Source organism: Streptomyces sp. NPDC005017 (assembly GCF_042873115.1).
Classification (GTDB): domain Bacteria; phylum Actinomycetota; class Actinomycetes; order Streptomycetales; family Streptomycetaceae; genus Streptomyces.
Window position 1 is genome coordinate 1 of the sequence record NZ_JBIALD010000016.1, and the last position, 54,770, is coordinate 54,770.

General features: G+C 74.3%; 53 protein-coding genes (1 of these 53 running past the window's edge). 14 read left to right on the forward strand and 39 right to left on the reverse strand.

Going from position 1 to position 54,770, the window contains the following annotated elements; translation table 11 throughout:
- Positions 1–249: 249 nt before the first annotated feature.
- Positions 250–618 carry a UBP-type zinc finger domain-containing protein gene (locus ACFYR0_RS23615; RefSeq protein WP_389331375.1) on the reverse strand — a complete coding sequence of 123 codons (369 nt, stop codon included), beginning with the start codon at positions 616–618 and terminating at the stop codon, positions 250–252.
- 73 nt (positions 619–691) lie between these two features.
- Positions 692–1,369, reverse strand: coding sequence for an adenosylcobinamide amidohydrolase (locus ACFYR0_RS23620; RefSeq protein WP_389331378.1), 678 nt, complete (start codon positions 1,367–1,369; stop codon positions 692–694).
- A 223-nt stretch (positions 1,370–1,592) separates the two neighbouring features.
- Here ACFYR0_RS23620 and ACFYR0_RS23625 point away from each other — a divergent pair, with 223 nt between their 5' ends.
- Both ACFYR0_RS23625 and ACFYR0_RS23630 read left to right on the forward strand, forming a co-directional pair.
- Complete coding sequence (locus ACFYR0_RS23625) at positions 1,593–2,039, forward strand: phage holin family protein (RefSeq protein WP_389331380.1); 447 nt, start codon at positions 1,593–1,595, stop codon at positions 2,037–2,039.
- Positions 2,036–2,491, forward strand: coding sequence for a DUF3618 domain-containing protein (locus tag ACFYR0_RS23630; RefSeq protein WP_389331383.1), 456 nt, complete (start codon positions 2,036–2,038; stop codon positions 2,489–2,491). Before ACFYR0_RS23625 ends, ACFYR0_RS23630 begins: the two co-directional genes overlap by 4 nt.
- Positions 2,492–2,637: 146 nt before the next feature.
- On the opposite strand, the gene ACFYR0_RS23635 is transcribed toward ACFYR0_RS23630, so the two are convergent.
- The 15 genes from ACFYR0_RS23635 to ACFYR0_RS23705 all read right to left on the reverse strand — a co-directional run bounded on the left by ACFYR0_RS23635 (position 2,638) and on the right by ACFYR0_RS23705 (position 15,721).
- Positions 2,638–3,561: a hypothetical protein gene (locus ACFYR0_RS23635; RefSeq protein WP_389331386.1), complete on the reverse strand. Its 924-nt coding sequence runs from the start codon at positions 3,559–3,561 to the stop codon at positions 2,638–2,640.
- 174 nt (positions 3,562–3,735) lie between these two features.
- The gene (locus tag ACFYR0_RS23640) at positions 3,736–3,882 is read right to left on the reverse strand and encodes a hypothetical protein (protein ID WP_386381222.1); all 147 of its coding nucleotides are present in this window, start codon (positions 3,880–3,882) and stop codon (positions 3,736–3,738) included.
- A gap of 131 nt (positions 3,883–4,013) precedes the next feature.
- Entirely contained in the window at positions 4,014–4,445 is a 432-nt protein-coding gene (locus ACFYR0_RS23645; protein WP_389331389.1) for a hypothetical protein, read from the reverse strand.
- 109 nt (positions 4,446–4,554) lie between these two features.
- Complete coding sequence (locus ACFYR0_RS23650) at positions 4,555–5,388, reverse strand: hypothetical protein (RefSeq protein WP_389331392.1); 834 nt, start codon at positions 5,386–5,388, stop codon at positions 4,555–4,557.
- A 190-nt stretch (positions 5,389–5,578) separates the two neighbouring features.
- Positions 5,579–6,193: a sigma-70 family RNA polymerase sigma factor gene (locus ACFYR0_RS23655; RefSeq protein WP_389331394.1), complete on the reverse strand. Its 615-nt coding sequence runs from the start codon at positions 6,191–6,193 to the stop codon at positions 5,579–5,581.
- Positions 6,194–6,431: 238 nt separating this feature from the next.
- A complete protein-coding gene (locus ACFYR0_RS23660) occupies positions 6,432–7,109 on the reverse strand; it encodes an SDR family NAD(P)-dependent oxidoreductase (RefSeq protein ID WP_389331397.1) in 678 nt (225 codons plus the stop codon).
- 294 nt (positions 7,110–7,403) lie between these two features.
- A complete protein-coding gene (locus ACFYR0_RS23665; RefSeq protein WP_389331400.1) occupies positions 7,404–8,672 on the reverse strand; it encodes an NAD(P)/FAD-dependent oxidoreductase in 1,269 nt (422 codons plus the stop codon).
- Positions 8,673–9,083: 411 nt separating this feature from the next.
- The gene (locus ACFYR0_RS23670) at positions 9,084–9,578 is read right to left on the reverse strand and encodes a MarR family winged helix-turn-helix transcriptional regulator (RefSeq protein WP_389331403.1); all 495 of its coding nucleotides are present in this window, start codon (positions 9,576–9,578) and stop codon (positions 9,084–9,086) included.
- Between the two features lie 41 nt (positions 9,579–9,619).
- Complete coding sequence (locus ACFYR0_RS23675; RefSeq protein ID WP_389331406.1) at positions 9,620–11,377, reverse strand: PP2C family protein-serine/threonine phosphatase; 1,758 nt, start codon at positions 11,375–11,377, stop codon at positions 9,620–9,622.
- Entirely contained in the window at positions 11,377–12,447 is a 1,071-nt protein-coding gene (locus tag ACFYR0_RS23680; RefSeq protein WP_389331409.1) for a SpoIIE family protein phosphatase, read from the reverse strand. Before ACFYR0_RS23680 ends, ACFYR0_RS23675 begins: the two co-directional genes overlap by 1 nt.
- Positions 12,447–12,890: an anti-sigma regulatory factor gene (locus ACFYR0_RS23685; RefSeq protein WP_389331411.1), complete on the reverse strand. Its 444-nt coding sequence runs from the start codon at positions 12,888–12,890 to the stop codon at positions 12,447–12,449. Before ACFYR0_RS23685 ends, ACFYR0_RS23680 begins: the two co-directional genes overlap by 1 nt.
- A complete protein-coding gene (locus tag ACFYR0_RS23690; protein WP_389331414.1) occupies positions 12,887–13,312 on the reverse strand; it encodes an STAS domain-containing protein in 426 nt (141 codons plus the stop codon). Before ACFYR0_RS23690 ends, ACFYR0_RS23685 begins: the two co-directional genes overlap by 4 nt.
- Positions 13,309–14,178, reverse strand: a complete 870-nt coding sequence (locus tag ACFYR0_RS23695) for an STAS domain-containing protein (RefSeq protein ID WP_389331827.1) — start codon at positions 14,176–14,178, stop codon at positions 13,309–13,311. Before ACFYR0_RS23695 ends, ACFYR0_RS23690 begins: the two co-directional genes overlap by 4 nt.
- Positions 14,179–14,339: 161 nt before the next feature.
- Positions 14,340–14,702 carry an anti-sigma factor antagonist gene (locus ACFYR0_RS23700; RefSeq protein ID WP_389331417.1) on the reverse strand — a complete coding sequence of 121 codons (363 nt, stop codon included), beginning with the start codon at positions 14,700–14,702 and terminating at the stop codon, positions 14,340–14,342.
- 143 nt (positions 14,703–14,845) lie between these two features.
- On the reverse strand, positions 14,846–15,721 hold the full coding sequence (locus tag ACFYR0_RS23705; protein WP_389331420.1) for a SigB/SigF/SigG family RNA polymerase sigma factor: 876 nt from the start codon (positions 15,719–15,721) through the stop codon (positions 14,846–14,848).
- Between the two features lie 304 nt (positions 15,722–16,025).
- On the opposite strand from ACFYR0_RS23705, the gene ACFYR0_RS23710 reads away from it, so the two are divergent.
- Positions 16,026–16,883 carry a SigB/SigF/SigG family RNA polymerase sigma factor gene (locus ACFYR0_RS23710; protein WP_389331424.1) on the forward strand — a complete coding sequence of 286 codons (858 nt, stop codon included), beginning with the start codon at positions 16,026–16,028 and terminating at the stop codon, positions 16,881–16,883.
- Positions 16,884–17,063: 180 nt separating this feature from the next.
- A complete protein-coding gene (locus ACFYR0_RS23715) occupies positions 17,064–17,663 on the forward strand; it encodes an ATP-binding protein (protein WP_389331427.1) in 600 nt (199 codons plus the stop codon).
- Positions 17,664–17,690: 27 nt separating this feature from the next.
- Here ACFYR0_RS23715 and ACFYR0_RS23720 read toward each other — a convergent pair whose 3' ends face one another.
- Positions 17,691–18,203 carry an ATP-binding protein gene (locus ACFYR0_RS23720; protein ID WP_389331430.1) on the reverse strand — a complete coding sequence of 171 codons (513 nt, stop codon included), beginning with the start codon at positions 18,201–18,203 and terminating at the stop codon, positions 17,691–17,693.
- A 182-nt stretch (positions 18,204–18,385) separates the two neighbouring features.
- On the opposite strand from ACFYR0_RS23720, the gene ACFYR0_RS23725 reads away from it, so the two are divergent.
- Positions 18,386–19,465, forward strand: coding sequence for a MerR family transcriptional regulator (locus ACFYR0_RS23725; RefSeq protein ID WP_389331433.1), 1,080 nt, complete (start codon positions 18,386–18,388; stop codon positions 19,463–19,465).
- A gap of 41 nt (positions 19,466–19,506) precedes the next feature.
- On the opposite strand, the gene ACFYR0_RS23730 is transcribed toward ACFYR0_RS23725, so the two are convergent.
- The 3 genes from ACFYR0_RS23730 to ACFYR0_RS23740 all read right to left on the reverse strand — a co-directional run bounded on the left by ACFYR0_RS23730 (position 19,507) and on the right by ACFYR0_RS23740 (position 24,044).
- Complete coding sequence (locus ACFYR0_RS23730; protein ID WP_389331436.1) at positions 19,507–20,889, reverse strand: cryptochrome/photolyase family protein; 1,383 nt, start codon at positions 20,887–20,889, stop codon at positions 19,507–19,509.
- 5 nt (positions 20,890–20,894) lie between these two features.
- Positions 20,895–22,547 (reverse strand): SDR family oxidoreductase, encoded by a 1,653-nt coding sequence (locus tag ACFYR0_RS23735; RefSeq protein ID WP_389331439.1) that lies wholly within the window; start codon positions 22,545–22,547, stop codon positions 20,895–20,897.
- A 327-nt stretch (positions 22,548–22,874) separates the two neighbouring features.
- Positions 22,875–24,044 carry a PucR family transcriptional regulator gene (locus ACFYR0_RS23740; protein WP_389331442.1) on the reverse strand — a complete coding sequence of 390 codons (1,170 nt, stop codon included), beginning with the start codon at positions 24,042–24,044 and terminating at the stop codon, positions 22,875–22,877.
- 151 nt (positions 24,045–24,195) lie between these two features.
- Between ACFYR0_RS23740 and ACFYR0_RS23745 the strand changes: the two genes are divergently transcribed.
- Complete coding sequence (locus tag ACFYR0_RS23745) at positions 24,196–25,683, forward strand: long-chain fatty acid--CoA ligase (protein WP_389331445.1); 1,488 nt, start codon at positions 24,196–24,198, stop codon at positions 25,681–25,683.
- Positions 25,684–25,959: 276 nt separating this feature from the next.
- Positions 25,960–26,946 (forward strand): alpha/beta hydrolase fold domain-containing protein, encoded by a 987-nt coding sequence (locus ACFYR0_RS23750; RefSeq protein ID WP_389331448.1) that lies wholly within the window; start codon positions 25,960–25,962, stop codon positions 26,944–26,946.
- A gap of 77 nt (positions 26,947–27,023) precedes the next feature.
- Here the strand turns inward: ACFYR0_RS23750 and ACFYR0_RS23755 are convergent, their stop codons facing one another.
- The 10 genes from ACFYR0_RS23755 to ACFYR0_RS23800 all read right to left on the reverse strand — a co-directional run bounded on the left by ACFYR0_RS23755 (position 27,024) and on the right by ACFYR0_RS23800 (position 37,385).
- On the reverse strand, positions 27,024–27,392 hold the full coding sequence (locus tag ACFYR0_RS23755; RefSeq protein WP_389331450.1) for a low affinity iron permease family protein: 369 nt from the start codon (positions 27,390–27,392) through the stop codon (positions 27,024–27,026).
- 152 nt (positions 27,393–27,544) lie between these two features.
- Complete coding sequence (mftF, locus tag ACFYR0_RS23760; RefSeq protein ID WP_389331453.1) at positions 27,545–28,894, reverse strand: mycofactocin biosynthesis glycosyltransferase MftF; 1,350 nt, start codon at positions 28,892–28,894, stop codon at positions 27,545–27,547.
- Positions 28,891–29,676 (reverse strand): mycofactocin-coupled SDR family oxidoreductase, encoded by a 786-nt coding sequence (locus ACFYR0_RS23765; protein WP_389331456.1) that lies wholly within the window; start codon positions 29,674–29,676, stop codon positions 28,891–28,893. The genes mftF and ACFYR0_RS23765 overlap by 4 nt, the downstream gene beginning before the upstream one ends.
- A 54-nt stretch (positions 29,677–29,730) precedes the next feature.
- Positions 29,731–30,903: a pre-mycofactocin synthase MftD gene (gene mftD / locus ACFYR0_RS23770; RefSeq protein ID WP_389331459.1), complete on the reverse strand. Its 1,173-nt coding sequence runs from the start codon at positions 30,901–30,903 to the stop codon at positions 29,731–29,733.
- 280 nt (positions 30,904–31,183) lie between these two features.
- Positions 31,184–32,374 (reverse strand): mycofactocin radical SAM maturase, encoded by a 1,191-nt coding sequence (gene mftC, locus ACFYR0_RS23775; RefSeq protein ID WP_389331462.1) that lies wholly within the window; start codon positions 32,372–32,374, stop codon positions 31,184–31,186.
- Entirely contained in the window at positions 32,371–32,667 is a 297-nt protein-coding gene (gene mftB / locus ACFYR0_RS23780) for a mycofactocin biosynthesis chaperone MftB (protein WP_389331465.1), read from the reverse strand. Before mftB ends, mftC begins: the two co-directional genes overlap by 4 nt.
- 22 nt (positions 32,668–32,689) lie before the next feature.
- Complete coding sequence (gene mftA, locus ACFYR0_RS23785; RefSeq protein ID WP_389331468.1) at positions 32,690–32,803, reverse strand: mycofactocin precursor MftA; 114 nt, start codon at positions 32,801–32,803, stop codon at positions 32,690–32,692.
- Positions 32,804–32,913: 110 nt separating this feature from the next.
- Entirely contained in the window at positions 32,914–34,026 is a 1,113-nt protein-coding gene (locus tag ACFYR0_RS23790) for an NDMA-dependent alcohol dehydrogenase (protein ID WP_389331471.1), read from the reverse strand.
- A 71-nt stretch (positions 34,027–34,097) separates the two neighbouring features.
- Positions 34,098–35,594, reverse strand: coding sequence for an aldehyde dehydrogenase family protein (locus ACFYR0_RS23795; protein WP_389331474.1), 1,497 nt, complete (start codon positions 35,592–35,594; stop codon positions 34,098–34,100).
- Between the two features lie 108 nt (positions 35,595–35,702).
- Positions 35,703–37,385 carry a sigma-54-dependent Fis family transcriptional regulator gene (locus ACFYR0_RS23800; RefSeq protein ID WP_389331477.1) on the reverse strand — a complete coding sequence of 561 codons (1,683 nt, stop codon included), beginning with the start codon at positions 37,383–37,385 and terminating at the stop codon, positions 35,703–35,705.
- A gap of 357 nt (positions 37,386–37,742) precedes the next feature.
- Between ACFYR0_RS23800 and ACFYR0_RS23805 the strand changes: the two genes are divergently transcribed.
- Positions 37,743–38,966, forward strand: coding sequence for an ATP-binding protein (locus ACFYR0_RS23805; protein ID WP_389331480.1), 1,224 nt, complete (start codon positions 37,743–37,745; stop codon positions 38,964–38,966).
- A 91-nt stretch (positions 38,967–39,057) separates the two neighbouring features.
- Here ACFYR0_RS23805 and ACFYR0_RS23810 read toward each other — a convergent pair whose 3' ends face one another.
- On the reverse strand, positions 39,058–39,702 hold the full coding sequence (locus tag ACFYR0_RS23810) for a response regulator (protein ID WP_389331483.1): 645 nt from the start codon (positions 39,700–39,702) through the stop codon (positions 39,058–39,060).
- Positions 39,703–39,796: 94 nt separating this feature from the next.
- Here ACFYR0_RS23810 and ACFYR0_RS23815 point away from each other — a divergent pair, with 94 nt between their 5' ends.
- Complete coding sequence (locus ACFYR0_RS23815) at positions 39,797–41,485, forward strand: AMP-binding protein (protein ID WP_389331486.1); 1,689 nt, start codon at positions 39,797–39,799, stop codon at positions 41,483–41,485.
- A 265-nt stretch (positions 41,486–41,750) separates the two neighbouring features.
- On the opposite strand, the gene ACFYR0_RS23820 is transcribed toward ACFYR0_RS23815, so the two are convergent.
- The 5 genes from ACFYR0_RS23820 to ACFYR0_RS23840 all read right to left on the reverse strand — a co-directional run bounded on the left by ACFYR0_RS23820 (position 41,751) and on the right by ACFYR0_RS23840 (position 46,628).
- A complete protein-coding gene (locus tag ACFYR0_RS23820; protein ID WP_389331489.1) occupies positions 41,751–42,248 on the reverse strand; it encodes a PaaI family thioesterase in 498 nt (165 codons plus the stop codon).
- A 211-nt stretch (positions 42,249–42,459) separates the two neighbouring features.
- Complete coding sequence (locus ACFYR0_RS23825; RefSeq protein WP_389331492.1) at positions 42,460–43,254, reverse strand: enoyl-CoA hydratase; 795 nt, start codon at positions 43,252–43,254, stop codon at positions 42,460–42,462.
- On the reverse strand, positions 43,251–44,351 hold the full coding sequence (locus tag ACFYR0_RS23830; RefSeq protein WP_389331495.1) for an enoyl-CoA hydratase/isomerase family protein: 1,101 nt from the start codon (positions 44,349–44,351) through the stop codon (positions 43,251–43,253). The genes ACFYR0_RS23825 and ACFYR0_RS23830 overlap by 4 nt, the downstream gene beginning before the upstream one ends.
- Positions 44,348–45,496, reverse strand: a complete 1,149-nt coding sequence (locus tag ACFYR0_RS23835; RefSeq protein ID WP_389331498.1) for an acyl-CoA dehydrogenase family protein — start codon at positions 45,494–45,496, stop codon at positions 44,348–44,350. Before ACFYR0_RS23835 ends, ACFYR0_RS23830 begins: the two co-directional genes overlap by 4 nt.
- Before the next feature lie 205 nt (positions 45,497–45,701).
- Positions 45,702–46,628 carry a LysR family transcriptional regulator gene (locus ACFYR0_RS23840; RefSeq protein ID WP_389331501.1) on the reverse strand — a complete coding sequence of 309 codons (927 nt, stop codon included), beginning with the start codon at positions 46,626–46,628 and terminating at the stop codon, positions 45,702–45,704.
- Here ACFYR0_RS23840 and mmsB point away from each other — a divergent pair.
- From mmsB to ACFYR0_RS23860, 4 genes are read left to right on the forward strand one after another with little or no spacing between them, the layout of a single operon-like run.
- A complete protein-coding gene (gene mmsB / locus ACFYR0_RS23845; RefSeq protein ID WP_389331504.1) occupies positions 46,566–47,612 on the forward strand; it encodes a 3-hydroxyisobutyrate dehydrogenase in 1,047 nt (348 codons plus the stop codon). The two genes, ACFYR0_RS23840 and mmsB, sit on opposite strands and share 63 nt — an antisense overlap.
- A 41-nt stretch (positions 47,613–47,653) precedes the next feature.
- Positions 47,654–49,147, forward strand: a complete 1,494-nt coding sequence (locus tag ACFYR0_RS23850) for an aldehyde dehydrogenase family protein (RefSeq protein ID WP_389331507.1) — start codon at positions 47,654–47,656, stop codon at positions 49,145–49,147.
- Between the two features lie 3 nt (positions 49,148–49,150).
- Entirely contained in the window at positions 49,151–50,353 is a 1,203-nt protein-coding gene (locus tag ACFYR0_RS23855) for a CaiB/BaiF CoA transferase family protein (RefSeq protein WP_389331510.1), read from the forward strand.
- On the forward strand, positions 50,350–51,144 hold the full coding sequence (locus tag ACFYR0_RS23860; protein WP_389331513.1) for an ABC transporter ATP-binding protein: 795 nt from the start codon (positions 50,350–50,352) through the stop codon (positions 51,142–51,144). Before ACFYR0_RS23855 ends, ACFYR0_RS23860 begins: the two co-directional genes overlap by 4 nt.
- A 284-nt stretch (positions 51,145–51,428) precedes the next feature.
- Here the strand turns inward: ACFYR0_RS23860 and ACFYR0_RS23865 are convergent, their stop codons facing one another.
- A complete protein-coding gene (locus ACFYR0_RS23865; RefSeq protein ID WP_389331516.1) occupies positions 51,429–53,897 on the reverse strand; it encodes a SpoIIE family protein phosphatase in 2,469 nt (822 codons plus the stop codon).
- Between the two features lie 79 nt (positions 53,898–53,976).
- Entirely contained in the window at positions 53,977–54,390 is a 414-nt protein-coding gene (locus ACFYR0_RS23870) for a zinc ribbon domain-containing protein (RefSeq protein ID WP_389331519.1), read from the reverse strand.
- Between the two features lie 298 nt (positions 54,391–54,688).
- Here ACFYR0_RS23870 and ACFYR0_RS23875 point away from each other — a divergent pair, with 298 nt between their 5' ends.
- On the forward strand, positions 54,689–54,770 hold the 5' end (the start) of the coding sequence (locus ACFYR0_RS23875; protein WP_389331522.1) for an MFS transporter. It continues 1,301 nt past the right edge of the window; only the first 82 of its 1,383 coding nucleotides appear in the window; the start codon lies at positions 54,689–54,691; the stop codon falls past the right edge of the window.

A 54,770-nucleotide genomic window follows, 5' to 3' on the forward strand; every position in this document is an offset into this window, starting at 1 on the left:
GGCGGCCGGGTGGGGGGTGGTCGGGGCCAACTTGGGTCGGGCGCCCGCGCGGGGGGGGGGTGGGCGCCCGGGGGTGGTGTTGGTGGCCGCCCCCCGGGGGGGGGGGGGCCCCACCCCCCCGCCCCCCCGCCCCTCGGCCACCCCGTACCCGCGCCACTCGAACAGCCGTCCCCGTGCTCCTCGGACACTCCGTCCCCGCGCCACTCGAACAGCCCGTACCCGCGCCCCTCGGCCACCCCGAACCCGCCCTCACCCCGTGGCGGGCAGCAGGAAGACCTCGTCGGCGAAGCACCAGGCCCAGTCCTCGTCCGCGGCGAGGGACGCGGCGACGGGATGGCCCGTCTCCATGTGATGGCCGAAGGCGTGGGCGCCGCGGGAGCTGTCGCAGCAGCCCACGTGCCCACAGGTCGCGCACCACCGCAGCCTCCGCCAGGTCCATCCGCGCGCCAGGCACTGCGCGCAGGCCGGCCAGGCCAGGTCGCCGGGCACGGCCGGTGCGTCCAGGTGGGCGCAGAGCGGGGGTGTGAGGCGGCCGGCGTCGGGCGCGACCCTCCAGGGGGCGCCGAGGGACACCGTGGTCGCGGGGTCGAAGGCGACGCCGGGCGCGTGGGCGGTCATGGTCTGCCTCCTCGCTTGGTGGTGGGCTGTGCTGAGTTCCCTCCCAGGGCCGTGAACGGATGCGCCGGATGCGTCACGCCCCGGGCGCTGCGGCGCGTACGGCGCCGTGCACCGCCCGGGCCAGCCGGGCGCCCCAGACCGAACGGGGACCGGCGAAGGCCACGGTCTCCGCCTCGCCACCGGGTCGGCGCGCGGCCACGCACACCGCGTCGGTCGGCGTCCCCGAACAGTCGTACCCGGCGTCGAGCAGGGCCTGGACCTTGGCCTCGGTGGCGGTGGCGACCGCGTTGACGAGAGCCGCGTCGGTGAGGGCGACCGGGAGGGCGACCACGATGTTGACCGTGCCCGGCGGAGCCTGCCCGTACGCGCCCTCGGCAGGCGAGGCGGCCCAGCCGCGCACTCCGAGTCCGGCGGTGGCGACGGCGTGGACACCGCCGTCGTGAGCACGGCCGTAGGCCTGGACGTCGGCGGCCGTCATCAGTCCCACTCCGGGGCCGTACTCGCCCGCGTCGGCCGCCAGTCGGGCCAGGTGCCGGTCCGGGTCGGTACGGCGGTAGCCGTGGGAGACCTGGGCGTTGAGCACCCAGGACCGTTCCCCCAGACCGCCGCCCAGGACCGCGCTGCTGACCATCCGCCAGCCGCCGCCCGCACGCCACAGCAGGGCGTGCAGCGTCTCGCCGTCCTCGAGGCGGGTCAGTTCCCGCATCTCCAGAGGACCGGCGGCGGTACGGGGCGGGACGACGGCGCTCACCGGGCGGGCACTCCTTGTCGTGACGGGGACCGGGCGATCCTATGCGGCGGCCCGCCGGGCCCGTCCGCCGGGCCTCGCGGGCCGTCTCGGATCGGGTGCCGTGATCCCGCGCGTACGGGGTACTCGCGACCTCACGCGCCGTACGGAAGCGGCACCGTTCGCGACGTACGGAGTCCGGAGGACCGCAACGAAACGGAATCGGCGCGAACGTGGGAGACGGAAGGTGATCGCCGTGTCGAGTGCACGACCCCTCGAGCGAGAGGCCGGGCCCGGTGCGCGGCCCTCGGGCGACGAGTCGGCGGGCGAGCTGGTGGAGCGCGCCACGCGGCAGCTGACGGAGTTGGTGCGCGGCGAACTGCGGCTGGCCCGGGAGGAGATGAAGGAGAAGGGCAGGCGGTACGGCAAGGGCGGCGGGATGTTCGGCGGAGCCGGTGTGTGCGGCTTCCTGGCACTGCAGGCCCTGGTGGCCACGGCCGTGGCCGCGCTGGCGGTGCCGCTGCCGGTCTGGGCGGCGGCGCTGATCGTCACCGCCGTCCTGGGCCTGGTCACCGCGGTCCTGGCCCACGCGGGGAAGAAGCAGGTCGCGCAGGGCTCACCGCCCGCACCCCGACAGGCCATCGCCGGCGTCAAGGCCGACCTGAACGAGATCAAGGAGAGTGCACGACGATGAACCAGCCATCCCGCAACGGGCGGACCGCCTCCTCCGAGGAACTGCGCGAGCACGTCGAGGACGTCCGCGGCGACCTCGGCCGGACCGTGCAGGCACTGGCCGCCAAGACCGACGTCAAGGCCAGGGCACGGCAGAAGGCGGCCGAGGTCAAACAGCAAGCGGCCGAGAGGGCGGGGCAGTTGAGGGCCAAGGCGGCCGATGTCACCCACGCCGTCGAGGACAGGGTCGCCCACCCCGTGAAGGACAAGGCCGGTCAGGTCTCCCGGCAGGCCCGGGCGAAGACCGCGCGGGCCGGGCACCTCCTAGGCGACCGGACGCCCGAGCCGGTGCGCCGCACGGCGGTCCAGGGGGCGCGGGCGCTGCGCGGCCGGCGTGTCGTGGTGCTGACGGCGGCCGCGGGCGGAGCCGTGCTGGTGTGGCTGGCGTACCGGCCCAGGAGCCGCAGGAGGTGAACGGTCGACGGCGGCGGGGACCGCCGTCCCGGGCACGTTCCCGAGGGTTGCGGATTCCCGACACGTTCCGGGTAGTGCGGGTCCCCGACACGTTCCCGAGTGGTGCGGTTCGTCGCCGCACCACTCGCCCGGTTCCGGGCGAGCCGTCAGGCGCCCAGCAGACCGACCGTCCCCGTCGCCACCGGCCGGCCGTCCGTGAGAACGGCGAAGCGGGCGCTGAGCGCCTGTCCGGTCAGCTCGACGAAGGCGCTGCCGCCGCTCGGCACGGGGCTGTGCAGGTCCACGCTCAGGCCGGTCACCGCGGCGGCCGGCCTCCCCGAGGCCAGCAGCATCGCCTGGCGTCCGGCTTCCAGCAGGGCCGCCGCAGGGAGGAAGGGCGGCCGTCCGGGCAGGAGCACGGGATGGCCGGGGTCGCGCGGGGAGAGTACGAGCCGGCCCTGCGGGGTGCGGGCCAGCAGGACGTCGGTCTCGGCCGCGGCTCCCACGGCCTCCGCGCCGGGACGCAGCAGACCGGCGGGCGGCGCCGCACCGGCCGGCTCCGGGGCGCCGGTGCCCGGGGGACGGCGGACCAGACGCATGGTGCACGACCCGAACGTGCCGCCGTCGTGCAGATAGTCGGCCGAGACACGGCAGGCGGCGACTCCGTCGTCCTCACGGAGGATGTCGGCCACGGTCAGCCGTACCTCCACGTCCGTGGCGTCGCCGGACTCCAGCGGCTGTGCGTCGGCCCGCAGCCCCAGCCGTACCGAGACGGGCTCCAGCACGGCGGCCTGACGGGCGTCCCCCTGCTCCAGCAGCGCGGCGAGCTGGCGCAGCGACTCGACCATGATCAGCGGGTGATGGGCGACGGGAACGCGGCGCTCGTTGAGGGGATGCAGACGGGGCCACTGGCAACGGGCCTCGAACGCGCGGGCGCCCGCCCGCCGCAGCGACAGGACGAGCATCGCCGACATGGTCCGCAGCCCGATGCTGCGCCAGGCCAGGAAGACGTCGGCGGAGTTCTCCCGCACCGGCGGCGCCTCGGACCCCGGGGGTTCCGCCTGTGTCCCGTACGCCGTCACACCCTGCATGCTCGCCTCCTCGGGGCCGGCGTGCGCCGGCCCGCGCCGGTCACGCCGTCCGGACCGGTGTCGTGCAGCGATTCGCTCCCCGGCGCCGGGACGGATGCGGGCGGCGGCCGGACGGGCGCGGACCAGGACGCCATGGGGGACGCCCGCCCCGGCCGTCACCGCCGGGCCGTGCCCTCAGGGGCGCCGCCGCAGCCTTCCGAGGAGCCGCTGCGCCTGGGCCCGGCGCCGCGGGTCGGCGGACGCGCGGCGCACCTGTTCCACGGCGCGGCGGCCCTGCGGGCTCCGGCTGAACCGCATGAGCTTCTCCAGCATGCCTGGCACGGCTGACCTCCTGGGACGGTCGACGACAGGGCCCGCCTCGGCCCCGGGGGCGCGGAGCGGGTGTAAAGACGCGTCTACCCGCGGATCGTCGGCCCATCCCTCGCCGCGGCGGATTCCTCCCCCGGCCTGGGTCAGGGGGATGCGGTGGCGAGGACGCTCTCCATGGCGTCCATCTCGTCCTGGAGGTCGGCGAGTTCCTCCTCGAGCCCGTCGGGACCGGGGGTCCCGAACGCTCCCGTGGGCTCGGGGAGGCCCGACAGCGCGGGGTCCCCGAGGGCGTCCTCGACGTGCTCGCGGAACTCGTCGCCGCCGACGACCTCCCCGATGATCCGCGCGTGGACGCGCCGGAGAGTCCGCTCGTCCAGTCCGGCGCAGGCGGCCGGGTCCTCGGCGTCGGCGGGCGGGCCGCCCGCCCGCGCGAACTCATCGGCCTGCCGGATCAGGGCGGCCTCGCAGGCGGCCTCGTCGCCACCCGCGGTGGTGCCTTCGCCGTCCCCGGCCCCACAGGCGGTGACGGCCAGGAGCAGCAGGCCGACGGCGGACAGGGCGGTGCGCGAACCCATCGTCCCCCCAGAATGATTGTCGATGTACAGACATCATCCACCCTGGCCGGGAGGACTCCCGCCCGCGCCCGCCACCCGCCCGCACACGCGCGCCGGCCGCCGTGGCCGGTCAGTCGCCCTGGGTGGGGGACGCGGCGGGCGTACCGCCCTCGAGGACGGTCTCGAGCCGACCGGTGCCCTGCTTCACGGCGGTGTCCACGGAGTCCGGCTGTCCGCCGTCCGGGCCGCCCGCCGTCACGGTGATCGCGTTGTCGTCGACGCGCACCACGCCGACGTTGAGCGTCAGTGTCGTCGGAGCGCCGTCGGCCGTGCCCTGGACGGTTACCTGCAGGCCCTGCCGGGCGTCTCCCTCGTCGGGCAGCGTGGTCTCGACGACCTGGACGGTGCGCTCCGAGTTCCCGGAACCGGTCACGGTGAACTCGTCGCACTTCTGGGGGAGGGACTCCAGCCAGTCCATCGAGTCGTCGAGGCCGGAACCGCTGTAGGCGGCGACCTGGTAGAGGAGCCGGGAGTCCCCCTCCTCGAAGCCGGTGAGCGCGGACGCCCCGGACGGCATGCCGAGCAGGTCCTCGCTGTAGAGGCCGTCCATCAGGCGCTGGCAGTCGGAGGCGTCCGCCTTGCCGGTGAGGAAGTCGTCGACGTCGACGGAGCCGGCCAGCAGCGAGTCCCGCCACTTCGCCGCGTCGTCGACCTGCGTCCACTCGTCCTCGATGTCCGCCTCCGTGATCAGTGCCGTCTTCGCCTGCGCCTCGGTCAGGGCTCCGGACGGCGTGGCGGCCTCGGGGACCGCGGGGCGTGAGGCGGTGTCGGACGGCGGCCTGGTGGTCTCCCCGGCCGTCGTTTCGTCGCCGCCGCCGTCGGAGCAGGCCCCGGTGGCCAGCAGGACTCCCGCGGCCAGGACGGCGGCGGCGACGCGGGCGGGGCGGGACGGGCGACGGGTCATGACGGGTGCCTCCGGGGATCACGGACGATGTCCCCAGCGCACCACCGGCCCCTCCCGGCCACCAGCCTGCGCGGCCCGTACGGGTGAGGCCGGGCGCCGCGCCTCGGGCGACCCGTACGGGTGGGAGCCACATGCCGCCCCCGCGCGGCCCGCAACGCCGAGCGGGGGCGAGCCCTCTCGCCGCCGGACGTCATCCCCGGACGGCGTCGGCCTCCAGGCAGCGCGCGAGCCGCAGCAGGCCCCGTCGCGCGTGGCTCTTCACGGTGCCCAGGGGCCAGCCGGTGAGCTCGGCGATCTGGGTGTGGGTGAGGTCGTCGTAGAAGGCCAGGGTCAGCACCCGCCGCTGGGCGTGGGGCAGCCTGCGCAGTTCCTCGGTCAGCACGACGCGGTCCAGCACCGCTTCCGGCTGCTCGTGCCGGTCGGCGGGCTCCAGGGCCAGCCTCGTCCCCGCCGCCGTCACCAGTTCCGCCCGGCGGGTCCGGGCCGACAGCGCGTCGGCGACCTTGCGGCGGGTGATCCCGACCAGCCACGCGCCCAGGGCGCCGCGCTGCGGGGCGAACCCCGAACGCCCTCGCCATGCGGCCAGGAACACCGTCTGGGTGACGTCCTCCGCCTCCCGCGCGTCGCCCAGGGAGCGGCACGCCAGGGTGTACACCAGCGCGCCCCACCGGTGGTAGACCACTTCCAGGCAGTTCTCGTCGCCCGCGACGAAGCCGGCGGCGAGTTCGTCGTCCGGGTGGTTCCCGCCCCGAGGCCATGCGGGAGCCGCGTCGGCGACGCGGTCGGGAGCCTGCACTGCGCTCATGGTGTCCACTCCTCGTGCGGCGGTGGCCGGGCCGCCTCGCCCCCGGGCGGATCGGCCCGGACCGCGCCCTCGGCGGCCGGCCGCCGGACGTCCGTAGCCCGGAGCGACTGCGGCATCTCCACCGTGCTCGGCGCGGAACTCGCCCCACAAGTCGCAACGTCTTTGCATCGCTTTGCCCGGAGCGCGCGGTGCCCCCGGGTGCCGCGGTGCGTCGTGACCCCGGGGCGAGCGGGCCGTCTCAGTCCGGGCGGTGGGCGGCCGGGGCGGGCCGGAGCAGGGCGTCGAGGATCTCGTCCACCGCCTCGGCGACGGTCAGGCCGCGGGGCAGCGCGGGCGGGGAGCCGGCCACGGCGCGGGCGGCGAACCCCGACTCCACGTGCGGCAGCCGGATGTCCAGGACGGCCACGCCCTCGCGCCGCCGCTCGCGCCGGACGGCCGTCAGCCAGGCCGCGAGCGCCGCCTTCGAGGCCGCGTAGTCCGCCATGCCCGCCGGCGCGGCGTCGACCACGACGCCGGTGACCGCCGCGAGGGCCCCGCCCCGGGGCACGACGGGCAGCGCGGCCCGCAGAAAGGCCATCGGGGCGAGCGCGTTGACCGTGAGGAGGTGTTCCGCGACCCAGTCCGGCACGGTGTCGGCCCGGCCGAACCCGGCGACGCCGACGCAGACGACGACCGCGTCCAGCCCGCCCAGCGCGTCCGCCGCCCAGGGCACGGTGTGCGCGCAGCCCTCCAGGTCGTAGGCGTCGATCCGGTGGACCGGCGCTCCCCCGCAGGTGGCGGCGGCGCGTGCCAGGGGCGCGGGGGTGCGGCCGGCCAGGGCGACCCGGGCGCCGAGCCCGTGCAGTCGTGCGGCCAGCGCGCTCCCGATGACGCCGCCGGCGCCGGGTACCAGGACGCGTGCTCCTTCGATGTCCACGTTCGTCTCCCGCCTCGGCCCGACGGCCGGTTACGGCCGCCGGGGACGGTCGGTCAGGCGACGGGCCCCGCTCCGGCCCCTGGTCCTGGGGCCCAGGGCCCTGTCGTCGAACTCCCACCTGCCCCGCGACGCCACGCACGCTCCCCCACTTCGTGGGAGGCGCCCCCACTCGCCGCACCCGGCACCAGCCCGAGTACGTCCGGTACGAGGGCTTGCACCCGGCACTCCCCCAGAGCACGCACCTGACGCCGCGGGGCCGTCCTCCGGGCGACGACGGGAGTCCGACGACAGGACCTAAGGCCGCAGGTCTCGCAGCACCTCGCGCGCGGCCCGCGCGCCCGAGGCCATGGCGCCCTGGACGGAGCCGGTCGCCCGGTGGTCGCCGCACACGTACCGGCCGGGCGAGACCCGGGTGGTGCGGCTGAGCGGCTGGGGCGGTGTCATGACGGGCAGGGCCTCCTGGACCGTGCGCACGGTCAGCAGATGCCAGCCCTCGGTGCCGGTGCCGTACGCCTCGGCGAGCGCGGCGCGCAGCCGGTTCTCGCGGCCCTCGGCGTCCGGGCCGAGGACCGAGGTGGCGATCAGGGCGTGGGCGGGAGGGGCGTGACCGGGCACGACGTCGCTCAGCACACAGGTGTTCAGGAACCGGCGACGGGTGTCCACGAGCAGCGTCGGCTCGCCCAGCGGGGAGCGCGGCGCGGCGTGGTAGTAGGTGGTCACGACCCGGTAGGCGGGTACGTCGACCCCGGGGAGCAGGTCGGTGACGGACCGGGGGCCGGCGGCCACCACGACGGCGCGGGCGGGGAGCTCCCGGCCGTCGGCGGTCAGCGCGCCGCCGGGTGTCAGGCGTTCCACGGGGGTCTCCAGCCGGACCGTGCCCGTGGGCAGGGCGCCGGCCAGGGCGCGCGGGACGGCTCCGACGCCCTCGGCGGGCAGGCACAGGGTGCCGCGCAGCATGCTGCGCCACACCAGGTGGAAGAAGCGGCTCGACGTGGCCAGGTCGTCCTCCAGGAAGACCCCGGCGAGGAAGGGCCTGAGGAACCGTTCCACGAGCGCGTCGGAGATCCCCGCGTCCGCGAGGGCGGTACGGGTCGTGGTGTCCGGGAGCCTCTTGAGGCGCCGGGGCGGGGCGAGCAGGTCGCGGGCGGTGAGCGCCGCGAGGGCGGCCAGGTCACGGGGGCCCGCGAGACGTCCGGGCAGCAGGTCGGGCAGAGAGCGCGGGCGCCGGGTGGGGTCGCTGAACCGCAGCCGGCCCGTCGGGGTGTGGACGAGGACCCCGGGGGTGAAGGGCCTCAGCCTCAGGTCCTTCAGGACCACCCTGCGGCGCAGTTGCGGGTAGGACGTGTTGACGACCTGGAAACCGCGGTCCACCACGAAGCCCTCGACCCGGTCGGAGCGCATGCGCCCGCCGACCTCGTCGGAGGCCTCGACCACCCGCACCCGCAGGCCCGCGTCCGCCACGTCACGGGCACAGGCGAGCCCCGCGACCCCGGCGCCGATCACCAGCACGTCCGTCGTCTCCCGGACCGCGGCCACATGACCACCTCCTCGCTCGTTCGTCATGACCGGGGTGCCGTCCTCGACGGGGACTCCGGTCGGCCGCCGCTCGCGCGGGCGTGGCCGGGCGGTGCCGGCGGGGCGGCCGTGGCCGGGCTCCCTGGGGCACCTGGTGCGCGGCGGCGGACGCGGCGGGCCGGGCGGTGGGTCCCTGGAACACGAAGGGGGGCCGCGTTCCCGGGATGTGTCCGCTCGGCCGGCGCGCCCGGGAAAGCCCTGCGGCTCCCGCTTCCCGGACGGCCGCGTCCGCCTCCACCACGACGGCTCCCTTCCTGTCGAGTGGCACCTGTCCCCGTTTCCCCTCGAAGGGCTCCGGCGGATGCGCCCGGCCGGCACCGGCCGGTGACGTCCGCGAGGAACACAGGCACGGCGGCGTCTCGTCGCGCCCGAGACGCCGTACGGCGGGGACGCGGCCGATCAGCGTCGCGGTACGCGCACCTCGCCGAGTTCGGTGTTCAGCGCGTCCAGGTAGCGCAGCACCACGGCGAGTTCGTCCTCGCTGAACCGGACACGGGCCTGTTCGGCCGCCTGGGCGAGCGGCATGAAGTAGGTGCGCGCGGCGGCCCGCCCGCCCTCCTCGTAGTGGATGTGGACGACCCGGCGGTCGGCGCTCTCGCGCAGACGGCGGATGTGCCCGGCCTTCTCCAGCCGGTCGAGGCAGGCGGTCACCGCGCCGGAGGTCAGACCGAGGTGCTCGCGCAGCATGCCCGGGGTCGGCGGCTGCGGGCTGTCCAGCACGAAGGACAGCGCCTGGACGTCGGTGGGGTGCAGTCCCTGTGCCAGGGCGAAGCCGTGGACCAGCCGGTTGATCTCCCCGATGGTCCGCCGCAGCGCGACGGCGAACCGCTGCGGGTCGGTCGGTGTGCTCCCGGCGACGGCGCCGCCGGTCTCGTTCTGCTGTCCCCTGGCCACGAGGTCAGCGTACTGGGCGGCCCGCCCGGCCCCGCCCGCCGTCACCGGCCCGCCCGTGGCACGCCGTCCCGCCCCTCCCCCGTCCGGGCCCTCTCCGCGTCGTCCACATGGCACAGCAGCAGGCATACGTCGTCGTCGTGTTCGGAGTCGTCGAGCAGCGGCTGCAGCAGCCCGTCGGCGCAGCCGTCGAGATCCCCCGCGAGGTCTCCCGGGCGGACGGCGGACAGGGCGCGCGCCAGCCGCTCGATCCCGGGGTCGATGCCCTGGGCGCGGCGTTCCACGAGGCCGTCGGTGTAGAGGGCGAGCGTCGAGCCGGGCGGCAGGGACTCGGTGTGCTCGGCGATCTCCTGGTCCAGGGGGATGCCGAGCATCGCGCCCGGCCGGGCGTCCAGGGTGCGCACCCTTCCGTCCGGGGTGCGCAGCACGGGCGGCGGGTGTCCGGCGGCCGCCCAGGTGAGTTCGCCCGTGCCGGGACGGAACCGGGCGATGACCGCGGTGGCGTAGAAGTCGAGCCGCAGGTGGTGCAGGAACTGGTGCAGCTGGGTCAGGAGCCGGCCGGGGCCCGCCCCGTGGACGGCGTAGGCGCGCAGGGCGGTGCGGAGCTGGCTCATCGTCACGGCCGCGTGCAGTCCGTGTCCGGTGACGTCGCCGACGACGGTGATCAGGCTGCCGTCGGGCTGGCGGAAGGCGTCGTACCAGTCGCCGCCGATGTTCATGCCGCGGGTGGCGGGCAGATAGCGGGCCGCGAGGTCCATGCCGGGGACCGTGGGCAGGTCGGTGAGCAGGGCGCGCTGGAGGGTCTCGGCGATGTCGCGGTTGTGCTCGTAGCGCCGGGCGTTCTCCAGGGCGATGCCGGCCCGCCGGGTCAGTTCGACGAGCATGACCGCGTCGTCGGGGTCCCAGCGCTCCTCGGGCGGGGTGAGGGTGAGGACGCCCTGGGTCGTGCGGTGGGTGAGCAGGGGGATGCAGAGCAGGGGCCGGTCGGGGGCGAGCGCGGACGGCGGCCGGTCGTCGACGCCGGGCAGCCCGCCCGCGTGGTCGGCGGCGTACTGGGGGCGGCCGCGGCGGGCGGCGACGACCGCGGCGGCCGGACGCGCCACCGCGGGGTGCGGGTCGTCCGGCGTGTCGAACAGCCAGACGTCCACGGTGCGGGCGTAGCGCGGCACCAGCAGATCCGGGAGGAGCCGTACGACGGCGTCGGGGTCCAGGGAGGCGGTGAGGACGGCGCTGGCGTCGGCGAGGAAGGTGAGTCTGCCCCGGGCGTTCTCCGCCTCGCGCCGGGCGCTCTGTTCGGCGGCGAACAGCTCGCGCTGGCGTTCTCCGGCGGCGTCCAGCTCGGCGTGCAGGGCGACGACGCCCTGGTTGGTCTGGTGGAGTTCCTCCCGGTGGAAGCCGACCAGGGCCCGCTGTTCGTCGAGCTGGTCGAGCAGCAGGCCCGCGTCCTCGTCGGCGGAGAACAGGGCCTCGGCGAGGGTGACCTCGTCGTCCGGGACGTGTGCGGCGGGTACGGGGGCGGCCTCCGGGTCCGGGAAGCGGACGACGGACGCCTGCCAGACGGGGCGCCCGTCGGCCGGGCGTACCTCGACGGTGAGGCGGTTCTCGCCGGGCGGCGCGTCGGTGCGCGCGGTGACGGTCCAGGCGCCGCCCTTGGTGAGGCACTGTCTGAGCTGGGCGGTGAGCGCGGCCATCAGGCGGGTGCGCTCGACGGGCTGCACTCCGCAGGCGGCGGCCAGCCGGGCGGTCGCGATGCGGGTCCGTGCGGCGTCGGTGACGCCGCGGACGTTCCAGGTGGGGTTCATCAGGGGCGGTCCGGCGGGGTGGGGGTCAGCACGACGACCGCGGTGTCGTCGCGCACCGGGCGGGCGGGGCTGCTGGCGTCGCGCACGATCGCGGCGGCGACGGCGGCGGGGTCGCGGGCGGGGTCGTGGTGGAAGGGGTCGGCGCTCCACCGGCTGGGGAGGCCGTCGCTGTGCAGGACGAGCAGGCAGTCGTCGGTCCACTCCTCCACCTGGCACGGGAGGGTGGCCGGGAGGTGGGCGCCGACGATGCCGGGCCGGGACAGCAGCGGCCGCCAGCGGTCGCCGCGGCGCAGTCTGGCGCCGATGTTGCCGACGCCGCTGAAGGACAGCCGTCCGGTGGCGGTGTCGAGCTGGGCGACCGCGACGGCGGCGCCGCGGGTGCCGCGCAGGGCCTCGTGCAGGGTGCGCAGCAGCCGGTCCACGGGCAGATCCGCGCGGCGCCGGACCTCCGTGACGGCGGCGGAGGAGGCCCGCGCGGCGTGCTCGCCGTGTCCGAGGCCGTCGGCCAGCATCAGGGTGAGCCGGTCGCCCGAGCGGGCCCAGGCCCAGGCGTCACCGGAGAACTCGGCTCCGGCGAAGGGGATGTTGATGCCTCCGGCCCGCGCGGGGCCGGACGGGCGGGCGCGGCGCGGGGCACCGCGGGGGGCGCCGCGGGGGGCGATCCGGGCCAGCGCGATCGTGCCTCTGCCGGGGGTGCTGTGCAGGTCGAAGTCGTCGGCGGTGCGCAGGCAGGTGCCGAGTCCGGCGCCGAGGGAGGCGGCGGTGGAGTGCCCGTCGCGCAGCGCCGCGGCGACATCGGCGATACCGGGCCCGTGGTCGACGGCCAGTATCTGCACGACGGCCGCCTCGGTGTCGCCGTGGGCGGGCACGGCCGGACTCACGGCCTCCAGCAGGACGCGGCCGCCGCCGGCGTGCTTGAGCAGGTTGGTGGCGAGCTCGGTGGCCACCAGGGCGGCCTCGGCGGTGCGGTCCTCGTCGAGCCCGGCCTGACGTGCGACGGCCTCGGCGGCCACCCGTACGTCACGGACGCGGGTGGAGTCGTGCACGGGCACCTCCCGGACGCGGGGCATCAGCGCGCCTCGCGGGGGCGGGGCGGCCGGCCGACCCAGGAGGTGACGGTGACGACGGTGCCGCCGCCGGGGCGGCTGTCGACGGCGAAGTCGTGCACGAGCCGCCGGGCGCCGCCGAGGCCCATGCCGAGTCCGCCGCCTGAGGTGTAGCCGTCGCACAGGGCCTGGTCCAGGTCGGCGATGCCGGGGCCCTCGTCGGCGAAGGTCAGCCGCAGGCCCGCCACCCCGGACCGGTTCACCAGGGCGCACTCCACCTCGCCGCCACCGCCGTGGACGAGGGCGTTGCGTGCCAGTTCGCTGGCGGCGGTGACCAGTTTGGTCTGGTCGACCAGGCCGAATCCGGCGGTGACGGCCAGTTGGCGGACGTGCTGGCGCACCCACACCAGATCGAGGTCGGAGCGGATCGGCAGGCAGGCGGAGACCTCGCCGCCGGTGTGGGTCACGGCCGCTCCCGTCGGGTCCGGCCGTCCCCGAGAAGGCCGTGCGCGGCCTCGGCGCCGAGGTCGCGCACGGCCTCCTCGGTGCTGAGCGCCGTACGCAGCCCCGGCAGCGTCAGACCCAGTTCGACCAGGGTGATCGCCACCGCGGGACGCATCCCGGCCACCACGGTCTGGGCGGCCAGCAGCCGTGTCTGGGAGGCGATGTCGCTGAGCACCCTGCCCATGAACGAGTCGATGATCTCCACGCCGGACAGGTCGATGACGACCCCGGCGACACCGCTGTCGGCGACCATCTCGCCGATGTCCTGCTGGAGTTGCTCCGCCGTGCCGTCGTGCAGGTCGCCCTGGAGGGTGACCAGCAGGACACCGCCGAGCCTGAGGACGGGCACCCGGCTCTCGTAGCGCGGGGTGAACACGCCGGTCACCGCGGCGCCGTGCCGTGCGAGGCGAGCTGCACGATGTCGGCGCCCTGCTGGCGCAGCGCGTACGCCAGCGCGTCCGCGAGGCTGGCCCGGGTGAGCACGGAGCTCAGGTCGATGCCCAGGTGGACGATGGTCTGCGCGATGGCCGGCCGGATTCCGGAGACGATGCATTCCGCTCCCATCAGACGCGCCGCGGCCACCGTCTTCATCAGATGCTGGGCCACCAGGGAGTCGACGGTGGGGACGCCGGTGATGTCCAGGATGGCGAAGTGCGCCTGCTGGTCGACGACGGCGTTCAGCAGTGTCTCCATCACCACCTGGCTGCGGGCGCTGTCGAGGGTGCCGATCAGCGGTACGGCGACGATGCCGTCCCAGAGCCGGATCACCGGCGTGGTCACCTCCAGGAGTTGCAGCCGCTGGCGGTCGATGACGTCCCGTCCCGCGCTGAGCGCCGTGTCCTGGACGACCAGGCGGAGCGTGCCCATCAGGACGGTCAGCGTCGTCGTGCACTCGAGGACGTGCTCCGCCGGTGCCCCGGAGAGCTCGGCGGCGAGCAGGTCGGTGACCGGCGGGCGCAGGGCGTCCACCTCGGCGGAGATCAGGGCGGCGTCGGCACCGGCCCGGGACCGGGCGTCGGCGGTCCGCGCCAGCTGTTCGCGTACGACGGCGAAGGCCCCGGCGCCCGCGTCCTCCGGGCGCCCGGCGGCGGCGACCGCGGCCAGCGCCTCCACCACGGCGCGGCCCGCCTCCACCGCCTCGTCCCGGGACACCGTGAAGACCGTCCGGAAGAGCGAGGCGTCGGCCCAGCGCTGGGCGATCTGCTCCCGCCGTCCGCGGAGGAACTCCGCGACCTCCTCCGTCGGCGGCATCGGCTGCGCTGGCCTCGGCTGTTCCGGCACTTACGTCACTCCTTGTCGCTCTGCTGCTGCCCCGGCGGGACCGCGGAACCGGTTCCGTGTGGGCCGCACCAACTGTAGGGAAGCGTTGATCCGTTGCAACCCTTACGAGGTGAAACCCCTCCCGCGGGTGCTCAGCCGGCCGCCGCCGACAGCGCCTCGTCGACATCGGCGAGCAGCGGGACGGTGAGGCTCACGCCCGTCAGGTCCAGGATGCGCCGGACGGCGGGCGCCGGGGATATCACATAGACGCCGCCGGAGTCCTCCCGGACCTCCTGGTACACCCGCAGGATGATGTTCATGCCGGACGAGTCCATGAAGGGCACGTCGCGGATGTCGAGCAGGAAGTGGCGCCGTCCGTGGTGGAGTTGGTTGGCGAGGTGGTGGTTCAGCTCGGTCGCCGTGGCCGAGTCCAGGTCTCCCGCGACCGTGAGCAGCACGGTGTCCTCGCGGAGCACCTCCACCTTGACGGACAGAGCGTTCTGAGCTTCGGACACGAGGCCTCCCACAGGCGCTGGCGGACGGGACGGGTGTCCCGTCGGGTGGATTCCATGCGTCGGGGCACCCGGTCGCCCGGGTGCGGCCGGAGGCGCCGGGGTCGGCGCGTCCGGCACGGACGGTGCTGAGCGGCCGGCGCCGCTCAGGCCACGCCCGGTTCCAGCAGCCCCTTGCGCAGCCGCTTGATGATGCGGCTGATGAGCCGTGAGACGTGCATCTGGGAGACGCCCAGCCGGGCCGCGATCTGCGCCTGGGTGAGTTCCTCCACGAACCGCAGGTGGATGATGCGCCGGTCCCGCTCGTCGAGGGACGCCACGAGGGGCGCCAACGAGTACAGGTCGTCGACCAGTTCGAGCGACGGGTCCTCCTCGCCGAGACGGTCGGCGAGCACGGTGTCGCCCCGTTCCGACTCGGTGGACAGCGCCGCGTCCAGGGAGGCGGACTGGTAGCAGTTGGCCGCCTTGCGCGCCTCGACGACGTCCTCCTCCGGCAGGGACATCAGCTCGGACAGCTCCCGTGTGGTCGGGGTGCGGCCCAGCCGGGAACGCAGTTCGTCGGTCGCCCTGGCGAGCTCCGCCCGGGCCTCCTGGAGCCTGCGCGGCACATGGACGGCCCAACTCGTGTCGCGGAAGAAGCGCTTGATCTCCCCCACGATGTACGGCACCGCGAAGGTGGTGAACTCCACCTCCCGCGACACCTCGAAACGGTCGATGGCCTTGATCAGCCCGATGGTGCCGACCTGGACGACGTCCTCCAGCGAGTCCCCGCGGGTGCGGAAGCGCGAGGCGGCGTACCTGACCAGCGACAGGTTCATCTCGATCAGCGTGTTGCGCACGTACTGGTGGTCGGGGGTGCCCTCTTCCAGCACGGCCAGGCGGTCGAGGAACCGGCGCGACAGTTCCCGCGCGTCCTTGGGCCTGACCGCGGCCGGATCCTCGATGAGCGGCAGTGCCGCCCCGTCCGCCGTGCTCGTCTCCCCCGCCGTGGCCGTCGTCCGTGCCGCCGTCACGGCTGCCATGCCGCCCTCCCCGATGCCGGATCCGAATGTCATCCCCCGACTGCCCGGCTTCGCGGGATTCACTCCCCACCAGTGCGCGAACACCGCGGCGGCGCCCGGTTCTGGCCGGAATCCTCCCTTCCACGACGCCCCGTCCGGCCGCCGCGAAGCTCGCCCCGTTTGCCCGGCCGAGGGCGGGGCAGGCGCCAGATCGTGCTTCGGAACAGAGGCACCGGCGGAGGCGCCGCGCCCGTCCAGGGCTGCCCACAGCCCCTCCGCGCTTTCCACGCAACCGCCTGACACCTTCGTTCAGGAGCGTTTTCGCATGCTGGTTGAGACGTCCGCACACGGTTCCGGTCCCACCCCCCGCCCCGCCGCGTCACGCAGGCACCGCCACGACGACGCGCCCGAGACCGGGGCGGCCTTCGCCCGGCTCACGGCACTGCCCGCCGGGCCCGAACGGGACACCGTGCGCGAGGAACTGACCGAGGCCTGGCTGCCCATGGCCCACCGCATCGCCGGCCGCTTCCGCAACCGCGGCGAGTCGCTCGAGGACCTGCGCCAGGTCGCGGCACTGGGCCTGGTCAAGGCCATCGACCGCTACGAGCCGGGTCGCGGCGCCTTCGAGAGCTACGCCGTGCCCACCATCACCGGAGAGATCAAACGGCACTTCAGGGACCGGATGTGGGCCCTGCGCGTGCCCCGTCGCGTCCAGGACCTGCGCAACAAGGTGCGGCTCGCCCGCCGCGAGCTCCTCCAGTCGGCCGGCGGCGGCGAGCCCTCCGTCCCCGAGATCGCCGCCCACACGGGCCTGACCGAGGACGAGGTCAAGACGGGCACCGAGGCGCTGGAGAGCTACCGCACGCTGTCCCTCGACGCCGAGGGCCCCGGGGAGGACGACGGCTACAGCCTCGGCGACACCCTCGGTGTGCGCGAGGAGGCGTACGACGTCGTCGTCGACCGCGAGGCCGCCAAGGCGGGACTGCGGCGGCTGCCCGAACGCGAGCGCGCCATCCTCTACATGCGCTTCTTCGAGGACATGACGCAGCGGCGGATCGCCGACCGGCTGGGCATCTCGCAGATGCACGTCTCACGGCTCATCAACCGCTGCTGCGCACAGGTGCGGCAGGAGGCCCTGGGGCTGAAGCCCGGCCACGACGACGGCGGCGGGCCGCGCCGGTGACCGCCGCGCGGGCGCGCCCCGTGGCACGGACCCGGGCGGGTGGGCCACACTCGGGTCGGTCCACGAGTGGCATGTGACGGAGGTGCGAAAGCCGTTGTACTCCCCCACCACGCATCCGCTTCCCGGCACCGGCGGTGCCGCCGCTCCCCCGCACGGCCCGCCGGCCGAGGCCGGAGAGCGATGAAGTCCGCCGAGCCCTCGGCGGCCGGCAGCGGCGGGCCGGCGGCCGTGCGCCGGGCCCCGGCCGGCGGTCCCGCCGAAGTCGGAAGCGCGGCACCGGTCGGTAGCCCCGCCGTCGGCGGAAGCGCGGCACCGGTCGGCAGTCCCGCCGCCATCGGCAGCGCGGCACCGACCGGTAGCCCCGTTGGCGGAAGCGCGGCACCGATCGGCAGCCCCTCCGCCGTCGGGAGCGCGGCCGCGGCGCGGCAGTACGTCCGGGACCTGGTGCGGGAGCGCTGGCGCGGACCGTCCGGCCCGGCGGGCGAGCAGGCCGTCGTCGATCTTCTGCTGGTCGTCTCGGAACTCGTCACCAACGCCATCCGCCACGGCGGCGGCCTCGCCCGCTTCGAGGTGACACCGGTGGCGGAGGGCGTACGGCTGGAGGTGCACGACCACAGCGGGACGGTCCCCCCGGCCGCGTTCGGCCACGGCACGTTCCCGCAGCCGGACGCGAGCGGCGGTTTCGGCTGGCCGCTGATCATCCGCCTGGCCCGCGAGATCCACGTCGAGCGCCGTCCGGAGGGCGGCAAGGCGATCAGCGTCCTGGTGCCGCTGGTCTGAGCCGCGGGCGTCGGGCCCGGTGGGGCGTCACCAGGGGAGGAACACGTGGACGTCCTTGCCGACCTCGCCCGCGTCCTCGGCGGCCCCGTCCCCGCCCGTCCCGCCGGACGGGTCCGCGGGGTTCACGGGGCTCTGTGGCTCCTTATGGACGACCACGCTGACCTGGTCGCACAGCGTCTGGATCAGGTACCAGCCGATGCCCCCGCCGCCCTTGCCGGGGCGGAAGGCGCGCGGCGCGGGCGGGGTGGTGTTGGTGTCGCCCAGGGTCACGTGCACGCCGTCGAAGGTCCTGCGCAGGGTCAGCCGGAAGGGTCCGGGCGCGTACTGGACGGCGTTGGCCGCCAGTTCCGTCACCACCAGCAGGATGTCGTCCCAGTGCTCCGGGGCGGAGGGCGGCTGCGTCCTGCCGAGGACGGCGAGGAACAGCTCCGCCGTCACCCTGGCGTCGGTGACGTCCTCGAGGCGCCCCGCGAACGCGGCGGCGCACTCGAGCGTGTGTCCGGACGACGGCTGGTCGCTCCATCGCGGTTCGGTCGGCATCGCACCTTCCCGGCCGTTTCACTGCGAACTGTGTGGCCTCTGATCTCTCCCTCCGCCCCTGGTTCCCCAACCGGGGGCGACTACGCGCACAGATTCATCCTGACCTTGCCGGGCCGTACGCGCCGACGGATCATGGGAGGATCTCGCATCGATACCGCGTCGAAACAGGAAGCGGCTGCCGCATGACCGCCGAGAGCAGGTCCGCCGAGAGCACGTCAGAGGACACCGGGGCCATGGACACCCTGTCCGCCGACGCCGGTGTGACGACCGGGGCGCTGGCCCGCCGGCTGGGTGTCTCCCCGACCACGCTGCGGTCGTGGGACCGCCGCTACGGCATCGGCCCGGCGCTGCGCGCGGAGGGCCGGCACCGCCGCTGGGCTCCCGCGGACATCGCGATGGTGGAGGAGATGTGCCGGCTGACGGCGACGGGGGCGCCGCCCGCCGAGGCGGCCAGGGTCGCCAGGCTGCGCCACGGTACGGACGATCTGCCGGGCGGCCAGGACCGGGAGGGTCCGGAGCCGGACGCGGCGGCCCTCCCCCCGGCCCCGGACACGGCCCGTTCCGGCGACGCGGGCGGCGGGCTCCCGCTCGGCGAGGTGCGCCAGGAGTGCCGGGGCCTCGCCCGTGCGGCGGTCCGGCTGGACGCCCCGGAGCTGGAGCGGCAGCTGACGGCCGCCGTGGAACGGCACGGGCTGACCGTCGCCTGGGAGGAGGTGATGGTGCCGACGCTGCACGCCGTGGGCCGCAAGTGGGAGTCGTCCGGCGACCGCTACGTGGAGGTCGAGCACCTGCTGTCCTGGCACGTCTCCTGCACCCTGCGCGGCATGCCGATGCTGCTGCCCCGCCCGCGGCCGCTCCCGGGGGCCGCCCCGGTGGTGCTGGCCTGTACGCCCGGGGAGCAGCACTCGCTGCCGCTCGAGGCGCTGACGGCCGCGCTGGGCGAGCGGGGCGTACCGACCCGGATGCTGGGCGCGGCGGTGCCGGCGGAGGCGCTGCTGGCGAGCGTACGGCGCACCGGACCGGCGGCGGTGGTGCTGTGGGCGCAGGCCCGCTCCACGGCGTCGGTGCCGCTGGCCCGGCATGTCGCCGGTCTGCAGTGGGGGGCGGCGGGAGCGCGCGGGCGACCGCTGGTGCTGCCCGCCGGGCCGGGCTGGGACCGGCGGGCCTCCACGGGCTTCCCGCGCTGTGCCGGGCTGAGCGAGGCGGTGAAGACGCTGACCCGGCTCTACGAGGACGACGCGCCGACCGTACGGACCCACTGAACGCCGGAGTACCGGCGCCCGGGAGCCCGCGCCGGGGCCGCTCAGTCCTCCTCCCGGGCGCCGCGGGCCCGCCGGAACCGGTCCAGCCCCTCGGACAGTTCCACGACCGGATGGGGATAGTCGAGCGCGGCCCGGTCCAGCCCGGCGAGTTTCCACGGCTCGTGCACCGCGCGGCTGTCGACGTCCCTGAGCTCGGGCACCCAGCGGCGGACGTAGACGCCGTCGGGGTCGTGGCGTTTGGCCTGGGTCACGGGGTTGAGGACGCGGTTGGGGCGGGTGTCGGTGCCGGTGCCCGCCACCCACTGCCAGTTGAGCTGGTTGTTGGCGACGTCGCCGTCGACCAGCCAGTGCAGGAAGTGCGCGGCGCCGATCCGCCAGTCCACGTAGAGGGTCTTGCACAGGAAGCTCGCGGTCAGCAGGCGGGCCCGGTTGTGCATCCAGCCCTCGTGGAGCAGCTGGCGCATCGCCGCGTCGATCACCGGATAGCCGGTGCGGCCCTCGCGCCAGGCCTCGATGTCGGCTCGCGCGCCGCGCTCGGTGCGCCAGTGGTCGTGCTTGGTGCGGTAGTCGGCGTGGGAGGCCTGCGGCCGGGCGGCGAGCACCTGGCGGTGGAAGTCGCGCCAGGCGAGCTGCCGTACGAACGACTCCGCGCCCACCCCGCCGTGCCGCCGCGCCCGCTGGACGAGTTCCACCGGGGACAGGGTGCCGAAGTGCAGATGCGCGGAGAGCTGCGAGGTGGCGTCGGCGGCCAGGTCGTCGCGGGTGTCGTCGTAGGCGTCGAGGCCGCGGCGCCAGTAGGCGGTCACCCGCTTGCGGCCCTCGCTCTCGCCGCCTGCGGCCAGCCCGGCCGAGACGCCGCCGACCTCGTCGCGGGCGGGCAGTTGCTCGCCCTTCACGTCATCGGGGACCCGCACCTGGCGCGGGGCGCCCGCGACGGGCCGCAGCCGGACCTGCGACCACTGCCGGTAGTACGGCGTGAAGACGGCGAAGTGGTCCGACGAGGAGGGCGTCACCTCGCCGGGCGGAACGGCCACGGTGGCGGCGTCGTGGACGAAGAGGCGGCGGCCGTCGGCCTCCAGCGCGCGGCGCAGCCGGTCCTCGCGGCGGGTGGCGAAGCGGCTGTGCGCCGCCGACATGTGCACCTCGTCGGCGTCCGCCTCCGTCACCGCGCGGCAGACCTCCGTGACCAGGTCGCCGGAGCGCACCACGAGCCGTCCGCCGCGCTCGCGCAGCGAGGCGTCGAGGTCGGCGAGGCAGTCGGCGAGGAACGCGGCGCGGTTGGGGGCGTCGAATCCCGCCGCGGCCACGGCGCGGTCGCGCACGAACAGCGGGACGACGGCGTCCGCGCAGTCCAGGGCCGCGTGCAGCGGCGGATGGTCGTGCAGGCGCAGGTCGGAGGTGAACAGGACGACTGAGACGTGCATGGGCTTCAGCTTCTCTCCGGTGGACGGCGTCGGCCGGTGCGGACGGCACTGTCTTCCGCTGTCACCGGGTGCGCGGATGCGGTCCCGGCCGCCGTCCGTTCCCGGCGTCGCTCCTGTTCCCGCGCCTCGTCGCGGGCGCGGGCGGCGGTCTTGACGATGTTGCGTGCCATGCCGCCGAAGACGATCGCGTGGAAGGGCGCGACGCTCCACCAGTACAGGTGGCCGAGCAGGCCGCGCGGGTGGAACAGGGCCCGCTGCCGGTACCGGACGGGCCCGCCGTCCTCGCCGCCGTCGACCTGCATCTCCAGCCAGGCCAGTCCGGGCAGCCGCATCTCGGCGCGCAGCCGCAGCAGCCGTCCGCGTTCGATCTCCTCCACCCGCCAGAAGTCGAGCGAGTCGCCCGCCCGCAGCAGGCGTGCGTCCCGTCGGCCGCGGCGCAGTCCGACGCCTCCGACCAGGCGGTCCAGCCGGCCGCGTACGGCCCAGGCGAGCGGGAAGGAGTACCAGCCGTTCTCCCCGCCGATGGCTTCGATGACCTGCCACAGCGCCCCGGGCGCGACGTCCGCCTCCCGTTCGCGCAGGTCCGTGTAGAGACTGCCGCCCGCCCAGTCCGGGTCGGTGGGCAGCGGGTCGCTGGGGGCGCCCGGCACGGAGGCGGAGGACCAGCGGGTGACGACCTGGGCCTCCCGGATGCGCTGCAGCGCCAGGGCGACCGCGCGGTCGAAGCCGAGGGGGTGACCGGGCGGGTTCGGCACGTACTTCTCGATGTCCCGTTCCTGGCACACCACCTCGTGGCGCAGGGACTCGGTCAGCGGGCGGGCGATGGAGGCGGGCACCGGCGTGACCAGCCCGACCCAGTGGCTGGACAGTCCGGGCGTGAGCACCGGCACGGGCAGGATGAGCCGCCGGGGCAGTTCGGCGACGACGGCGTAGCGGCGCATCATCTCCAGGTAGGTGAGCACCTCGGGGCCGCCGATGTCGAACGCGCGGTTGACGTCCGGGGGCAGTCCGGCGCAGCCGACGAGGATGCGCAGCACGTCCCGTACGGCGATCGGCTGGATGCGGGTGTGCACCCAGCGCGGGGTGACCATCACGGGGAGCCGCTCGGTGAGGTAGCGGAGCATCTCGAAGCTGGCGGACCCGGAGCCGATGATGACGGCGGCGCGCAGGACGGCGGTCGGTACGCCGGAGTCCATGAGGATGCGGCCGACCTCGGCGCGCGAGCGCAGGTGGGCGGAGAGTTCCGTCTCGGGGACGCTCGCGGGGGTGAGTCCGCCGAGGTAGACGAGGCGGCGGACGTCGGCGCGGCGGGCCTGTTCGCCGAAGACCCGGGCCGCCTCGCGGTCGGTGCGTTCGAAGTCGTCGCCGGTGCCGAGCGCGTGCACTAGGTAGTAGGCGACGTCCACGCCGTCCATCGCCGCTGCCGTCGACGCGGCGTCCGTGACGTCTCCCTGGACGATCTCGACCTGGCCGGCCCAGGGGTGGTCGCGCAGTTTGCCCGGGGTACGGGCCAGGCAGCGCACCCGATGGCCGGCCGCAAGCAGCTCGGGCACCAGCCGCCCGCCGATGTAGCCGCTGGCGCCGGTCACCAGACAGGTGAGGGAGTGCCGCCCGAGCGAGGGGTGTGCGCCGGTCCCGGTGTTCCGCTCGTCGCCCATGCCGCCGCCTCAGCCTGCCGTCGTCGCCGGAGCACGGTCGTGACTCCGTCACCGATCACTACCCTGCGCGGGTCCCGGGCGGATGCGCCCGGTGCCCGTGGCGGGCGGGTGACGGGGCCTGCGGAGGACGAGCCGGTCCGAATGGCTCGGACGACGCCGGTGCGGCGGTGCGGTACGGGCTCGCCGGTGCGGCGGTGCGGTACGGGCTCAGCCCACACCGGTCCGGCGGAACGCGATACCGGCTCGATCCACACCGGTCCGGCGGAATGCGATACCGGCTCGATCCACACCGGTCCGGCGGAACGCGATACCGGGCCCGGTACCCGCTCAGTCCACGCCGGTGCTGCGCACGGCGGCGAGGGCGGCGCCGAGGTCGGCCACGGTGCGCGGGTCCGCCAGGGACCGGCCGGTCAGTTCCTCGACGCGGCGCAGGCGGTAGCGGACCGTGTTGGGGTGCACGAAGAGGGACCCGGCGGCGTCGGCGGCGGAGCCGGCCGCGGCGAACCAGTGCTCCAGGGTCTCCAGCAGCCGGGCGCGCTCCGCCGCGGGCAGGGCGATGACGGGCCCCAGGACGGTCTCGACGAGCTGGGCCGCCTCGGCGGGCGCGGCGGCGGCCAGCATGGCCAGGGGGTTGTCGTCGAACCGTGCGACACCGGGCGCGGTGCCCGGCAGCCCGGCGAGGGCCAGCCGGGCGAAGCGCAGGGCCTGCGGGACGTCGCGCAGGGAGGCGACGCCGGGGCTGAGGCCGACCCGGGCGCGGGCGCGCCGCAGCACACGGACGCAGGTCTGCTCGGCGTCCGGCGCGGTCAGGGCGACCACGCCGATCTGCTGGTGGGGCAGCAGCCGCCAGGCGGAGGCCAGCTGGGACTGGCGCAGCGCGGTCTCGATGCCGGTCAGGGGTTCCTCGCCGGGCGCGGTGGCGGTCGCGACGGCGACCGCGTACGATCCGTGCTCGGGCAGGCCCAGTTCGCGGGCGGCCTCCCACAGGGTGGTGCGGTCGGCGATGACGCCGGTGAACAGGGCTTCCACCAGTGCCGAGCGCCGGGCCTCGCGCTGGAGGGTCAGCTCCGCCGAGGTCTCCCGGTGGGCCGCCGCGACGGCCTCGGCGTACAGGCCGAACAGGGCCCAGATGTCCGCCGACTGGGACACCAGCTCGGCGTCGGAGACCTCGGGATGAGCGCGTGCCTCCTCGAGGATCTCCGACCACAGCAGCTCGAAGCCGATCCGGTACGCGTGCAGGGTGTCGGCCAGCGGCATGCCCTGTTCGGCGCGGATACGGCCGGTGTCGCGCGCCGGGCTGGGGTCCGCGACGCCCTTGCGGTGGAAGTGGCCGAGGACGAGGTCGGCGTTGGCGGTGCAGGAGCGGCGCAGCGACTCGAAGGGGATCAGTGACTCGTCCTGGTACGCCTCGACGTCCGCGCGAATGGTCTCCGCGATCCGGTCGCCGAGTTCCGGCAGCCGTGCGTGCAGTGCCGCGGCCACTCCCGAAAGAACCATCGCCCCAGCTTAGCGGCGCCTTCTTGTGTCCAGGAACAAACTGTGACGGGTGACGCTGTCCGGCCACCCATAGGCGGCCGCCCGGGACGACAGCACCATGTCGTCGACGTTAACTGCGGATTTCAACAGCACCATTCGTGGAGGGCGGACCATGGCCAATCTGGCGGAGTTTCTCGTGGAGACGGCGAGGCGGCAGCCCGCACGGCCCGCCCTGCGCTTCGGCGACCGGGTCATCACCTACGCGGAACTGGAGGAGGCCAGTGCGCGTGCCGCCACGCTGCTGCGGGCCGAGGGGGTGCGGCCGGGACACCGGGTGGCCCTGATGCTGCCGAACGTCCCCCAGTTCGTGATCCTCTACTACGGCGCGCTGCGCGCGGGCGCCGTGGTCGTACCGATGAACCCGCTGCTGAAGGCCCGTGAGACGGCCTACCACCTGACCGACTCCGGGGCGGAGCTGCTGTGGGAGTGGCACCAGGCGCCGGGTGAGGGCGCGCAGGGCGCGGCGGACGCCGGGGTCCGGCACTTCGCCGTCGAGCCCGCGGCCTTCGCCGGGCTGCTCGCCGGGCACGAGCCGCTCGCCGGGACGGCGCCGGCGGACGGCGACGACGTCGCCGTGCTGCTGTACACCTCCGGCACCACCGGCCGGCCCAAGGGTGCGGCGCTCACCCACGCGGGGCTGCGGCACAACACCGAGGTCAACATGACCGAGGTGCAGCGGATGACGCCGGACGACGTGGTGGTGGGCTGTCTGCCGCTGTTCCACATCTTCGGCCAGATCTGCACGATGAGCGTGGCTCTCAGCAGCGGGGCCTCGCTCACGCTGATCCCCCGTTTCGAGCCGCAGGCGGTCCTGGACGCCATCGCGCGGGACGGCGCCACCGTGTTCGAGGGTGTGCCGACCATGTACGCGGCACTGCTCCAGCACCCGTCCGAGGCGGACGTGTCGAGCCTGCGGATGTGCGTCTCCGGCGGGGCGTCCCTGCCGGTGGAGATCCTGCACGGCTTCGAGCAGCGCTTCGGCTGCGCGGTCCTGGAGGGCTTCGGCATGTCCGAGACCAGCCCGGTCGTCACCTTCAACCACCCCGACCGGCCGCGCAAGGCGGGCTCCATCGGTACGCCCATCAAGGACGTCGAGGTGCGGCTGCTGGACGACAAGGGCCAGGACGTGGCGCCCGGCGAGATCGGCGAGCTGGCGGTGCGCGGGCCCAACGTGATGAAGGGCTACTGGAACCGTCCCGAGGAGACGGCGGAGACGATCCAGGACGGCTGGCTGCGCTCCGGCGACCTCGCCCGGCAGGACGAGGACGGCTACTTCTACATCGTCGACCGCAAGAAGGACCTGATCATCCGCGGCGGGTACAACGTCTACCCGCGCGAGATCGAGGAGGTGCTGCACGAGCACCCGGCCGTCGCCCTGGCCGCCGTGGTGGGCACCGCCCATCCGAGCCTGGGCGAGGAGATCGCCGCCGCGGTCGTGCTGCGTCCCGGTGCCGAGGCCACCGCCGACACGCTGCGGGAGTTCGTCAAGGAGCGGGTGGCGGCGTACAAGTACCCGCGTGAGGTGTGGCTGGTGGACCAGCTGCCGACGGGCCCCAGCGGCAAGATCCTCAAGCGCGAGATCACCGCTCCGGCGGGCTGATCCGGGGCGCCGCCCCGTCCCGGCGGGCCCCCGGCGCACGCCTCGGGCCGTCCCGCCAGGCCGGTCCCGGGCGGCGGCCCGGGGCCTGCCCGGCGGGACGGGCCACCTCGCCCCGGCCGGCCGGACCGCGCCGGCGCCGGCCGCGCGTTCCGGTCCGGCGGGGCGCGGAGCTCGTCGAGCGGCATGGGTTCATCGCGGCAGCAGGGGGCACGAGACTCTTCGGCCCGGGAACCCGTACCCCCTCACCTGCCCACCACGTCACGGAAGGCAACGGCCATGACGACTCCGCGCCCGTCCCTGGACCCCGAACTCCGGGAGCTGCTCGCCGGCCTGCCCCTGCTGCCCGGACTCGACGCGGAGGTGCTCGCGGAACTGCGCCGGCTGCCGTCGGCCCCCGTCGACCCCCTGCTGGAGAACCGCCGGGTCGACCGGCGCGAGGTCGTCGTGCCCGCGAAGGACGGTGCGCGGATCCCCCTGTCGGTGTTCAGCCCCGCGGGGACCGGCCGCGCCGACGCGGCGCCCTGCGTGTACTGGATCCACGGTGGCGGCATGGTCATGGGCGACCGCTTCGCGCAGCTGGACATCCCGCTGGAGTGGCTCGACCGGTTCGGCGCGGTCGTGGTCTCCGTCGACTACCGGCTCGCCCCCGAGGCCACCGGCAGCACCCTGGTCGACGACTGCCACCAGGGACTGCTCTGGGTCGCCGAGCACGCCGCCGAACTGGGCGTCGACCCCGGCCGGATCGTCGTCGCCGGGGCCAGCGCGGGCGGTGGCCTCGCCGCCGGTGTCACCCTCCTGGCCCGCGACCTCGGCGCCCCGGCCGTCGCCGCGCAGATGCTGATCTCCCCCATGCTCGACCACCGCAACACCAGCGTCTCCAGCCGCCAGTACTCCGGCGCGCCCGGCCTGTGGACCGCCGAGATGAACGCCTTCGGCTGGAGCGCGGTCCTCGGCGACCTCGCCGACGGCCAGGTGCCGGTGTACGTCTCCCCCGCCCTGGCCGACGACCTCTCGGGGCTGCCGACCACCTATGTCGACACCGGTTCCGCCGAGGTCTTCCGCGACGAGGACACCGACTACGCCCGCCGCATCTGGGCCGCGGGCGGCCAGGCCGAACTGCATGTGTGGGCGGGCGGTTTCCACGGCTTCGACACCCTGTACCCCGAGGCCCGGATCTCCGTCTCGGCCCGCCGTACCCGCACGGACTGGGTCGGCCGGGTGCTGTCCGCGACCCCCGACCGGCATCCCGTGCCCCAGAACTGATCATCGGGGTCCGAACGCCGTGGCCCCGTGGCCGAGCGCCCGATGCCCGGCACTGCGCTCTCGGCCACGGGACACGGTCAGGTCTCCTCCTCCATGCGGATGGCGGCCCTCAGGTCCTCGTGCGCCTTGCCCGGCTCCCCCTCCTGCGCCTCGAGCAGCGCCGCGGCGATGGCGTCCAGCTTGCGCTGGATCGCGCGCTCGGCCCGCAGCTCCGAGTTCTTCAGCAGGGCCAGCAGGATCAGGGTCACGGCCGTCATGCAGTCGCCCGCCAGCACCTGCCACTCCGTGCTCAGCCCGGCCACGTGGACGGTCACCATCCAGGCGACCAGGGCCAGGCACAGCAGGAAGAACACGGGCGAACTGGTGAACTTCGACGCGGCCTCCGAGAACCGCTCGAACCCCCTGCGGCGGTCGCCGCCCCGGTCGGCGGGATGCGCGAAAGTCATTCGTCCTCGCTCTCCAGGAGCACCGGACCGCCGGTGCCGCTCGACGCCAGGTCGCGGACGGCGGCACACCCCGGCCGACCGCTGTCCGGGACGCCCGGATCGCGGGCGGCGTCCCGGCCGCCCCGTGCGAGTACCCCGCCCGGCGGCCGGGCTCACGGAGGGCGGTGATTCCCACGGGCCGGTCCGGTGAGGGCGGGCAGCAGCGGGAGCGCCGTGCGCTCGCGCAGGGCGCCGTGCCACACGCCCGCGCCGTAGGCCAGGTCGTCGGCGAGGCCGGCCGCGCACCAGAGCAGGGGGTGGACGTCCCCCGGCCGGCCGCGCAGCCGGGAGACGAGGAGCGCCGCGAGGGCCGTACGACCGGGCCGGGCGGCCGCGAGGGCGGGCAGGGCGACGGGCCACCAGGTGCGTAGCGCGGCCTGGCCCAGCATCCGTGCGGCGCCGAGCTGCCCGCGCAGCGCGAGCCGCAGCGCCTCGGGGGCCGGGACGCCGGCCGGGGCCAGGGTGCGCGGCAGCAGCGCGGCCGTGGTGGTGGCCACGGCGAGGGCGGTGCGGGGATGCCCGGTGAGGGCGGCGGTCCAGGCGGCGGCCGTCCACGGGGAGAGGCGTGCGGGTGCGACCGCGTCGCCGTGGCGGCGGGAGAGGGGCGCGGCGGAGCCGCCGTAGTCGAAGCGCTGCCGGAGCAGTGCGGGCCAGTCGGCGCGCGGGCGGTGGAGCACCTCGGCCGCGGGCTCGTACCGCACCCGGTGCCCGGCCTCCAGGAGCCGCCAGACGAGGTCGACGTCCTCGCCGTACCGCAAGGACTCGTCGAAGCCGTCGAGCGCGCGCAGCACGGAGGTGCGCACCAGCAGGGCGGCGGTGGGCAGATGGCCGACGCGGCCGCCGGGGCGCACCTCGGCCGGTTCGGGTCCGAGGTCGAGTGGGGAGCGGGCGGCCTCGTAGCGCTCCCGTGCCGTGGGTCCGGGCCGGCTGCGGACCCGGGGCGCCACCGCGGCCACCTCCGGGTCCTCGAAGTGCGGCAGCAGGGACCGGAGCCAGCCGGGGCGGGGTACGACGTCGGAGTCGAGGAAGGCGACGACCTGTGTGGTCACCGAGCGCGCACCGGTGTTGCGCGCGGCGGCCGGGCCCCGGGGCGACGGGTGCCGGGCCACCGCGTCGGCCACGGGCACGGCGGAGCCGTCGTCGACCACCAGGACGTGGTCCAACTCCCCCAGGGACGAGCGCAGTTCGCGCAGTCCGTCGGGCCGGTCGCGGACGGGGACCACGGCGGTGACGTCCTCGGGGCGGTACCGGCCGGCGCCGTGCCGCGGGTGGGCGAGCCCGGCCGCGACGAGCCGCCGGGCCAGGGCGAGGTGGGCCGGTGCGGTGACGGGCTCGCCGGCCAGCCAGCGCCCGACGAGCCGGGCGCCGCCGGGGGACAGCCGTACGGCCCGCGGCGGGGTGCCGCCGATGAGGGTCCGGCCGTCGGCGAGCACCCGCAGGGTGGTGTCGGGGGTGAGCCTCATACGGTGAAGCCCCCGTCCGCGTGCACCACGGTCCCGGTGACCGCCGACGAGTGCGGACCGCAGAGCCAGGCCACCGCCGCCGCGACCTCCTCCGGTTCGAGCAGCCGCTCGTTCAGCTGCTGCCGGGCGAAGTCCGAGGGGTCGACCAGCCCGTAGAGGTCGGCCGTCGCCCGCAGCATCCGGGTCCGGGTGGAGCCGGGCGAGACGGCCGTTGCGGTGACCCTGGTCCCGCGCAGATCGCAGGCCAGTCCGCGGACCAGGCCGACCACGGCGTGCTTGACCGCGTTGTACCCGGCCAGATGCCACAGGCCCCGGTGCGCGGCGACGGAGGCGACCGCGACGAAGCGTCCGGCCCGCGGCTGCGGCCGGGCCAGCAGTTCGGGGACGGCGGCGCGGGCGAGGTGGAAGACACCGCGCACGCCCACGTCGAACAGCGTGTCCCACTCGTCCTGGGGCGTCTCCCACAGCGGCGCGCCGCCGGCCATCACCGCGGCGGCCGCGACGGCGGCGTCCAGGCCGCCGAACTCCCGCCGGGCCAGTTCCACCGCGCGCGCCATGGCCTCGGGGTCGCGGACGTCCGCGGCCATGTCGACGACCGAGCCGGGCCAGGCCTGGGCGAGGGCGGCGAGTTCGCCCCGGCGGGCCAGCGGATAGCCCACGCCCGGCAGGTCCTCGCAGACGTCCACGGCGACCACCCGCCAGCCGTCGGCGGCGAGTTGGTCGACGACGGCGGCGCCGATACCGCGCGCCGCCCCGGTGACCAGTGCGACCCGGCCGTTCATCGGGCGCGGCCCGCCCGCTCCGCCCGGCGGCGCCTCACGCGAGGTCCCCCCATCTCAGGCCGTGCCCAGGGGGCGGACGAAACCGGGCGGCACGACCACGTCGTCGGCGGTCAGTTCCCGGACGGAGGAACGGCCGAGGCCCAGCAGGGCGGAGTCGATGCCGCCGCGCAGGACGTCGAGGACGTTCTCCACTCCGCTCTGTCCGCCCGCGGCCAGCCCCCACAGATAGGCGCGGCCGATCATCACGGCCCGGGCGCCGAGGGCGAGCGCCTTGACGACGTCTCCGCCGCGCCGGACGCCGCCGTCGAGCAGGACCTCCACCTGGTGGCCCACGGCGTCGGCGACGGCGGGCAGTACGCGGATCGGTGCCGGGGTGGTGTCGAGGTTGTTGCCGCCGTGGTTGGACACGGAGATCGCCGTGACGCCGGCGTCGACCGCGCGCCGGGCGTCGTCGACCCGGCCGATGCCCTTGAGCATGAAGGGACCGTCCCACTGTTCGCGCAGCCAGGCGATGTCGTCCCAGGACGGGGGCGCGGTGTTCATCCACGTCCCGTACGCCCCGAAGAAGGTGGGCGCCGGCTGTCCCGCCTCGGCGAGGTTGGGCGCGGTCAGGTCGGGCAGCCGCAGACTCCGGGCGAAGTCCAGCAGCCAGCGCGGCCGGGCGAGGCCCTCGGGGGCGAAGCGCAGCAGGGCCCTGAGGTCCAGCCGTTCGGGGATGACGGGGCTGCCCCAGTCGCGGCCGTGCGAGAAAGACCAGTCGAGGGTGATGATGAGCCCCTTGGCGCCGCCCGCGCGGGCGTGTTCCACGCGTCGCAGGATCGCGTCGCGGTCGCCCATCCAGTACAGCTGGAAGAACACCTGCGGGTTGGCGGCGGCGACGTCCTCCAGCGACCTGCTGGCGAAGGAGCTCAGCCCGATGGCCGTGCCCCGGGCCGCGGCGGCGCGGGCGACGGCGACCTCGCCCTCGGGGTGCACCGCCTGCACACCGGTGGGCGAGATGATCACGGGCAGGGAGATGTCCTGGCCCATGACCCGGGTCGCCAGGTCCCGCTTGGGGGACAGCCCCGCGACGTGCGGCGCGAAGCCCAGCGCGGTGAAGGCCTCGGTGTTGTCCCGGTAGGAGACGCCCTTCTCGGAGCCGGCCAGCAGGGCGCTGTAGACCGACTTCGGCAGCCGCCTGCGGGCCCGGCGGCGGGCCTCCTCGACGGTCTCGAACCAACTGCTCATGCCTGTCGTCGTCCTTTCGCGAAGCCGTGGTGCCGGGTGTTCGAGGTCCCGTGGTCCGTCGCGGAACGGGTCCCTGCGGGCGGGCTCTCGTCGCGGTTGCGATTACCGGTTGCTGGGGGCTGGTTCTCGTCCCGGCGGCGATCACCGGACCCTGCGGGCGCGTTCGCGTCACGGCGGCGATCACCGGTTGCTGCGGGCGGGCTCTCGTCCCGGTGGCGATCACCGGACCCTGCGGGCGCGTTCGCGTCACGGCGGCGGGCCGCGGGCGCGGTCCCGTGGTTCATCGCGGGCCGGTTCCGGCCAGCGGGTTCTCGTCGCAGTGCCGGGCCGCGGGCGCGGTCCGCAGGGCGGGCATGCCCAGCGCGACGGTGCGGGCGCGGGCGGGTGCCGTGCGGGAGTGGTCGCCGGTGGGGCGAGGGGCCGCCGACCGGTCGGCGGCGGCGAGGGCCGGGGCGCCGTGGCCCTTGACGCACTCGGGGTCCGGCCCGTCCAGCGGCAGGCCGGTGAAGAACTTGGCGGCCATGCAGCCTCCCTGACAGGAGTCGTACGCCGGACAGGACGCACAGGTGCCGCCGGTGCCGGGCGTACGCAGCGAGGCGAACAGCTCGGAATCGCGCCACACCGCGCCGAAGCCGGCGTCCCGCACGTTCCCCGCCAGGAACTGCTCGTGGATCGCGAACGGGCAGGCGTAGACGTCGCCGACCGGGTCGATCAGGCAGACGACCCGGCCCGCCCCGCACAGGTTCAGGCCCGGCAGCGGGGTCTCGCCGAGCGCGTTGAGATGGAAGAAGGAGTCTCCGGTGAGCACCTTCTCGCCGTGCGCCACGAGCCAGTCGTAGAGGCGGAGCTGGTCGGCGGGCAGGGGGTGCAGGGCGTCCCAGGTGTCGGCGCCGCGGCCGGCCGGGCGCAGCCGGGTGAGCCGGAGCTGGGCGCCGTACCGGTCGGCGAGGGCGGCGAACTCGTCCAGCTGGCCGATGTTGTGACGGGTCACCACCACACTGATCTTGAACTCGCCGAAGCCCGCGTCGGCCAGGTTCTCCATGGCCCGCAGGGCGGTGGCGTACGAACCGGGGCCGCGGACCGCGTCGTTGACCCCGGCGGTCGCGCCGTCCAGGGAGATCTGTACGTCGAGGTAGTCCGTGGCGGCGAGCCGCCGGGCCCGGTCGGGTGTGATACGGACGCCGTTGGTGGAGAACTTGACGCCGACCTGGTGGTCCACGGCGTAGTCGACCAGGTCGAAGAAGTCGGCGCGCACGGTGGGTTCGCCGCCGCCGATGTTGACGTAGAAGACCTGCATGCGCTGCAACTCGTCGATGACCGTGCGGCATTCGGCGGTGTCCAGCTCGCGCGGGTCCCGTCGGCCGGAGGACGAGAGACAGTGGACGCAGGCCAGGTTGCAGGCGTACGTCAGCTCCCAGGTCAGGCAGATCGGGGAGGTCAGCCCGTGCTTGAAGTGTTCGGTGAGTCTCATGGGGCGGCTCCGGCGCGGTGGGCTGGGCGGTCGGCGGGCTCGATGGTTCCGGCGTCGGCGAGCCCGGCCAGCGCGGTCAGATAGAAGCCGTGCTGGTCCGGGGGCACGGGCGAGGCCGCGAGGGCGGTGCGGACGTCGGGGTGGTCCTCCAGCGCGGACACCAGGTCGACCAGGGCCGGCGACTTCAGGAACGTCAGCCGCCGGGTGCCGAAGTGGTAGGCCAGCGCGCCGAACGGTTCCGTGCGCAGGGCGACACGGGGTGAGCACCGGTAGGGCCGGTCCGGGTCGAACATGGTGGTCCTCCTTCGGAGGGCGTCAGTAGACGCCGCACATGCCGTCGATCGAGACGTCCTCGATCAGCAGGTCCTGCTCCGGTTCGGTGTCGGTGGACTCGGGCTCTTCCCGGTGCTGTCGGGTGTTCTCGGGCACGGTGTTCCTCCTTCGCGACGGGCCGTGTCCTCGCGGGGCGGCCCTGCAGTGGGTGAGGTTGGTCCGGGGCGCCGCCGGTCGCACGGCGGCGCCCCGCGCTCCGCGGTGTGTCAGTGGTCGTGCACCAGCACGCCGCGGATGTTCCTGCCGTCGACGAGGTCCTGGTAGCCCTGGTTGACCTCGTCGAGCGTGTACCGCCGGGTCACCAGCTCGTCCAGCTTGAGCTGCCCGGCCTGGTAGAGGTCGAGCAGCTTGCGGATGTCGTACTGCGGGTTGCCGCTGCCGAAGAGGGTGCCCTTGATGGTCTTCTCCCAGAGGGTGAGGACCGCGCCGGACACGTGGATCGTCAGCTTGGCGGGGTCGGCGAGGCCGGTGACCACGACGGTGCCGCCCTTGCCGACGACGTCGAAGGCGGCCGAGACGACCTCCTCGGTGACCGTGCCGACCAGGATCAGGGCCTGGTCGGCCCCCTGGCCCCGGGTCAGCTCGTCGACCAGCCGCTTGGCCTCCTCGGCGGTGGCGACGGCATGGGTGGCGCCCAGCTTCAGCGCGGTGTCGCGCTTGAGGGCGACGGGGTCGACGGCCACCACATGGGTGGCGCCCGAGATCGCGGACGCCTGGACGGTGTTGATGCCGAGACCGCCGACGCCGTAGATCACCACGGTGTCACCCGCCCGGACGCCACCGGCGTTGGTCGCCGTGCCCCAGCCCGTCGGCACTCCGCAGCCGACGAGCACGGCGGTCTCCAGGGGCAGGGCCGGGTCGACCTTGACGACGGAGTGCTCGGAGATCACGCCGTACTGGGAGAACGTGCCCAGCATGCACATCGCGCCGTAGTCGGCGCCGTCCCGGTGGAAGCGGAAGGTGCCGTCGGGCATGCTGCCCTCGAGGATGGTGGCGCCCATGTCGCACAGGTTCTGGCGGCCGGTCGAACAGTAGCGGCAGTGGCCGCAGTTGGGGATGAAGCTGCAGACGACGTGGTCGCCGGGCTTCACCTTGGTGACGCCGGGGCCGACGCGCTCGATGACACCGGCGCCCTCGTGGCCGCCGACGATGGGGAACCTCGGCGGCAGATCGCCGTCGCTGAGGTGGAGGTCGGAATGGCACAGGCCGGCGGCGACGTAGCGGATGAGCACCTCGCCGGTGGTGGGCTCGTCGAGGTCCATCTCGACGATCTCGAAGGGCTTGCCGATTCCGGTGAGGACTGCGGCTCGGGTTTTCATGCGGCTCTCCTTTGAGCGGGGACACCCAGGCACCCCGTGGCTGCGGGAAGGGAACTGTCGGAACTCCCGCTCTACAGCTGGATGTTCACGGCCTTGGTCTGCGTGTACTGCTCCAGCGCCGCCGCGCCCAGCTCACGGCCCCAGCCGGACTGCTTGTAGCCGCCGAAGGGCATCGCCGTGTCGAACGCGTTGTAGCAGTTCACCCAGACGGTCCCGGCCTGGAGTTCGCGTGCGACGCGGTGGGCCTTGGAGACGTCCTGGGTCCACACCCCGGCGGCCAGGCCGTACGGCGAGTCGTTGGCCTCGGCGATGGCGCCGCGCTCGGCGTTGAAGGGAGCGGCGACCACGACCGGGCCGAAGATCTCCTCGCGCACGACGCTCATGTCGGGCTTCACGTCGACCAGGACCGTCGGTTCCACGAAGAAGCCCCGGTCCCCGACCTGGTTGCCGCCGGTCAGCGCGCGGGCGCCGTCGGCCAGGCCCTGGCGGACGTAACCGGTGACCCGGTCGAGCTGGTCCTGCGAGACGAGCGGGCCCAGCTGGGTGGCCGGGTCCAGACCGGGCCCGATCTTCACCTGGGCCGCGAAGTCGGCGACCGCGCGGGTGAACTCGGCGAAGATGCTGTCCTCGACGTACAGCCGGGTGCCGGCCACGCAGCACTGGCCGTGGTTGAACAGCCAGGCGTTGGCGGTGCCGGGTACGGCGACTTCCAGGTCGGCGTCGGCGTACACGATCTGCGGGCTCTTGCCGCCGAGTTCGAGGGAGACCTTCTTCAGGTTGCCGCCGGCCGCCGCGACGATCTTCTTGCCGACCTCGGTGGAACCGGTGAAGGCGACCTTGTCCACCCCGTCGTGGGCGGCGATCGCGGCGCCCGCGTCACCGTAGCCGGTGACGATGTTGACGACGCCGGGCGGCAGGATCTCGTTGATGACCTCACCCAGCAGCAGCGCGGTGAGCGGAGTCTGCTCGGCGGGCTTGAGGACCACGGTGTTGCCCGCCGCGAGCGCGGCCGGGATCTTGAACGCGGCCATCAGCAGCGGGAAGTTCCAGGGGATGATCTGGCCGCACACGCCGACCGGCTCGCGCAGGGTGTACGCGTGGAACTGGCCGCCGGGCACCCAGGGCACCGACACCGGGATCGTCCGGCCCTCGATCTTGGTGGCCCAGCCCGCGTAGTAGTGGAACAGGTCGGCCGCCCACACCACGTCGACGCCCTGCGCCACCGCGGCCGACTTGCCGTTGTCGAGGGCCTCCAACTGCCCGAACTCCTCGGCGCGTTCCAGCAGCGCGTCACCGATCTTCCAGATCAGCCGCTGCCGCTCGGAGGGCGTGAACCGCGGCCAGGGGCCCTCCTCGAAGGCCTTGCGGGCGGCGGCGACCGCCCGGTCGACGTCCGCCGCGCCGCCCTTGGCCACGTCGGTGATCCGCTCGCCCGTCGCGGGGTCGTAGGTCGAGAAGGTCTCACCGCTGAGCGCCGGCACCCACTCACCGCCGATGAGCAGCTGCCGCCCGGTCGACACGAAGTCCTGCACCGGCTTCAGCAGCGCGGGACGGGAAAGGTCTGTCACGTGAGTCTCCGAAAGAGAGGAGGAGGCCCCGTGTGTCGGCTGTCACACGGGCGTGACAGGGAATATCCATCCGTTCACCTGGCTGTAACTGTCGCAATCCGAGACACCTCAGCCCGTCCCGGCGGCCGTGTCGTCGATGCCCAGCGCGCGAATGCGCCGGTAGAGCGTGGCGCGGCTCAGCCCGAGCCGTCGCGCGGCGTGCACCTTGTTGCCCGAACAGTCGCGCAGCGCCGTGACGATCGCTTCGTACTCGACCCGTTCCAGCAGGCTGAGGCCGCGGGTGCGGGCGGCCTCGCGCAGGGTCGGCGGCAGGTCCCGCCGGGTGACGTCCCCGGCCGAGCGGTTCTCCAGTACGTGCAGCAGCACCTCGCGCAGCTCGTGGAGGTTGCCCCGCCAGGGGTGCGCGGCCAGGGCCTGCACGGCCTGGGCGGTGAACCGCAGCCGGGCCTGCGGACGCAGCCTGGCCACGAACTCGTTCACCAGGGAGGGCAGTTCCTCCCGGCGGGCGCGCAGCGGCGGCAGGTCGATCCGGGCCAGGCAGCGGGCCGCGAGGGCGGCGTGCTCGGGGCCCAGTTCGGGGACGGGGGCGCTGGTGAGCACCGTCCACAGGTCGCCGCGGCCGAGCAGCCGGGCCACCTGGGCGAGCTGCGCGGGCGACAGCAGCTGGAGGTCCTCGACCACGACGACGTCGGCGCCGGCGGCCTCGATCCGTTCCGCGAGGTCCAGGGCTCCGGCCGGTTCGACGGCGTCCAGCCGGCACACCGACATGCCCCGGGTCAGGTCGGCCACCGTGGTGGTCCGGCCGGTGCCGGGCTCACCGCTGACCAGGACCGGTCTGCGGGCCAGGCGATGCCGCTCCAGCTCGCCGCCGTGGCCCTCCGACGGGGCCGCGGCCGCCCGTTCCCGGCCGCGGGGTACCGCGGCCCGGGTCTGCGCCGGGTCGTCCAGAGCGATCAGCACCCCGCCCGTGCCCGGCACGGGCCGGAAGTCGGCGACGACCGTCCGCCCTGCCGACAGCCGCAGCTCCCGGCGGGCGGGCCTGCGGGCGGGCAGCTCCGCCGCGAGACAGCGCAGCAGCGCGTGGTCGGAGGGCTCCAGCAGCTCCATCGCCGCCGAACTGGCCATCACCACGCCCTCGGTGAGCGCGGCCACCGCGCGCCGCCCGCCGACGGACGCCGACTGGTACGCGGCCAGCAGCCGCTGCTCGGACTCCCGGGCGCCCTGGAGCAGCCTCTGTTCGATCTCCCGCGCGGCCCGCACCAGGTAGGGCGCCAGCAGCGGGTTGGCCAGCTCGGCCGGGCAGCTGATGTCCAGCACGCCCTCCAGCCGTCCGGTGACGCGGCTGACCAGGGGATGGCCGTAGCAGGTGAAGGCCTTGAGCGCCTCGATGTAGTGCTCCTCGCCCCGCACGGTGACACCACGCCGTATCTCGAAGACGGTGGCGATGGAGTTGGTGCCGGTGTTCTCCTCCAGGAAGCGGCTGCCGACGACGACCCCGGCCCGGTCGAACGCCCCGGCGAGGTGGTCCACCCCGAAACGCCGGTCGACGATCCGCGCTCTGCTGTCGGCGAGGAGGATGCCGAATCCGCTGCCCGCCAGCTCCGCGGCCAGCTGGTCGAGGACCGGGGCGGCCGCCGTCTGGAGCCGGCCGCGCCGGTCGAAGTCCTCGCTCGGTTCCAGGGCGAGCGCGGTGTCCGGGCGTAGGCCGCTGAGCAGGGAGCGACGCCACGACTGCGAGATCTCCGGCCGCAGCCCCGCCTCGGCGATGAAGGATTCGTCCGGTGTCCGCATGGGTGCGCCTCCGCTCGTGTTCCGGCCCGGCCGTCCCACCCGCCGGACCGGCCATGCCCTTCGTGCCGCGCGGCCGTCCCACCCGCCCGGACCGGCCAACGCCCTTCGCGCGGCGCGGCCGTCCCGCCCGGTCCCGCCACGCCCTTCGTGCGGCATACCAGTGCCTCCGGGCGCTCCGCCACCCCCGAAGGGAGAGGTGCGTGCACCGTCGGGAGGCGTGGGGTGGAGGGGACCTCTCCGTCTGGGGGTGGTGCTGTGACGCGCGCCACGCCAAGGTGGCCGCGGAGCCGTCGTCGGACGCCTCTGGCTGCCGAGACGGGCCCGCGCGTACGATGCCGATGCGAGAAGGGCTCCCCCATGAGCGGTCACAGCGAGCGCGAGCACGAGGTCCTGGATTCCCTGGACGTCCTGCTGCGTCTGGACACGGAGCGTGAGCAGCGGCTCAGCCTCCTCGACACCCACGCCGTGCTGCGCGCACTCGCCGACCGAATACGTCATGAGCACGACTTCGAGATCGCCCTCGCGGGTCTCGTCGAGGACCGGGCCCTGGTGCTGCGCGTCTGGTCGGGCACGCAGTACGACGCCCTGCACGACCTGCCCGTTCCCCTGGGGCTCGGGGTCGGTGGCCGGGTCGCGGCCGTCGGCCGTCCGGTCGTCGTCGGCGACTACTGCCGCTCCACCCGGATCACCCATGACTTCGACTCCCAGGTCAGCCGGGAGCGGGTCACCGGCATGATCGGCCTGCCGATCGGCAGCGGCACGACCCGGGGTGTCATCTACGGCGCCAAGCGCGACTCCGCGGAGATCGGCGACCGGACGGTGGACGCCCTGGGCCGCCTGGCGCGGCTGGCGACCCTCGCCGTGGACGTGGCCGACGGCGCGGCGACCCTCGCCGACACCTCGGTGGCCGCGGAGCGGCGGCGCATCGCCGAGTCCCTGCACGACAGCGTCGGCGCGATGCTGTTCGGCATCGGCTCCTCCCTGCGCAGGCTCCAGACCGAGGCACGCGAGACGCCGTACGTCGCCCAGCGCCTCGCCGTGATCGAGCACCAGCTGTCCCTGGCCGGCAGCACCCTGCGCGAGTCCGTCTCCCGGCTGCGCGAGACGAACTCCGACCTCGACCCGGGCCGACTGGCCGCCGACGTCGCGGAGTTCGTGCACAGCTTCGAGGTCCGCACGGGCGTCCCGGCGAGTTTCGTGCCGGTCGGGCGCACACCGGAACTGGACCCCGAACGCCGGGCGGTGCTGGTACGGGCCGTCGGCGAGGCGCTGCTGAACGTGGAGAAGCACGCCTCGGCGCGCTCCGTGGTGGTCACCCTCGCCGCCCATGACGACCGGGTCAGCGTCGCGGTCATGGACGACGGCGTGGGCTCCCCGGAGCCGGACGAACCGGCGGGCGAGCGGAGTACGGCCGACGCGGGGACGGCGGGAAGCGTGCCGCCCGCGAGGGCCACCGGCGCCGGACTGCCCGCCCTGCGCGCCCGGGTGGAGCGGCTCGGCGGGGCGCTGCGCCTGGTGCGGGAGGAGGACGGGACGACCCTGCGGTGCGACATCCCGCTCCCCCGGCCACCGGCCGTATGACGGAGGCCCTGTGCGCGCGGCGGGTCCGGCTCCCGGCCACCGGCCGTACGACCGGGGCCACGTGCGCACGGCGGGTCCGGCTCCCCCTGGATCAGAGCAGATGCTCCTCCCGGGCCCGCCGCACCGCCTCCACACGGTTGCGGGCGCCCAGCTTCTGCATGGCCGTCTGGAGGTAGGTCTTCACGGTGTTCCGGGCCAGCCCCAGATCCTCCGCGATCTCCGGGTTGGTCTTGCCGGTCGCGGCGAGGCGGACGACCTCGTACTCGCGGCGGCTCAGCGACAGCTGGAACAGCCGGGCCTGGAGCATCGCCCCGCCCGACTCCTTCAGCCGGGGGTCGATCACCCTGACGCCCGCCGCGATGCGCCGCAGCTGCTGCACGAGGTCGGTGTGGGTGACGTCCTTGAGCAGACAGCCGTGCGCCCCGGCGGACATGGCCGCGTCCAGCGCCGCGTGGTCCTCGAACGCGGTGAAGATCACCACCCGGGTGGCGGGCGAGACGGCCAGCACGCGCGGCAGCGCCTCGCTGCCCAGCATGTCCGGGAGCCTGAGATCGAGCAGGACGATCTCAGGACGCAGGCTCGCGGCCTGCTCGATGCCCTCGCGCGCCGTGCGCGCCGAGCCGACGACCTCCAGGTCCGGGGCCTCACGGACCAGCGAGCGGACCCCGTCGCAGACGACCGGATGGTCGTCGACGATCAGGAGCCGAATGGTCTGTCCTGCGGAAACGTGGACCACGTTGATGAACTCTCCTCTCCACCTGGAGGAACCGGAATCGGCCGGGGGGATGAAATATCGGGGTGACGGTATCGAAACATCAAGGAGATGGGCCATGGGCTCGGTCGATGACTTCCTTTCCGCCCGCGAGGTGCTGCTGCGCCACCGGGCCGACTACGACGCCGCCCGCCGCGCGTTCGAGTGGCCGCGGCCCGCGACGTTCAACTGGGCCCTGGACTACTTCGACCGGATCGCCGACGGCAACGGCCGGCGCGCGCTCTGGGTGATCGACGAGACCGGCGGCGAACAGAGTCGCACATTCTCGGAGCTGTCCCTGCGCTCGAACCAGGTCGCCAACCACCTCCGGTCCCTCGGGCTGCGGCGCGGCGACCGTGTGCTGGTGATGCTCGGCAACGTCCCCGAACTGTGGGAGGTGATGCTCGGCGCGATCAAGCTCGGTGTCGTGGTCATCCCGGCCACCCTGCTGCTCAGCCCCGACGATCTCGCGGACCGGCTGGACCGGGGCCGGGTGCGTGCCGTGATCGCCGATCAGGACGTCACCGGCCGCTTCGCCGGACTGCCGGGTGCGGACCTGCGGATCAGTGTGGGAGCACAGGCGCCCGGGGGCTGGCTGTCCTACACGGCGGCCGACTCGGCGTCCGAGGACTTCACCCCGGACGGTGAGACCCCCGCGGACGACCCGATGCTGCTCTACTTCACCTCCGGCACGACGTCCAAGCCGAAGCTGGTGGAGCACACCCACAGTTCGTACCCGATCGGGCACCTGTCCACGATGTACTGGATCGGTCTCCAGCCCGGGGACGTGCACCTGAACATCTCCTCGCCGGGCTGGGCGAAGCACGCCTGGAGCAATCTCTTCGCGCCCTGGAACGCCGAGGCCACGGTCCTGGTGTTCAACTACGCGCGCTTCGACGCGGCCCAGTTGCTGGACGTCCTGGTCCGTTGCCGGGTCACGACGATGTGTGCGCCGCCCACCGTGTGGCGCATGCTCATCCAGGAGGACCTCGGCGCGTACGACGTCAGCCTGCGCGAGCTGGTGGGCGCCGGGGAGCCGCTCAACCCGGAGGTCATCGACCAGGTCCACAAGGCCTGGGGCCTCACCATCCGCGACGGCTTCGGGCAGACCGAGACCACCGCCCAGATCGGCAACACGCCCGGGCAGCCCCTCAAGCCCGGGTCCATGGGCCGGCCCCTGCCCGGCTATCACATCGCCCTCCTCGACCCGGAGGGCAAGCCGGCCCAGGAGGGCGAGATCGGCCTCGACCTGGCCCGCCGCCCGGCCGGTCTGATGCGCGGCTACCGCGACGACGAGGAGCGCACCGCCGAGGCCATGCGCGACGGCTACTACCGCACGGGCGACGTCGCCTCGCAGGACGCCGACGGCTACATCACCTACGTCGGCCGCGCCGACGACGTGTTCAAGGCCAGCGACTACCGCATCTCCCCGTTCGAGCTGGAGAGCGTGCTGATCGAGCATCCCGCGGTCGCCGAGGCCGCCGTGGTGCCCTCGCCCGACCCGGTGCGGCTCGCGGTGCCCAAGGCGTTCGTGGTCCTCACCGGCGGCCGGGAGCCGGGCCCGGAGCTGGCCCGGGACATCCTGCGGTTCACCCGCGACCGGCTCAGCGCCTACAAGCGCGTCCGTCGGCTGGAGTTCGCCGACCTGCCCAAGACGATCTCCGGCAAGATCCGCCGCGTCGAACTGCGCGGGCAGGAGCAGCACCGCGACGAGGAGCGCCGCCCTGACGAGTACTGGGAGTCGGACTTCCCGGACCTCAAGGGCTGACCCGCGAGCCCCCGGAGAAAGACTCCGCGCCCGTGGTCGCTCCGATGCCGACACATCGGAGCGACCGCGGGCGCGGTCGCGTGTCCGGGAGAGGTGACCCGAAGTGCCGGGCGCACCAAGCCACTTCAGGCCGGGTCAGCTCGCCGACGCACCGAGTCCCTCCGCAGCGAGGCCGGGCCAGCTCGCCAACCCACCGTGCCCGACCGCCGCGAGAAGCCGGACCAGCTCAGCAGCCCACCGTGTCCCTCCGCCGCGAGAGGCCGGGTCAGCTCGGCGGCGTGCCGTGCGCGTCCGCCGCGAGCCGCGCGGCGTCGACCCGGACGAAGACGGAGTCGCCGACCGCGACCAGCGTCGGGCCCGCGTGGACCTCGCAGATCACCCGGCTCTTGCGGGCCAGGGGGCCTTCGACCCGCGCGGTGAGGGTCAGCTCCACCCCCATCGGAGTCGGCTTCAGGAACTTGACGCCGAGCTCCCCCGTCACGCACTCGATACGTGGCAGGCCGCCGGGCTCGCGGCCCTCGGCGCGGTAGTGGTACGCCATCGCCGTCCAGTTGGAATGGCAGTCGACCAGCATCGCGAGGAGCCCGCCGTAGACCAGTCCCGGCCAGCCCGTGTACTGCGGGGCGGGGCGGTGGACGCAGCGCACATGGACGCCGTCCGGGTCCCAGTGGCTGTGGATCCGCAGACCGGTCGGGTGCGCGCTCCCACAGCCGAAACAGACGCCGTCGGGCGCGGCCAGGTCCTGCAGCGGTGTGGCTTCCACGTGCGCGTTTCTCCTGTTCGTAAGGGCGTGTCCGCGGACGTACGGTGATCGCGGGACCGCCCGATCACATCACGAAGGCCCGGCGCCGGGCACCCCCGAGCGGGGGACCGGGGGCACCGGGCCCGGGAGCGGCGGCAGGCCCTCACGGGTCCTGGCCGAGAACGTCACGGCGGCGGATCCGCCCAGCCGACCCGCTCACCGCACGGTTCCTTCAGCGGTGGGTGAACACCGGCGGCCGCTTCTCCGCGAAGGCGGCCATGCCTTCCTTCTGGTCGGCGGTGGCGAACACCGCGTGGAACAGGCGGCGTTCGAAGCGCACACCCTCGGCGAGGGTCGTCTCGAAGGCCCGGTCGACGGCCTCCTTGGCCATCATGGCGACCGGCTTGGACATGCCCGCCACGGTCTCGGCGACGGCCAGGGCCTCGGTGAGGAGCCGGTCGGCGGGGACGATCCGGGACACCAGACCGGCGCGTTCGGCCTCCGCCGCGTCCATGGTGCGGCCTGTCAGGCACAGCTCCATCGCCTTCGCCTTGCCCACGGCACGCGTCAGACGCTGGGAGCCGCCGATCCCGGGGATGACACCGAGCTTGATCTCGGGCTGGCCGAAGACGGCGGTGTCGGAGGCGAGCAGGATGTCGCAGAGCATGGCGAGTTCGCAGCCGCCGCCGAGCGCGTAGCCGGAGACGGCGGCGACGGTCGGGGTGCGGAGCCGGCCGAGCCGGTCCCAGGCGCCGAACCAGTCGTCGAGGTACATGTCCATGTAGTCCCGGGGGCGCATCTCCTTGATGTCGGCGCCCGCGGCGAAGGCCTTCGCGGACCCGGTGATCACGATGCAGCCGACCTCGGGATCACGGTCCAGCGCCTCGGCGGCGGCCACGACCTCCCGCATGACCTGGAGGTTCAGGGCGTTGAGCGCCTTGGGCCGGTTGAGGGTGAGCAGCGCGGTCCGGCCCCTGCGCTCGACGAGGACGGTCTCGTACGGCGCCTCGGTGGCGGTGTCGGTCATCGCTGTGCTCCGTTCTCGGCGGGGGCGGTGTCGTCCGGGGCGAAGCCGAGTTCCCGTCGGCCGAGCGGGGCGAAGAAGCGGGCCACGTCGGCGTCCGACACGTCGGAGAGCGAGCGCGGGGACCAGCGGGGGTCGCGGTCCTTGTCGATGACCTGGGCGCGGATGCCCTCGACCAGGTCCGGGGAGGTCAGCGCGGCGCAGGCGATGCGGTACTCCTGCTCCAGGGCCCGCTCCAGGGAGTCGAGGCCGCGTGCCCGGCGCAGGGCGGCGAGGGTGACCTTGAGGGAGGTCGGCGACTTGGTGAGCAGTGTCCCGGCCGCGTCCTTGGCGGGGGCGAGGCCGGTGTCGAGGAGGCGGCCGACGATCTCCTCCACGGTGTCGGCGGCGTAGCAGGCGTCGATCCAGTCGCGCTGCGCGGCCAGTTCACCGGCCGGCGGTTCGGCGCTGTGGCGGGCGACGGCCTCCTCGGCCGGCAGTCCGGCGAGGTCGTCGAGGAGGGCGGGCAGCCGGTGGGAGGGGACGTAGAGGTCGGCCAGGCCGCACAGCCGGGCGTCGGCCGCTCCCACCGGGGTGCCGGTGAGCGCGAGATGGGTGCCGAGCTCGCCGGGGGCGCGGGAGAGCAGGTAGGTGCCGCCGACGTCGGGCACGAAGCCGATGCCGGTCTCGGGCATGGCGATCCGGGAGCGCTCGGTGGCCACCCGCACGCTGCCGTGCGCGGAGACGCCCACCCCGCCGCCCATGACGATCCCGTCCATCAGGGCGACATAGGGCTTGGGACAGCGCGCGATGCGGGCGTTGAGCCGGTACTCGTCGTACCAGAAGTCCGCCGAGGCGCTCCCGCCGGCGCGCGCGTCCTCGTAGATGGAGCGGATGTCGCCGCCGGCGCACAGCCCGCGCTCCCCCGCGCCGCTGATCACGACCGTGTCGACGCGCGGGTCGTGCTCCCAGTCGGTCAGGGCGTCGTCGATGCGGCGCACCATGACGTGGTTCAGGGCGTTGAGGGCGCGGGGGCGGTTGAGGGTGAGGTGGCCGGCCCGGCCGCGGATCTCCGTCAGTACGGAGTCGTCGGCGGCCGAGGGGGGCGTGGTCGGGGTCATCGGGTGGCTCCGATCAGGCCGCGGGCGACGATGAGGCGCATGATCTCGTTGGACCCTTCCAGGATCTGGTGGACACGGAGGTCGCGGACGATCTTCTCCACGCCGTACTCGCTCAGGTAGCCGTACCCCCCGTGCAGCTGGAGGGCGCGGTCGGCGACGGCGAAGCCGGTGTCGGTGGCGAACCGCTTGGCCATGGCGCAGAGCTCGGGGGCCCGCGGGTCCTCCTGGTCCAGGGCGGCGGCGGCCTGCCGGACGAGAGCGCGGGCGGCGGCGAGCTCCGTGGCCATGTCGGCGAGGCGGAACTGGAGCGCGGACGACTCGATCAGCGGGGCGCCGAAGGCCTCACGGTCGATGAGGTAGGCGCGGCTGCGGTCCAGGGCGCTCTGGGCGCCGCCGAGGGAACAGGCGGCGATGCCGAGCCGTCCTCCGTTGAGGCCCTTCATCGCGATGCGGAAGCCGTCGCCCTCCGCGCCGAGCCTGCGGTCGGCGGGGACGCGGACACCGTCGAGGATCACCTGGCGTGTGGGCTGGGCGTTCCAGCCCATCTTCTTCTCGTCGGGGCCGAACGACAGCCCGGGATCGTCGCGCCGGACGACGAAGGCGGTGATGCCGCGGGCCCCGTCGTCGCTGGTGCGGGCCATGACGATGTAGAGGTCGGAGACCCCGGCGCCGGAGATGAACTGCTTGACGCCGGTCAGGACGTAGTGGTCGCCCTGGCGTTCGGCGCGGGTGCGCAGTGCCGCCGCGTCGGAGCCGGCGCCCGGCTCGGTGAGGCAGTAGCTGCCGAGCTCGTCCATGGAGCACAGTCCCGGCAGCCAGCGGGCGCGCTGACCGTCGTCGCCGAACCGGTCGACCATCCAGGCCACCATGTTGTGGATGGAGAGGTAGCCCGCGATGGTGGGACAGCCGACGGCGAGCGCCTCGAAGACGAGGACGCCGTCGGAGCGGGCGAGCCCGGAACCGCCCCGGTCCTCTGCGACGTACACGCCGCCGAGGCCGAGTTCGGCGGCCTTGCGCAGGACGTCGACGGGGAAGTGCTTGTGCTGGTCCCATGCCTCGGCCTGGGGGGCGAGGTGTTCCTGGGCGAAGTCCAGCGTGGTCTCGACGATGGCCAGCTGGTCCTGGTTGAGGCTGGTGGTCAGCATCGCGTCAGTGTCCCTTCCGCGCCGGGACGGCGCTCCGCCGGGCGAAGATCGAGGTCAGGGGGAGGGGTGTGGCAGTCATGCGCCTCATGCTGCGGGGGCGGCGCGGGGTGCAGTACCTCCGGATAGAGGTATGGGAAATTTCCGGTGTACCCGCTCACGCACGCGGGTCCCGCCCGATCGCGCAGGTCCCGCTCACCCGCCCGGTTCACGGCCCGGCGGGCGGCGACGGCGGGTGGAGCAGCTCCGTCCGCCTCCCGAACCAGTCGGCGAGATGCTCGTACACCAGCCGGACGCGTTCCACGTTGAGCAGCGCGGACGGCACGATCATCCAGAACGTGCGGGCGACTTCCAGCTCGCCCGCGAGCAGGGGAACGGTCCGGGGGTCCCGCTCGGCGAGGAAGGCGGGGAGCAGTCCGATGCCCATGCCGGCCGCGACGGCCTCCAGTTGGGCGAAGACGTTGCTGCTGCGGAAGGCGAAGTCGGCCGTCTCGGACACCTGGTGGAACACCCGCAGCTCGGGCAGGTCGAGCAGGGACTCGATGTACCAGACCATCTCGTGTCCGGCGAGGTCGTCGGCGGTGCGGACGGGCCGCCGGTCGCGCAGGTAGCCGGGCGAGGCGTACAGCCGTAGGACGTACTCGCCGAGGGGGCGCGCGTGCAGCCTGGGCAGTTCCGGCCGGTGCAGGGTGATCGCCACGTCGAACTGGCCGGTGTGGTGGCTGATCAGGGCGCTGGTGGTGACGAGTTCGAGGTCGATGCCCGGGTGCCGGGCGTGCAGGGGCGCGAGCGCCGGGGCTACGAGCACGGAGCCGGCCGCGTCGGTGGCGACGATCCGCACGAGGCCGGAGACCGGGCGGCCGGCGTCGTCCGGCGCGGCGAACGCGAGGACGGCCTCGGCCTCGATGCGTTCGGCGTGCGGCAGCAGCCGTCGTCCGGCCCCGGTCAGCGTCCAGCCGGTGCGGGTCCGCTCGAACAGCCGGTGGCCGACGGCCTTCTCCAGCGCGGCCAGCCGGCGGGAGACGGTGGTGTGCTCGACCCCGAGGCGCTCGCCCGCCGCGACCAGCCGTCCATGGCGGGCCAGGGCCAGGAAGTAGCGCAGGTCGTCGAGGTTGACCTTCCGATCGATGTGCATATCCGCACGGTACCTGTGTCGAAGTGCCTCTTGTCCGTGCAGGTGTGCAGGTTCGACGGTGGACGCCAACAGCTTCATGGCAGCAGGAGGTATCGGATGGCCACCGTCGGTTTCATCGGTCTCGGCAACATGGGCGGTCCCATGGCCGCCAACCTCGTGGCGGCCGGTCACCGGGTGCGGGGCCACGACCTCTCCCCCGACGCCGTCGCCGCCGCGAGCGAGGCCGGGGTGACGATCGCCGGGTCCGTCGCGGACACGGTGGCGAAGGCCGAGGTCGTGATCACGATGCTGCCGACCGGGCGGCACGTCAGGGACGTGGTGCTCGGCGACGACGGTGTGCTCGCGCACGCCGCCGAGGGCACGGTGGTGATCGACTCCTCGACCATCGACATCCCGAACACACGGGCCGTCCACGCGGCCCTGTCCGAGCGCGGACTGCCCGTGCTGGACGCCCCGGTGTCCGGCGGCGTCGCCAAGGCCAGGGCGGGCACGCTCACCTTCATGGCCGGCGGCACCGACGAGGCGTTCGCGCTCGCCCGTCCCTATCTGGAGGCGATGGGCGCGAACATCGTCCACACCGGCTCCGCGGGCGCGGGCCAGGCGGCGAAGATCTGCAACAACATGCTGTTCGGCACCACCATGACGGCCGTCGCGGAGGCCTTCGTCCTCGCCGAACGGCTCGGTCTGGACGCCCGCAGCCTCTACGACATCGTCAGCACCTCCTCCGGTGACAGCTGGGCGCTGCGCAACTTCTGCCCCTGGCCCGGCCTGGTGGAGGGCTCGGCCGCCGACAACGGCTACCGAGCGAACTTCGCCGCCGCGCTGATGAGCAAGGACCTGCGGCTGGCGCTCACCGCCGCCGAGGAGTCCGGTGTCGAGCTGCCCGTGTCGGGCCGTGCCGACGCCGTGTTCGCCGCGCTCGCCACGGCCGAGGGCCATCTCGACGCCTCCGCCGTCATCCGCGAGATCCGCGGCCGCGACTGACCCGGCTCCGCTCCCCCAACCCCTGTTCGAAGGACCGCACCATGACGAGCCAGCAGACCACCCCCCTCCTGTCCGAGCACCACGTCGGTGACACGCTCATGCTGATCGACGGCGAGTGGACCGGCGCCGCCGACGGCCGGTGGATCGACGTCGAGAGCCCGCGCGACCGCACGGTCCTCGGCCGTGTGCCGCGCGCCGGGACCGAGGACGTCGACCGGGCCGTCACCGCGGCCGCCCGTGCCTTCCCCCTCTGGCGGGACCTGCGCCCCCGCGACCGCGGCGACGTCTTCCGCCGGATCGCCGACGCCCTGGAGCCCGAGCAGGAGCGCATCGCCCGGCTGCTGTCGCTGGAGAACGGCAACGCGCTGCGCACCCAGTCACGCGGTGAGACGCAGTTCCTCGTCGACGCCTTCCGCTACTTCGCCGGTGTCGCCGGTGAGGCCAAGGGCGAGAGCATCCCGCTCAACTCGCTCGTCCTGGACTACTCCCGGCGCGAACCGCTCGGCGTGGTCGGCGCGATCGTGCCCTGGAACGCGCCCCTGATGCTCTCCGCGCTGAAGATCGCCCCCGCGCTGGTCACCGGCAACACCCTGGTCCTGAAGCTCGCCGAGGACGCCCCGCTCGCCGCCCTGGCCGTGGCGCGGATCTGTCAGCAGTACCTGCCGGACGGCGTGCTGAACGTCGTCACCGGCTACGGCACGGAGGCCGGCGAGGCACTCACCTCGCACCCGGCCGTCGCCAAGCTGTCCTTCACCGGCTCCACGGCCGTGGGCCGCCGCGTGATGGAGAAGGGCGCCGAGCGGATCGTCCCCGTCTCGCTCGAACTGGGCGGCAAGAGCCCGCAGATCGTCTTCCCCGACGCCGACGAGGACTGGGTGGTGGACGGCACCATCATGGGGATGCGGTTCTTCCGCCAGGGTCAGTCCTGCACCGCCGGATCGCGTCTGTTCGTCCACGAGGCCGTCTTCGACTCCTTCGTCGACAAGCTGGTGGACCGGCTGTCCAAGCTGGTCGTCGGCGACCCTCTCGACGAGGCCAGCGACATGGGCACGCTCGTCAACGGCCGCCAGCACGGCCGGGTCTGCGAGTACATCGCCGAGGGCATCGCCCAGCCCGGAGTGGACCTCGCGCTCGGCGGCCTGCCCCCCGTCGAGGGCCCGCTCGCCGAGGGCTGGTACCAGCGGCCCACCGTCTTCGCCCATGTCTCCAACTCCTGGCGGATCGCCGCCGAGGAGATCTTCGGACCGGTGGTCTGCGCGATCCCGTGGCGGGACGAGGACGAGGTCGTGCGCATGGCCAACGACACCCACTACGGCCTCGCCGGCTTCGTCTGGACGCACGATCTGGGCCGGGCCCTGCGCACCGCGCACGCCCTGGAGGCGGGCTGGGTCCAGGTCAACCAGGGCGGCGGCCAGGTCCTCGGCCAGTCGTACGGCGGGTTCAAGCAGAGCGGCATCGGCCGGGAGTTCTCCCTGGAGGGCATGCTCGACAGCTACACCCAGCGCAAGCACGTCTCCGTCCATCTGGAGCGCTGAGCGATGAGCACCTCCACCACCGCGGGCCCGCTGACCGGCGTGGTCGTCGTCGACCTCTCCCGCGCGCTGGCCGGGCCCCAGACCGCCATGATGCTCGGCGACATGGGCGCGCGGGTCATCAAGGTCGAGGCACCCGGCACCGGCGACGAATCGCGCGGCTGGGGTCCCCCGTTCGTCGGCCCCGAACAGGCGCCGGAGTCGACGTACTTCCTCTCCTGCAACCGCAACAAGGAGTCGGTCACCGCCGATCTGAAGTCTCCCGAGGGCGTCGACCTGCTGACCCGGCTGGTCCGGCACGCCGACGTGCTGGTGGAGAACTTCCGGCCGGGTGTCATGGACCGCCTCGGCTTCTCCCCCGCGCGCCTGCACGAGCTCAACCCGCGGCTGGTGGTCCTCTCCATCAGCGGCTTCGGCCACGACGGCCCCCAGGGCGGGCGCGCCGGGTACGACCAGATCGCCCAGGGCGAGGCCGGGCTGATGAGCCTCACCGGGACCGGCCCCGACAGTCCCTCCAAGGTGGGGGTGCCGATCGGCGACGTGCTCGCGGGCATGAACGGCGCCTACGGCGTGGTCAGCGCGCTGTACGAGCGCGAACACACCGGGCGTGGCAAGGTCGTGCGCACCTCCCTGCTCGCCTCGATCGTCGGGGTCCACGCCTTCCAGGGCACCCGGTACACGGTCGCGGGCGAGGTGGGCCGTGCGGCGGGCAACCACCATGTGGCGATCGCCCCGTACGGCATGTTCCGCTGCGACGGCGGGGCGATCCAGGTGGCCGCCGCCAACGACGCCCAGTGGGTGAGGTTCGCGCGGATCGCCGGACTGGACACCGCCGACCCGCGCTACGAGACCAACGCGCGGCGCGTGGCGCATCGCGAGGAGCTCGTCGCGGACATCGAGAAGGCCCTGCTCGAACATCCGCCCGCGTACTGGCTGGCCCTGCTGGACGCCGCCGGTGTCCCGGCCGGCGAGGTCCGCACCCTCGACCAGGTCTACGACTGCCCGCAGACCCGCTCCCAGGGCCTGGTCGTCACGGTGGACCACCCCTCCCTCGGCACCATCGAACTGCCCGGCCCCGCCGTCCGGTTCGACGAGGGAGGCCGCACCCGGCACCTCGCGCCGCCCCGTCTGGGAGAGCACGACGAGAGCGTGCGCGCCTGGCTGCGCGGCCTCGACCCGCACCCGGGCGAGGCCGGGGCGGCCCGATGACCCCGACCGTGGCCGCGCTGTCCGGGGTGAGCGTGCTGCGTCACCCCACCGGCCGGATGATCCTCGACCGTGTCGACTGGCGGGTCCGGGCCGGTGAGCACTGGGCACTGCTCGGGCCGAACGGCGCCGGCAAGACCACCCTGCTGCGGCTGCTCGGCGCACAGGGCCATCCCACCAGCGGCACGGTCGACGTCCTCGGTCACCGGGTCGGCCGGGTCGACCTGCGCCGGCTGCGGAGCCGTATCGGGTTCGTGTCGCCGATGCAGGAGGTGCCGCCCAAGGCCACCGCGCACACGGTCGTCCTCACCGGCGCCACCGGCACCGTGCAGCCGCTGTGGCGCGAGTACGACGCGGCGGCACGGGCGCGGGCCCATGAGCTGCTGGCCGAACTGAACTGCAAGGACCTCGCCGACCGGCCCTACGGTGTGTGCTCCGGCGGGCAGCGGGCCCGGGTGCTCGTCGCACGGGCCCTCATGTCCGAGCCGGGCCTGCTCCTGCTCGACGAGCCGTACAACGCCCTGGACCTGCCGTCGCGCGAGGACGTGATCGACGCGATGCGGGAACTGGCGCGCAGCCGACCGGAGTTGGCGACCGTCACCGTCACCCACTACCTGGAGGAGCTGCCCGCCACCACGGGCCACGCCCTGCTGCTGCGCGACGGACGGGTGCAGGCCGGCGGCCCGGTCGACGAGGTGCTCACCAGCGCCCGGATGACCGCCTGCTTCGGGCGGCCGGTCGAGGTCGAGCGACGGGCGGGGCGCTGGACCGCCCGCTCGGCCCGCACCGGCTGAACCGGCACCTCACACGCACTTCCCCCGCCCCGCAGCGACCGACCCGGCACGTCACGCACACTTCCCCCGCCCCGCACCGGCTGACCCGGCACGTCACGCGCGCTTCCCCCTGATCGAAGGGCACGTCACGCACGGTTCCCCCTGACAGAGGGGCACCTCGGCTGCCGTGCCCCGGCCCGACCGGCATCGCGTTCCCTCCCCCCGGCGATGCCGTTCCCCTCCTCACGGGCCGGGGCACGGCTCACCCCTGTGCGGCCACCGGCGGTGCGGCCACCGGCGGGGCTTCACGTCCCGGCGGGCAGCCGCTGTTCCGCCCAGACGGTCTTGCCGTCCGCGGCGTGGCGGGTGCCCCACCGTTCGCTGAGCTGGGCGACGAGCAGCAGGCCCCGGCCGCCCTCGTCGTAGGTGCGGGCCCGGCGCAGATGCGGGGCGGTGCTGCCGGCGTCGGAGACCTCGCACACCAGGGTCGCGCCGCGGATCAGCCGGAGTCCGATGGGCGGCCTGCCGTAGCGCACGGCGTTGGTGACCAGCTCGCTGACCAGGAGTTCGGTGACGAAGGAGATCTCCTCCAGCCCCCAGGCCTCCAGGCGGCCCGCCACCAGCTTCCGTGCCCGTGCGACCTCGGCCGGGTCGGAGGCGATGTCCCAGGCGGCGACCTGGGTGTCGTCGAGCGCCCCGGTCCGGGCGACGAGCAGGGCGATGTCGTCCGCGGGCGGGCCGGCGCAGCAGGCGTCGACGACGGCGTCGCAGATCTCCTCCAGCGAGGCCGAGGGATCGGCGAGGGCCCGGCGCAGCGGGGCGAACCCGGTGTGACGGTCGATCTCGTGCACGAGGCCGTCGGTGTAGAAGGCGAGCAGACTGCCCGGCGGCAGGTCCAGCACCGCCGACTCGAAGGGCAGGCCGCCCAGGCCGAGGGGCGGGCCGGCGGGCAGTTCGGGGAAGTCGAGGTCGCCGTCCGGCCGCAGCACGGCGGGGCCCGGGTGTCCGGCGCGGGCCATGACGCAGGTGCGGGTGACCGGGTCGTAGACGGCGTACAGGCAGCTCGCTCCGACCTCTCCGGCCTCGGGGCGGTGCGGCGCCTCCGGGTCCGGTTCCGCGGCGGGTTCGTGGTCGGCGCGCAGCACGAGGTCGTCGAGATGGGTGAGGAGTTCGTCGGGCGGCAGGTCGAGGTCGGCGAGGGTGCGGACGGCGGTGCGCAGGCGCCCCATGGCGGCCGAGGCGTGCACCCCGTGGCCGACGACGTCGCCGACGACGAGGGCGACCCGCGAGCCGGGCAGCGGGATCACGTCGAACCAGTCGCCGCTCACCCCGTCCCGGGAGCTGCCCGGCAGATACCGGAAGGCGAGGTCCACGGCCGTCTGCCGGGGGGTGTGGTGCGGCAGCAGGCTGTGCTGGAGGGCCAGGGCGGCGTTGCGTTGCAGGGTGTACTGGCGCGCGTTGTCGATGGCGAGGGCGGCCCGGGAGGCGAGCTCGGCGGCCAGGTGGAGATCGTCCATGTCGAACGGTTCGGGCGTGCGGTGCCGCATGAAGATCACCAGGCCGAGGGTGGCGCCCCGGGCGAGCAGGGGTGCGGCGAGGTAGGAGTGGATCCCGAACTCCCGTGCGCGTTCGCCACGGGCCGGTTCGCGCTCCAGCCAGCGTTCCATGTCGGGGTCGGTGATGCGGTGCCGCAGGGCGTGTCCGGTGGCGAGCGCCCGCGCCATGGGCGAGTCCGGGGCGACCAGGTCGGGCTCTCCGGTGGGGATCGCCGACTCGGGACAGCCGGGCAGGACGGAGTGCTGGGCGACGCGGTGGTAGACGCCGGCCGTCGGGTCGGCCGCCGGTGCGGGCGCGAGGCCCCGGACCACGCTGTCGAGCAGGTCGACACCCACGTAGTCGGCGAACCGCTCGGCGGCCAGGTCGGCCAGTTCCTGGGCGGTCCGGACGACGTCGAGGGTGGTGCCCACGCCCGCCCCGGCCGCGCTCAGCAGCGCGAGCCGGCGCCGGGCCCGGTCCTCGTCGGTGATGTCGAGGGCGGCGATGGACGTGCCGCGCACCTGTCCGCCGGCGTCGGTCAGCGGGTAGACGAATTCGGTGTAGACCCGGCCGCGCCCTTCCTGCCGGGCACGGTCGGATATGCGCACCGTGACCGCTTCGCCGGTGCGCAGCACCTGCTCCGACAGTTGCTCCAGCCGCCGGTACAGCGGTGCGGGTCCGACCTCGCCGAGGCGGCGGCCGAGTGTCTGCTCGGCGCCCAGGGCCATCATCCGGTAGGCCTCGTGGTTGGCGCCGACCATGCGGTTGTCGTCGTCGAAGACACCTACGGCCAGAGGAAGCTGGACGAGGGCACGGCCCATGAGTTCCGCGGTCACCTCGTCCGCCGCCGGGAGGCCGGGATACGGTTCCCGCCGTCCCGGCTCGGCGATCAGCAGCACCCATGACAGATCACCGGACGCGGTGTGCACGGGGGTGGCGCGCACATCGGCGTCGACGCGCCGGCCGTCGTGGTGGCGCAGGGCCGCGCGGCCGCTCCAGTCCTGCCCGTCATCGAGGGCGCGGGCCAGCGGATGCGAGAGGGGTCCGTCGAAGAGGTCGGTGGCGGGGTGTCCCACGATCTGCCCGGCGCTGTGGCCGAGCAGCATGCGGGCACCGGGCGCCCAGGCGGTGACGCGGTGCCGGCCGTCCAGACAGACCGCGGCGGGCGGCGGGGTGCCGCCGGTCCCGTCCGGGCGGGTGTGCGACGCCGTGCCGTCCGCCGAATCGTTGTGTGCCATGTCCGGGCCCTGCCGTCCGCCGTCGTACGACCAGCCCCCGCCTGTCTGCGTCCAGAGTGGACCCGTCGTGCCGCCGGGCTCAACCCGCGTCGCGGATCCAGCCGTCCAGGGGCGCCTCGACGCAGGGGCGGACCAGCAGCTCACCGCGGACGGTCCGCTCGCCCGCGACGGCCGCGGACGACCCGGCGAGCCGGACCTGGACACCGGGGCGCACGGCGTGCGGCGGCCCGGTCACCCGGCACCGGACGACGAACCCCTCCTTCATCCGTACCGGCCACAGGGCGTCCCGGTCCGCGGCCGTGGTCCGGCGGGGTGCCACGACCCCGACGCCCTCGCTGCGCTCGGTCACCAGCTCGGCGGACCAGCAGGCCGGGCAGCTCGACCGCCGGATGGTGGCCGTGCCGCACCAGGTGCAGCGCAGGAAGAGCAATTCCGTGGGGGTTTCGGTCTCCTGCGCGGACCGGCCGTCCGCCGGAACCGGTCCTTTTCTCATCACTCGCGCGAAATACACGGCGCCCGCTCCCTTCGAATGTCGCGATCCGCTGTCCGGGCGGACGGCGGGAGGGGAGCAACATATGGCACCCGGTTCCCCGGTGAAAGAGCGGACTTCCCCCAGTTGGAGAGGGCTTTCATCTGGCGGGAATGCCAGGAATTCAGGGAGATGCAGGCACCGCGTGCCATTGTCCTCCCTCTCCAACTGGAGGTGTTGCTGTGGCCCACGACACCTCATCTTCGACTCATCCCCCGCAGCAGCCGCGACGACGCCGTCGCCCGCATATCGGAGTCCCCAAATGTCCCAGCCCCCTGCCCGCTCCTCCGGGAAATCGACCTCGCTCTCCAGAATCATCATGGTGAGCAGCGCCGGATCGGCCA

What these genes read in the sequence shown, in the direction of transcription:
- ACFYR0_RS23635 (WP_389331386.1), bottom strand. Translation starts at nt 3,561, where the DNA reads ATGCAGGGTGTGACGGCGTACGGGACACAGGCGGAACCCCCGGGGTCC.
- ACFYR0_RS23815 (WP_389331486.1), top strand. Translation starts at nt 39,797, where the DNA reads ATGGGCTCGGTCGATGACTTCCTTTCCGCCCGCGAGGTGCTGCTGCGC.
- ACFYR0_RS23840 (WP_389331501.1), bottom strand. Translation starts at nt 46,628, where the DNA reads ATGCACATCGATCGGAAGGTCAACCTCGACGACCTGCGCTACTTCCTG.
- ACFYR0_RS23695 (WP_389331827.1), bottom strand. Translation starts at nt 14,178, where the DNA reads ATGCCGCCGACGGAGGAGGTCGCGGAGTTCCTCCGCGGACGGCGGGAG.
- ACFYR0_RS23805 (WP_389331480.1), top strand. Translation starts at nt 37,743, where the DNA reads ATGAGCGGTCACAGCGAGCGCGAGCACGAGGTCCTGGATTCCCTGGAC.
- ACFYR0_RS23730 (WP_389331436.1), bottom strand. Translation starts at nt 20,889, where the DNA reads ATGCACGTCTCAGTCGTCCTGTTCACCTCCGACCTGCGCCTGCACGAC.
- ACFYR0_RS23825 (WP_389331492.1), bottom strand. Translation starts at nt 43,254, where the DNA reads ATGACCGACACCGCCACCGAGGCGCCGTACGAGACCGTCCTCGTCGAG.
- ACFYR0_RS23750 (WP_389331448.1), top strand. Translation starts at nt 25,960, where the DNA reads ATGACGACTCCGCGCCCGTCCCTGGACCCCGAACTCCGGGAGCTGCTC.
- ACFYR0_RS23630 (WP_389331383.1), top strand. Translation starts at nt 2,036, where the DNA reads ATGAACCAGCCATCCCGCAACGGGCGGACCGCCTCCTCCGAGGAACTG.
- mftD (WP_389331459.1), bottom strand. Translation starts at nt 30,903, where the DNA reads ATGAGCAGTTGGTTCGAGACCGTCGAGGAGGCCCGCCGCCGGGCCCGC.
- ACFYR0_RS23835 (WP_389331498.1), bottom strand. Translation starts at nt 45,496, where the DNA reads ATGCTGACCACCAGCCTCAACCAGGACCAGCTGGCCATCGTCGAGACC.
- ACFYR0_RS23705 (WP_389331420.1), bottom strand. Translation starts at nt 15,721, where the DNA reads ATGGCAGCCGTGACGGCGGCACGGACGACGGCCACGGCGGGGGAGACG.
- ACFYR0_RS23860 (WP_389331513.1), top strand. Translation starts at nt 50,350, where the DNA reads ATGACCCCGACCGTGGCCGCGCTGTCCGGGGTGAGCGTGCTGCGTCAC.
- ACFYR0_RS23850 (WP_389331507.1), top strand. Translation starts at nt 47,654, where the DNA reads ATGACGAGCCAGCAGACCACCCCCCTCCTGTCCGAGCACCACGTCGGT.
- ACFYR0_RS23745 (WP_389331445.1), top strand. Translation starts at nt 24,196, where the DNA reads ATGGCCAATCTGGCGGAGTTTCTCGTGGAGACGGCGAGGCGGCAGCCC.
- ACFYR0_RS23865 (WP_389331516.1), bottom strand. Translation starts at nt 53,897, where the DNA reads ATGGCACACAACGATTCGGCGGACGGCACGGCGTCGCACACCCGCCCG.
- ACFYR0_RS23735 (WP_389331439.1), bottom strand. Translation starts at nt 22,547, where the DNA reads ATGGGCGACGAGCGGAACACCGGGACCGGCGCACACCCCTCGCTCGGG.
- ACFYR0_RS23675 (WP_389331406.1), bottom strand. Translation starts at nt 11,377, where the DNA reads ATGAACCCCACCTGGAACGTCCGCGGCGTCACCGACGCCGCACGGACC.
- ACFYR0_RS23680 (WP_389331409.1), bottom strand. Translation starts at nt 12,447, where the DNA reads ATGCCCCGCGTCCGGGAGGTGCCCGTGCACGACTCCACCCGCGTCCGT.
- ACFYR0_RS23710 (WP_389331424.1), top strand. Translation starts at nt 16,026, where the DNA reads ATGCTGGTTGAGACGTCCGCACACGGTTCCGGTCCCACCCCCCGCCCC.
- ACFYR0_RS23655 (WP_389331394.1), bottom strand. Translation starts at nt 6,193, where the DNA reads ATGAGCGCAGTGCAGGCTCCCGACCGCGTCGCCGACGCGGCTCCCGCA.
- ACFYR0_RS23645 (WP_389331389.1), bottom strand. Translation starts at nt 4,445, where the DNA reads ATGGGTTCGCGCACCGCCCTGTCCGCCGTCGGCCTGCTGCTCCTGGCC.
- ACFYR0_RS23755 (WP_389331450.1), bottom strand. Translation starts at nt 27,392, where the DNA reads ATGACTTTCGCGCATCCCGCCGACCGGGGCGGCGACCGCCGCAGGGGG.
- mftB (WP_389331465.1), bottom strand. Translation starts at nt 32,667, where the DNA reads ATGTTCGACCCGGACCGGCCCTACCGGTGCTCACCCCGTGTCGCCCTG.
- ACFYR0_RS23800 (WP_389331477.1), bottom strand. Translation starts at nt 37,385, where the DNA reads ATGCGGACACCGGACGAATCCTTCATCGCCGAGGCGGGGCTGCGGCCG.
- ACFYR0_RS23725 (WP_389331433.1), top strand. Translation starts at nt 18,386, where the DNA reads ATGACCGCCGAGAGCAGGTCCGCCGAGAGCACGTCAGAGGACACCGGG.
- mftC (WP_389331462.1), bottom strand. Translation starts at nt 32,374, where the DNA reads ATGAGACTCACCGAACACTTCAAGCACGGGCTGACCTCCCCGATCTGC.
- ACFYR0_RS23765 (WP_389331456.1), bottom strand. Translation starts at nt 29,676, where the DNA reads ATGAACGGCCGGGTCGCACTGGTCACCGGGGCGGCGCGCGGTATCGGC.
- ACFYR0_RS23855 (WP_389331510.1), top strand. Translation starts at nt 49,151, where the DNA reads ATGAGCACCTCCACCACCGCGGGCCCGCTGACCGGCGTGGTCGTCGTC.
- ACFYR0_RS23665 (WP_389331400.1), bottom strand. Translation starts at nt 8,672, where the DNA reads ATGACGAACGAGCGAGGAGGTGGTCATGTGGCCGCGGTCCGGGAGACG.
- ACFYR0_RS23650 (WP_389331392.1), bottom strand. Translation starts at nt 5,388, where the DNA reads ATGACCCGTCGCCCGTCCCGCCCCGCCCGCGTCGCCGCCGCCGTCCTG.
- ACFYR0_RS23870 (WP_389331519.1), bottom strand. Translation starts at nt 54,390, where the DNA reads ATGAGAAAAGGACCGGTTCCGGCGGACGGCCGGTCCGCGCAGGAGACC.
- ACFYR0_RS23830 (WP_389331495.1), bottom strand. Translation starts at nt 44,351, where the DNA reads ATGACCCCGACCACGCCCCCCTCGGCCGCCGACGACTCCGTACTGACG.
- ACFYR0_RS23715 (WP_389331427.1), top strand. Translation starts at nt 17,064, where the DNA reads ATGAAGTCCGCCGAGCCCTCGGCGGCCGGCAGCGGCGGGCCGGCGGCC.
- ACFYR0_RS23720 (WP_389331430.1), bottom strand. Translation starts at nt 18,203, where the DNA reads ATGCCGACCGAACCGCGATGGAGCGACCAGCCGTCGTCCGGACACACG.
- ACFYR0_RS23790 (WP_389331471.1), bottom strand. Translation starts at nt 34,026, where the DNA reads ATGAAAACCCGAGCCGCAGTCCTCACCGGAATCGGCAAGCCCTTCGAG.
- ACFYR0_RS23615 (WP_389331375.1), bottom strand. Translation starts at nt 618, where the DNA reads ATGACCGCCCACGCGCCCGGCGTCGCCTTCGACCCCGCGACCACGGTG.
- mmsB (WP_389331504.1), top strand. Translation starts at nt 46,566, where the DNA reads ATGGCGGGCCAGGGCCAGGAAGTAGCGCAGGTCGTCGAGGTTGACCTT.
- ACFYR0_RS23740 (WP_389331442.1), bottom strand. Translation starts at nt 24,044, where the DNA reads ATGGTTCTTTCGGGAGTGGCCGCGGCACTGCACGCACGGCTGCCGGAA.
- mftF (WP_389331453.1), bottom strand. Translation starts at nt 28,894, where the DNA reads ATGAGGCTCACCCCCGACACCACCCTGCGGGTGCTCGCCGACGGCCGG.